This is a genomic window from Sulfuriferula multivorans, assembly GCF_003851125.1.
GTDB lineage: Bacteria > Pseudomonadota > Gammaproteobacteria > Burkholderiales > Sulfuriferulaceae > Sulfuriferula > Sulfuriferula multivorans.
The window spans coordinates 1-54,117 of sequence record NZ_BGOW01000006.1; the positions used below are offsets into that span (position 1 = coordinate 1).

70 protein-coding genes and 1 pseudogene (1 of these 71 only partly in view) are annotated in these 54,117 nt (G+C 59.5%); 60 read left to right on the forward strand and 11 right to left on the reverse strand.

Going from position 1 to position 54,117, the window contains the following annotated elements:
* Positions 1 to 94: 94 nt before the first annotated feature.
* The 4 genes from EI185_RS04645 to EI185_RS04660 all read right to left on the reverse strand — a co-directional run bounded on the left by EI185_RS04645 (position 95) and on the right by EI185_RS04660 (position 3,475).
* On the reverse strand, positions 95 to 1,384 hold the full coding sequence (locus EI185_RS04645) for a hypothetical protein (protein ID WP_223247670.1): 1,290 nt from the start codon (positions 1,382 to 1,384) through the stop codon (positions 95 to 97).
* Entirely contained in the window at positions 1,381 to 1,599 is a 219-nt protein-coding gene (locus tag EI185_RS04650) for a DUF2249 domain-containing protein (protein ID WP_124703966.1), read from the reverse strand. Before EI185_RS04650 ends, EI185_RS04645 begins: the two co-directional genes overlap by 4 nt.
* Before the next feature lie 6 nt (positions 1,600 to 1,605).
* Positions 1,606 to 2,055, reverse strand: coding sequence for a hemerythrin domain-containing protein (locus EI185_RS04655; protein WP_124703967.1), 450 nt, complete (start codon positions 2,053 to 2,055; stop codon positions 1,606 to 1,608).
* Between the two features lie 181 nt (positions 2,056 to 2,236).
* Entirely contained in the window at positions 2,237 to 3,475 is a 1,239-nt protein-coding gene (locus EI185_RS04660; RefSeq protein ID WP_124703968.1) for an NnrS family protein, read from the reverse strand.
* 186 nt (positions 3,476 to 3,661) lie between these two features.
* Here EI185_RS04660 and mnmL point away from each other — a divergent pair, with 186 nt between their 5' ends.
* The 32 genes and pseudogenes from mnmL (at position 3,662) to EI185_RS04810 (ending at position 28,506) form a co-directional block, all read left to right on the forward strand.
* Positions 3,662 to 4,618 carry a tRNA modification radical SAM protein MnmL/YtqA gene (gene mnmL / locus EI185_RS04665; protein ID WP_223247671.1) on the forward strand — a complete coding sequence of 319 codons (957 nt, stop codon included), beginning with the start codon at positions 3,662 to 3,664 and terminating at the stop codon, positions 4,616 to 4,618.
* Positions 4,608 to 5,621 (forward strand): ubiquinone anaerobic biosynthesis protein UbiU, encoded by a 1,014-nt coding sequence (gene ubiU / locus EI185_RS04670; protein WP_124703969.1) that lies wholly within the window; start codon positions 4,608 to 4,610, stop codon positions 5,619 to 5,621. The genes mnmL and ubiU overlap by 11 nt, the downstream gene beginning before the upstream one ends.
* 1 nt (position 5,622) lies before the next feature.
* Complete coding sequence (gene ubiV, locus EI185_RS04675) at positions 5,623 to 6,528, forward strand: ubiquinone anaerobic biosynthesis protein UbiV (RefSeq protein ID WP_306308270.1); 906 nt, start codon at positions 5,623 to 5,625, stop codon at positions 6,526 to 6,528.
* Complete coding sequence (gene trhA, locus EI185_RS04680; protein ID WP_223247672.1) at positions 6,525 to 7,154, forward strand: PAQR family membrane homeostasis protein TrhA; 630 nt, start codon at positions 6,525 to 6,527, stop codon at positions 7,152 to 7,154. Before ubiV ends, trhA begins: the two co-directional genes overlap by 4 nt.
* Positions 7,155 to 7,171: 17 nt before the next feature.
* Positions 7,172 to 8,728 carry a lipoyl protein ligase domain-containing protein gene (locus EI185_RS04685; protein ID WP_189836292.1) on the forward strand — a complete coding sequence of 519 codons (1,557 nt, stop codon included), beginning with the start codon at positions 7,172 to 7,174 and terminating at the stop codon, positions 8,726 to 8,728.
* A gap of 21 nt (positions 8,729 to 8,749) precedes the next feature.
* The gene (gene ubiT, locus EI185_RS04690; protein ID WP_124703971.1) at positions 8,750 to 9,220 is read left to right on the forward strand and encodes a ubiquinone anaerobic biosynthesis accessory factor UbiT; all 471 of its coding nucleotides are present in this window, start codon (positions 8,750 to 8,752) and stop codon (positions 9,218 to 9,220) included.
* A complete protein-coding gene (locus EI185_RS04695; RefSeq protein WP_124703972.1) occupies positions 9,217 to 9,924 on the forward strand; it encodes a hemerythrin domain-containing protein in 708 nt (235 codons plus the stop codon). The genes ubiT and EI185_RS04695 overlap by 4 nt, the downstream gene beginning before the upstream one ends.
* 227 nt (positions 9,925 to 10,151) lie before the next feature.
* Positions 10,152 to 12,194, forward strand: coding sequence for a ribonucleoside triphosphate reductase (locus tag EI185_RS04700; protein ID WP_124703973.1), 2,043 nt, complete (start codon positions 10,152 to 10,154; stop codon positions 12,192 to 12,194).
* 33 nt (positions 12,195 to 12,227) lie between these two features.
* Entirely contained in the window at positions 12,228 to 12,422 is a 195-nt protein-coding gene (gene nrdD, locus EI185_RS04705; RefSeq protein ID WP_124703974.1) for an anaerobic ribonucleoside-triphosphate reductase, read from the forward strand.
* 5 nt (positions 12,423 to 12,427) lie between these two features.
* Positions 12,428 to 13,114 (forward strand): anaerobic ribonucleoside-triphosphate reductase activating protein, encoded by a 687-nt coding sequence (locus EI185_RS04710; protein WP_124703975.1) that lies wholly within the window; start codon positions 12,428 to 12,430, stop codon positions 13,112 to 13,114.
* 204 nt (positions 13,115 to 13,318) lie between these two features.
* Positions 13,319 to 13,552 (forward strand): FmdB family zinc ribbon protein, encoded by a 234-nt coding sequence (locus tag EI185_RS04715; protein WP_124703976.1) that lies wholly within the window; start codon positions 13,319 to 13,321, stop codon positions 13,550 to 13,552.
* Positions 13,553 to 13,741: 189 nt separating this feature from the next.
* Complete coding sequence (locus tag EI185_RS04720) at positions 13,742 to 14,122, forward strand: ribonuclease HepT family protein (RefSeq protein ID WP_124703977.1); 381 nt, start codon at positions 13,742 to 13,744, stop codon at positions 14,120 to 14,122.
* Positions 14,119 to 15,837: an ATP-binding protein gene (locus EI185_RS04725; RefSeq protein WP_124703978.1), complete on the forward strand. Its 1,719-nt coding sequence runs from the start codon at positions 14,119 to 14,121 to the stop codon at positions 15,835 to 15,837. The genes EI185_RS04720 and EI185_RS04725 overlap by 4 nt, the downstream gene beginning before the upstream one ends.
* Before the next feature lie 20 nt (positions 15,838 to 15,857).
* Positions 15,858 to 16,151: a hypothetical protein gene (locus EI185_RS04730; protein WP_124703979.1), complete on the forward strand. Its 294-nt coding sequence runs from the start codon at positions 15,858 to 15,860 to the stop codon at positions 16,149 to 16,151.
* Positions 16,148 to 16,315, forward strand: a complete 168-nt coding sequence (locus EI185_RS17965; protein WP_170227465.1) for a hypothetical protein — start codon at positions 16,148 to 16,150, stop codon at positions 16,313 to 16,315. The genes EI185_RS04730 and EI185_RS17965 overlap by 4 nt, the downstream gene beginning before the upstream one ends.
* Positions 16,316 to 16,363: 48 nt before the next feature.
* Entirely contained in the window at positions 16,364 to 16,672 is a 309-nt protein-coding gene (locus tag EI185_RS04735) for a hypothetical protein (RefSeq protein WP_124703980.1), read from the forward strand.
* A 9-nt stretch (positions 16,673 to 16,681) separates the two neighbouring features.
* The gene (locus EI185_RS04740; RefSeq protein WP_124703981.1) at positions 16,682 to 16,996 is read left to right on the forward strand and encodes a hypothetical protein; all 315 of its coding nucleotides are present in this window, start codon (positions 16,682 to 16,684) and stop codon (positions 16,994 to 16,996) included.
* A 34-nt stretch (positions 16,997 to 17,030) separates the two neighbouring features.
* Positions 17,031 to 18,611 carry a flavin monoamine oxidase family protein gene (locus EI185_RS04745; RefSeq protein WP_124703982.1) on the forward strand — a complete coding sequence of 527 codons (1,581 nt, stop codon included), beginning with the start codon at positions 17,031 to 17,033 and terminating at the stop codon, positions 18,609 to 18,611.
* A gap of 5 nt (positions 18,612 to 18,616) precedes the next feature.
* Positions 18,617 to 18,937, forward strand: a complete 321-nt coding sequence (locus EI185_RS18160; protein ID WP_262982372.1) for a glutathione S-transferase N-terminal domain-containing protein — start codon at positions 18,617 to 18,619, stop codon at positions 18,935 to 18,937.
* 15 nt (positions 18,938 to 18,952) lie between these two features.
* The gene (locus EI185_RS18165; RefSeq protein ID WP_262982374.1) at positions 18,953 to 19,231 is read left to right on the forward strand and encodes a glutathione S-transferase C-terminal domain-containing protein; all 279 of its coding nucleotides are present in this window, start codon (positions 18,953 to 18,955) and stop codon (positions 19,229 to 19,231) included.
* 40 nt (positions 19,232 to 19,271) lie between these two features.
* Positions 19,272 to 20,774 carry a protein adenylyltransferase SelO gene (locus tag EI185_RS04755; RefSeq protein WP_124703983.1) on the forward strand — a complete coding sequence of 501 codons (1,503 nt, stop codon included), beginning with the start codon at positions 19,272 to 19,274 and terminating at the stop codon, positions 20,772 to 20,774.
* Positions 20,775 to 20,778: 4 nt separating this feature from the next.
* The gene (locus EI185_RS04760) at positions 20,779 to 21,042 is read left to right on the forward strand and encodes a hypothetical protein (RefSeq protein ID WP_124703984.1); all 264 of its coding nucleotides are present in this window, start codon (positions 20,779 to 20,781) and stop codon (positions 21,040 to 21,042) included.
* A gap of 54 nt (positions 21,043 to 21,096) precedes the next feature.
* On the forward strand, positions 21,097 to 21,783 hold the full coding sequence (locus tag EI185_RS04765) for a fumarylacetoacetate hydrolase family protein (RefSeq protein ID WP_124703985.1): 687 nt from the start codon (positions 21,097 to 21,099) through the stop codon (positions 21,781 to 21,783).
* A 51-nt stretch (positions 21,784 to 21,834) separates the two neighbouring features.
* On the forward strand, positions 21,835 to 22,269 hold the full coding sequence (locus EI185_RS04770; RefSeq protein ID WP_124703986.1) for a hypothetical protein: 435 nt from the start codon (positions 21,835 to 21,837) through the stop codon (positions 22,267 to 22,269).
* Between the two features lie 41 nt (positions 22,270 to 22,310).
* Positions 22,311 to 22,640: a Rieske (2Fe-2S) protein gene (locus EI185_RS04775; RefSeq protein ID WP_124703987.1), complete on the forward strand. Its 330-nt coding sequence runs from the start codon at positions 22,311 to 22,313 to the stop codon at positions 22,638 to 22,640.
* 58 nt (positions 22,641 to 22,698) lie between these two features.
* Entirely contained in the window at positions 22,699 to 23,007 is a 309-nt protein-coding gene (locus EI185_RS04780; RefSeq protein WP_124703988.1) for a hypothetical protein, read from the forward strand.
* Positions 23,008 to 23,025: 18 nt separating this feature from the next.
* Complete coding sequence (locus tag EI185_RS04785) at positions 23,026 to 23,910, forward strand: tRNA nucleotidyltransferase (RefSeq protein WP_223247674.1); 885 nt, start codon at positions 23,026 to 23,028, stop codon at positions 23,908 to 23,910.
* 165 nt (positions 23,911 to 24,075) lie between these two features.
* Positions 24,076 to 24,405: a hypothetical protein gene (locus EI185_RS04790; RefSeq protein ID WP_124703989.1), complete on the forward strand. Its 330-nt coding sequence runs from the start codon at positions 24,076 to 24,078 to the stop codon at positions 24,403 to 24,405.
* A gap of 536 nt (positions 24,406 to 24,941) precedes the next feature.
* Entirely contained in the window at positions 24,942 to 25,271 is a 330-nt protein-coding gene (locus tag EI185_RS04795; protein WP_124703990.1) for an AF1514 family protein, read from the forward strand.
* Between the two features lie 344 nt (positions 25,272 to 25,615).
* Positions 25,616 to 27,706: a DNA (cytosine-5-)-methyltransferase gene (gene dcm / locus EI185_RS18390; protein ID WP_189836293.1), complete on the forward strand. Its 2,091-nt coding sequence runs from the start codon at positions 25,616 to 25,618 to the stop codon at positions 27,704 to 27,706.
* Positions 27,655 to 28,044, forward strand: a complete 390-nt coding sequence (locus tag EI185_RS04805) for a hypothetical protein (protein ID WP_124703991.1) — start codon at positions 27,655 to 27,657, stop codon at positions 28,042 to 28,044. The genes dcm and EI185_RS04805 overlap by 52 nt, the downstream gene beginning before the upstream one ends.
* Positions 27,929 to 28,506, forward strand: a pseudogene (locus EI185_RS04810) (type II restriction endonuclease). The gene EI185_RS04805 and the pseudogene EI185_RS04810 overlap by 116 nt, the downstream one beginning before the upstream one ends.
* Before the next feature lie 106 nt (positions 28,507 to 28,612).
* Here EI185_RS04810 and EI185_RS04815 read toward each other — a convergent pair.
* From EI185_RS04815 to EI185_RS04845, 7 genes are all read right to left on the reverse strand, one after another.
* On the reverse strand, positions 28,613 to 28,960 hold the full coding sequence (locus tag EI185_RS04815) for an HVO_A0114 family putative DNA-binding protein (protein ID WP_124703992.1): 348 nt from the start codon (positions 28,958 to 28,960) through the stop codon (positions 28,613 to 28,615).
* Positions 28,941 to 29,273, reverse strand: coding sequence for a toxin-antitoxin system TumE family protein (locus EI185_RS04820; RefSeq protein ID WP_223247675.1), 333 nt, complete (start codon positions 29,271 to 29,273; stop codon positions 28,941 to 28,943). The genes EI185_RS04815 and EI185_RS04820 overlap by 20 nt, the downstream gene beginning before the upstream one ends.
* A 143-nt stretch (positions 29,274 to 29,416) precedes the next feature.
* A complete protein-coding gene (locus tag EI185_RS04825; protein WP_124703993.1) occupies positions 29,417 to 30,001 on the reverse strand; it encodes a superoxide dismutase in 585 nt (194 codons plus the stop codon).
* A 65-nt stretch (positions 30,002 to 30,066) separates the two neighbouring features.
* On the reverse strand, positions 30,067 to 30,396 hold the full coding sequence (locus EI185_RS04830; RefSeq protein ID WP_124703994.1) for a Rieske 2Fe-2S domain-containing protein: 330 nt from the start codon (positions 30,394 to 30,396) through the stop codon (positions 30,067 to 30,069).
* Positions 30,397 to 30,455: 59 nt separating this feature from the next.
* The gene (locus tag EI185_RS04835) at positions 30,456 to 30,851 is read right to left on the reverse strand and encodes a Rieske (2Fe-2S) protein (RefSeq protein WP_124703995.1); all 396 of its coding nucleotides are present in this window, start codon (positions 30,849 to 30,851) and stop codon (positions 30,456 to 30,458) included.
* A gap of 68 nt (positions 30,852 to 30,919) precedes the next feature.
* The gene (locus tag EI185_RS04840) at positions 30,920 to 31,321 is read right to left on the reverse strand and encodes a group II truncated hemoglobin (protein WP_124703996.1); all 402 of its coding nucleotides are present in this window, start codon (positions 31,319 to 31,321) and stop codon (positions 30,920 to 30,922) included.
* A 90-nt stretch (positions 31,322 to 31,411) separates the two neighbouring features.
* Positions 31,412 to 32,002 (reverse strand): hypothetical protein, encoded by a 591-nt coding sequence (locus EI185_RS04845; RefSeq protein WP_124703997.1) that lies wholly within the window; start codon positions 32,000 to 32,002, stop codon positions 31,412 to 31,414.
* Positions 32,003 to 32,487: 485 nt separating this feature from the next.
* Here EI185_RS04845 and EI185_RS04850 point away from each other — a divergent pair, with 485 nt between their 5' ends.
* The 28 genes from EI185_RS04850 to EI185_RS04985 all read left to right on the forward strand — a co-directional run.
* Complete coding sequence (locus EI185_RS04850; RefSeq protein WP_124703998.1) at positions 32,488 to 33,699, forward strand: IscS subfamily cysteine desulfurase; 1,212 nt, start codon at positions 32,488 to 32,490, stop codon at positions 33,697 to 33,699.
* Between the two features lie 147 nt (positions 33,700 to 33,846).
* Positions 33,847 to 34,269, forward strand: coding sequence for a Fe-S cluster assembly scaffold IscU (iscU, locus tag EI185_RS04855; RefSeq protein WP_124703999.1), 423 nt, complete (start codon positions 33,847 to 33,849; stop codon positions 34,267 to 34,269).
* A 26-nt stretch (positions 34,270 to 34,295) separates the two neighbouring features.
* The gene (erpA, locus tag EI185_RS04860; protein WP_133372248.1) at positions 34,296 to 34,667 is read left to right on the forward strand and encodes an iron-sulfur cluster insertion protein ErpA; all 372 of its coding nucleotides are present in this window, start codon (positions 34,296 to 34,298) and stop codon (positions 34,665 to 34,667) included.
* Between the two features lie 11 nt (positions 34,668 to 34,678).
* On the forward strand, positions 34,679 to 35,002 hold the full coding sequence (iscA, locus tag EI185_RS04865) for an iron-sulfur cluster assembly protein IscA (RefSeq protein ID WP_124704000.1): 324 nt from the start codon (positions 34,679 to 34,681) through the stop codon (positions 35,000 to 35,002).
* Between the two features lie 10 nt (positions 35,003 to 35,012).
* Entirely contained in the window at positions 35,013 to 36,884 is a 1,872-nt protein-coding gene (gene hscA / locus EI185_RS04870; RefSeq protein ID WP_124704001.1) for a Fe-S protein assembly chaperone HscA, read from the forward strand.
* Between the two features lie 45 nt (positions 36,885 to 36,929).
* Complete coding sequence (locus tag EI185_RS04875; RefSeq protein WP_124704002.1) at positions 36,930 to 37,124, forward strand: hypothetical protein; 195 nt, start codon at positions 36,930 to 36,932, stop codon at positions 37,122 to 37,124.
* A gap of 2 nt (positions 37,125 to 37,126) precedes the next feature.
* A complete protein-coding gene (fdx, locus tag EI185_RS04880) occupies positions 37,127 to 37,465 on the forward strand; it encodes an ISC system 2Fe-2S type ferredoxin (RefSeq protein ID WP_124704003.1) in 339 nt (112 codons plus the stop codon).
* 162 nt (positions 37,466 to 37,627) lie between these two features.
* The gene (ald, locus tag EI185_RS04885; protein WP_124704004.1) at positions 37,628 to 38,743 is read left to right on the forward strand and encodes an alanine dehydrogenase; all 1,116 of its coding nucleotides are present in this window, start codon (positions 37,628 to 37,630) and stop codon (positions 38,741 to 38,743) included.
* Positions 38,744 to 38,899: 156 nt separating this feature from the next.
* Positions 38,900 to 40,042: a homocitrate synthase gene (gene nifV / locus EI185_RS04890; RefSeq protein WP_124704005.1), complete on the forward strand. Its 1,143-nt coding sequence runs from the start codon at positions 38,900 to 38,902 to the stop codon at positions 40,040 to 40,042.
* Positions 40,043 to 40,057: 15 nt separating this feature from the next.
* A complete protein-coding gene (gene cysE, locus EI185_RS04895) occupies positions 40,058 to 40,858 on the forward strand; it encodes a serine O-acetyltransferase (RefSeq protein ID WP_124704006.1) in 801 nt (266 codons plus the stop codon).
* Positions 40,859 to 40,883: 25 nt separating this feature from the next.
* Entirely contained in the window at positions 40,884 to 41,216 is a 333-nt protein-coding gene (gene nifW / locus EI185_RS04900) for a nitrogenase-stabilizing/protective protein NifW (RefSeq protein WP_124704007.1), read from the forward strand.
* Positions 41,217 to 41,387: 171 nt separating this feature from the next.
* On the forward strand, positions 41,388 to 42,233 hold the full coding sequence (locus EI185_RS04905; protein ID WP_124704008.1) for an electron transfer flavoprotein subunit beta/FixA family protein: 846 nt from the start codon (positions 41,388 to 41,390) through the stop codon (positions 42,231 to 42,233).
* A gap of 166 nt (positions 42,234 to 42,399) precedes the next feature.
* Positions 42,400 to 43,500: an electron transfer flavoprotein subunit alpha/FixB family protein gene (locus tag EI185_RS04910; protein ID WP_124704009.1), complete on the forward strand. Its 1,101-nt coding sequence runs from the start codon at positions 42,400 to 42,402 to the stop codon at positions 43,498 to 43,500.
* A gap of 148 nt (positions 43,501 to 43,648) precedes the next feature.
* The gene (locus EI185_RS04915) at positions 43,649 to 44,947 is read left to right on the forward strand and encodes an FAD-dependent monooxygenase (RefSeq protein ID WP_124704010.1); all 1,299 of its coding nucleotides are present in this window, start codon (positions 43,649 to 43,651) and stop codon (positions 44,945 to 44,947) included.
* Positions 44,944 to 45,249 carry a ferredoxin family protein gene (locus EI185_RS04920; protein WP_124704011.1) on the forward strand — a complete coding sequence of 102 codons (306 nt, stop codon included), beginning with the start codon at positions 44,944 to 44,946 and terminating at the stop codon, positions 45,247 to 45,249. Before EI185_RS04915 ends, EI185_RS04920 begins: the two co-directional genes overlap by 4 nt.
* Positions 45,250 to 45,254: 5 nt before the next feature.
* Entirely contained in the window at positions 45,255 to 45,761 is a 507-nt protein-coding gene (locus EI185_RS04925; protein WP_124704012.1) for a ferritin-like domain-containing protein, read from the forward strand.
* Between the two features lie 59 nt (positions 45,762 to 45,820).
* The gene (locus tag EI185_RS04930) at positions 45,821 to 46,141 is read left to right on the forward strand and encodes a (2Fe-2S) ferredoxin domain-containing protein (protein ID WP_124704013.1); all 321 of its coding nucleotides are present in this window, start codon (positions 45,821 to 45,823) and stop codon (positions 46,139 to 46,141) included.
* A complete protein-coding gene (locus tag EI185_RS04935; protein ID WP_124704014.1) occupies positions 46,135 to 46,605 on the forward strand; it encodes a hypothetical protein in 471 nt (156 codons plus the stop codon). The genes EI185_RS04930 and EI185_RS04935 overlap by 7 nt, the downstream gene beginning before the upstream one ends.
* Before the next feature lie 454 nt (positions 46,606 to 47,059).
* Entirely contained in the window at positions 47,060 to 48,703 is a 1,644-nt protein-coding gene (gene nifA, locus EI185_RS04940; RefSeq protein WP_124704015.1) for a nif-specific transcriptional activator NifA, read from the forward strand.
* A 273-nt stretch (positions 48,704 to 48,976) separates the two neighbouring features.
* Positions 48,977 to 50,536, forward strand: a complete 1,560-nt coding sequence (gene nifB / locus EI185_RS04945; protein ID WP_124704016.1) for a nitrogenase cofactor biosynthesis protein NifB — start codon at positions 48,977 to 48,979, stop codon at positions 50,534 to 50,536.
* A gap of 32 nt (positions 50,537 to 50,568) precedes the next feature.
* A complete protein-coding gene (locus tag EI185_RS04950) occupies positions 50,569 to 50,790 on the forward strand; it encodes a 4Fe-4S binding protein (RefSeq protein ID WP_124704017.1) in 222 nt (73 codons plus the stop codon).
* Between the two features lie 6 nt (positions 50,791 to 50,796).
* Positions 50,797 to 51,165 carry a HesB/IscA family protein gene (locus EI185_RS04955; RefSeq protein WP_223247676.1) on the forward strand — a complete coding sequence of 123 codons (369 nt, stop codon included), beginning with the start codon at positions 50,797 to 50,799 and terminating at the stop codon, positions 51,163 to 51,165.
* 55 nt (positions 51,166 to 51,220) lie between these two features.
* Positions 51,221 to 51,754, forward strand: a complete 534-nt coding sequence (locus EI185_RS04960; RefSeq protein WP_223247677.1) for a hypothetical protein — start codon at positions 51,221 to 51,223, stop codon at positions 51,752 to 51,754.
* Positions 51,747 to 52,538, forward strand: a complete 792-nt coding sequence (locus tag EI185_RS04965; protein WP_124704018.1) for a 4Fe4S-binding leucine-rich repeat protein — start codon at positions 51,747 to 51,749, stop codon at positions 52,536 to 52,538. Before EI185_RS04960 ends, EI185_RS04965 begins: the two co-directional genes overlap by 8 nt.
* A gap of 23 nt (positions 52,539 to 52,561) precedes the next feature.
* Positions 52,562 to 52,915 (forward strand): nitrogen fixation protein NifZ, encoded by a 354-nt coding sequence (locus tag EI185_RS04970; protein ID WP_124704019.1) that lies wholly within the window; start codon positions 52,562 to 52,564, stop codon positions 52,913 to 52,915.
* Complete coding sequence (locus EI185_RS04975; protein ID WP_124704020.1) at positions 52,912 to 53,151, forward strand: nitrogen fixation protein NifZ; 240 nt, start codon at positions 52,912 to 52,914, stop codon at positions 53,149 to 53,151. Before EI185_RS04970 ends, EI185_RS04975 begins: the two co-directional genes overlap by 4 nt.
* Positions 53,152 to 53,202: 51 nt before the next feature.
* Positions 53,203 to 53,520, forward strand: a complete 318-nt coding sequence (locus tag EI185_RS04980) for a DUF3024 domain-containing protein (protein WP_124704021.1) — start codon at positions 53,203 to 53,205, stop codon at positions 53,518 to 53,520.
* Positions 53,517 to 54,117: the 5' portion of a cysteine desulfurase family protein gene (locus tag EI185_RS04985; protein WP_124704022.1), read on the forward strand. The gene runs 554 nt beyond the window's last position; 601 of the gene's 1,155 nt are visible here — the first part of the coding sequence; its start codon is at positions 53,517 to 53,519; the stop codon falls past the right edge of the window. The genes EI185_RS04980 and EI185_RS04985 overlap by 4 nt, the downstream gene beginning before the upstream one ends.

A 54,117-nucleotide genomic window follows, 5' to 3' on the forward strand; every position in this document is an offset into this window, starting at 1 on the left:
CTTCAGGGGCTCGGAAAGCCTGCCGTTCGGTGCGGCCATCCGGCCGGTGCGGGAACTGCTGGAATATCTGCTGAATGGCAGGATGCCCGCGCTTTCATAAACGGGCAAACTTCAGATACAGCCGCGTTGCGGCGAACAGGTTCAGCCACAGCAGGCAAGAGGCGAAGCCCAACGTCAGCGCGGCCGGGTAAACCAGCGCAGGCCATGCAATGCTGCCGAGCAGCAACAGCAGTGTTGCCAGGTGCGCTTGCATCTGGCGCCGCGCCGCGTGGCCGGAGATGATCTGTTTCATGTTGGGAACCGCACTGCCCTTGGGCAGACCGCCTTGCAGATGAAACCAGATCAGGAACGGCACAATCTTGTACAGCATGCCGCTGACCACCGACACCGCAAAACCAAACATGAACAGCACACCCAAAACGATAGGGTAACGCGAATCTGCCGCGATTCCGGTCAACAGTTGAGCGCCCCCCCAGAGCGCAACGGCGCTGAGCAGGCTGAGCATGCCAATGCGCCAGAATTGCTGGGTGACATCGACTATTCTGCGTCGTCTTTTTGCCTGCAAATACAAGGTGGCGCCAGCAAATACGGCGAATCCGATGGCTATACCGCCCGCAGCGAGCGAGTCGCCCCATGACGCCAGCAGCGGGGATGTCAGCGACGTCAGGGATCCCGCGCACAGCAACAAAAACACCGAGCCGCCGAGCCATCGGGTAAGTCGGGCAGGGTAGGCCGGCGTCAACTGGAACATGGGCACCACTTGGTACGCCACACCCATTACCAGCAGGCCAACCCAGCCCGGCAGACCCCACGCCACATGCAATCTGACGAGTTCCTGCACCGGGAAATGGAAGTCACCGCTCAGCGTACCGGCAAGCGCAATGCCCAGCCCAACGGTGAGCATCAAGGCGATGCCGGCAAAACGCATGGCGTGTATTGTGGCATGGCGCACTCGTGAAGCTGCGAGGCTGTAAGCGGCCGCGATCAGGAATACGCCAAGCGCAAACGCCAGCAGGAAAATGGCAGCATCGAGCAGGACGGTTTGCGAAAAAAACAGGCCGGATGCCAGCATTGCCGTGCCTGCAACCAACGGAACATGCACCATCCAGGCTACCCGCCGCGGTTGCGGCATGGGCGAATCCGCCAGCACCGGGAACATTTGCATCAGTGCGCCGATCATGGTCATGGTCAGGAAACCCAGTGTGACCAGATGCGTCAGCGCAAGCAGGGCAGGAGTCCAGCGCGACACCAGCGCCTGCGGGCCGGAAATCAGCAATATCAGGGCTGCCAGCAATAGAAACAGCGGCGCGCTGAGAAAGAATCTGAAAGGAACCGAAATCGGTGGCGCCTGCTGCAGAGACAGGCTGGAAATGGGCGCATTCACCGCCAGATGATTATTTCAAGATGTCCATCCGCAAAGGTTTCGGTGCGGTACTGATAGCCATCTTCCTGCAATATGCCGTACAGCGGGAAAGGTTCGCGGTTGTGCACCATGCGCAGCCGATCGCCGGGCGGCAGGGTTTCCAGTGCGGTCAGCGCCTTCACCAGCGGCTCGGGTGGATCCAGGCCGCGCACATCCAGGGTTATTTCGCCCGCCATGACGCATTACCCGGCGCTGCCGGGAGCCTCTTTCATCTGCTTGAGCAATTCCGGCACCCTGGCGCCGAGCGCCTGGTCCGACATCGGATAAAGTACCTGCTCCTCCTTGAGATTATGCTGCTGGAGCATGATCAGCAGGGTTTCGGAAAGTCCCGCATATTCATCCGCATCCTGCGCTGCAACGGCAGCGGCCATGTGTGTGAACAGATCGCGCATTTGTTCATGCTCCATGCGCATCATCCGTGTGGGGCCCATGGTGTTTCCCGTTTCGCGCTCGAATGCAGGGAACAGCACCTGCTCCTCCATCCCGAAGTGATGGGCCATGGCGGAGTGGAACTGTTCAAAACTCGCAGTTGTGGCAGGCCAGTCCTGCTTTGCCGCGAATTCCTCCGCCATAGCGAAATAGTCATCGCACTGGCGATGATCCGAAGCGAGATAGTTGCTGATTGTTTCCACGGCATACTCCTTGTCTTTGTTTCCGTTTAAGTGCTGTTTGCGGAGTGCAAGTATGCAAGTTTCCGAACGCGAAGCACCTTGACTTATATCAAGTTTTCCTTGATTGCCGTTCTGAATGATTTTTCAGACCGGGCACGGAGCACGCACGGAAATTGGGCTGTCCGCAGCGGCTGGTGTCGCATCAGCCGGGCTTGCCATCGGCGCGCGGCCGCCAGTAATAGGGGATGTAGTGCGCCGCCCACGGAACGAAGCAGGCCAGCCAGACCAATCCCGCCAGCAGGTACAAATCCGGCGCCAGGCGGGCGGCTGCGGGGACGATGTCGGCCAGCACCCGGATCAGTGCCGAGCCTTGAAACCCGATAAACAGCAGCCAGGTGAGCCGGTCCAGCACCAGCGGCTGGCCGGCATGGCCGAGCGTGACGCGCGAGACCATGCCCAGTACCATGCTGGCGAAATAGCCGATGGTCAGCGCGTGCAGCGGTGCCAGGCCGAACCACACCGGATCGTCTGCGCTCGCAAAAAGTGCCAGGCTCTGCGCGCCGAACAGCAGCATGGCCAGACCCAGCCAGGCAAACGCGATATGCAGTACTGCCAGCAGGCTGACGCGGAAACTGCGCAGCAATCCCCAGGTGAAAGACAAATACAGTGCGCAAGCGGCCAGCGGCAGGTCGGCCAGCCACAGGTAGGCGTGAGCTTCCCGCAGCAGCAATATTCCATGTCCCGCTGTACAGGCGAGCATCAGCCAGAGTATCCAGTACGGCCTGACCACCACGTAGTTTTCCAGCACCCGGCTGGAAAAGAACGGGATCATGCGATGGTTCACGGTCATGACAATCGGCAGCAGGAAAAACCAGATGCCGGCAGTGCGGGCGAAATCCAGCAGCAGGGCTTGCCCGGTCAGCAGCCACAGCAGATAGGCAGCCATCCCGAGCCAGCCGAATACCAGCGCTACGCTGGTCACGGCCGGGTGGCGCTTGTCCTGGCGCGGGGCATTGAACAGGACGCGCAACAACGCATACACCGCTATGCCCCATCCGGCCAGCATCACCGCCACACCCGCGGCAGCGACCGGTTTCCCCATCATCAGACCGAGGTAAAACAGCACGACGCCTCCCGCCATCAGCAGGCTGGCGCTGAAGGCATGACGCGGTGGAATTTTTCCCGCATTCATCCAGTTGGGGTAAGTGGTGAACAGAAAGCCGAAAATAAAAAACGGGAAAAAGCCGTACATCATCAAAAAGGCATGCGCCCAGACCGGCGCGATACTCCAAGCCGTCGCGCTGCCTGCGATACCGTAACGCCCGGCCAGATCGAACACCCACCACAACATTGCCGCCACGCCCTGCAGCGCTCCAATCAGGAACATGCTGCGGTGAGGCGCGACAGCGATCTGCTGCCAGACTGATAGAGGCTTGTTCATAGTGCCTTCCTTGCTAGCGCCGTTCGTCCTGGGAAAATCGAAGTTAACTTTAGCCATTTTTTTGCATGCTAACGTGCGCAACGCATCCAAACCTTGATCTATATCAAGTCGGTGTATCAGCGATTAACGTATCCTGACATCGTCAATTACCAATAGGAATGCGACTCCCTGCTTTGCAGTCAAAAGATGATGGCGCTTTCTGACTACATCCACACATTCGGACAGTTCATGCTGCGGCGCCATGGCCAGCGGGTGCACAAGATCGCGCTTGACGCCGGTTTTACCTGCCCCAACCGGGACGGCAGCAAAGGCATCGGCGGCTGCACATTCTGCAATAACGCCTCGTTCAGTCCCAACGGCCGTAACGCGCCTTCCATTGCCAGCCAGCTTGCCTCCGGGCGGCGCGCAATTGCCAGGCGTACCCGCGCGCGGCGCTTCATTGCCTATTTTCAAGCCTACACCAATACCTACGCCAGCGTGCAGCAACTGGACGCGCTTTATCGGGAAGCCCTGTCCGAGCCGGACGTGATCGGCCTGGCGGTGGGCACGCGCCCGGATTGTGTGCCGGATGCAGTGCTCGATCTGCTCGTCGGTTACCGCGCGGAGGGGATGGAGGTGTGGCTGGAACTGGGGCTGCAATCCGCGTTTGACGAAACGCTTGCGCGCGTCAATCGCGGGCACGGTCTGGCGGAATACCAGACCGCCGTGGTAGCTGCCCGACGGCGTGGCATTCCGGTGTGTACCCACCTTATCCTCGGCCTGCCTGGCGAAAGCGACGCGCACTATCACACCAGCCTCGATATGGTGCTGGCGCTGGGCGTGGACGGCCTGAAGCTGCATCCATTGCACGTGGTGAAAGGCACCCTGCTGGCGAACCAGTGGCGGCGCGGCGAATATTCGCCCCTCGCCATGGGCGACTACCTGCGCATCGCCGCCGATCTGATCGAACGCACGCCGGCGCACATCGTGTTCCACCGGGTAACCGGCACGGCGGCGCAGGATATTCTGCTGGCGCCAGCCTGGTGCTCGCAGAAATGGAATGTGCTGAACGGCATCGAAGGCGAACTGCGCCGGCGCAACCACCGCCAGGGCGAGTTCGCGCAGGATCCACACTATGCAAAGGAATGGGCTTATGTCGCCTGAAGCGAAGCTGGACCTGGTATGTCCGGCAGGCAGTCTGACTGCATTGAAAGCCGCAGTGGATAACGGCGCCGATTGCGTTTACATCGGCTTCCGCGACGGCACCAACGCGCGCAACTTCGCCGGTCTGAATTTCGACGCCAGCGCCGCCCGCGAGGGCATACGTTTTGCCCATTCAGCCGGGGCAAAAGTCCTGGTGGCGCTGAACACTTACCCGCAAACCGGGAATTGGCAACGCTGGCAAGATGCGGTGGATCAGGCCGCCGACCTGGGGGTGGATGCGATCATTCTGGCTGATCTGGGATTGATGCAATACGCCGCCGAGCATCATCCGCAGCTGCGCCGGCATTTGTCGGTGCAGGGTTCCGCGACCAACTACGAGGCGATCAATTTTTACCAGAAGCAGTTCGGCATCAGCCGCGCCGTGCTGCCGCGCGTGCTTTCCATGGCGCAGGTTGAACACCTGCGCCAACATACCTCGGTGGAAATCGAAGTATTCGGCTTCGGCAGCCTGTGCGTCATGGTGGAAGGGCGTTGCACGCTGTCGTCTTATGTTACCGGGGAATCGCCCAACACCTGCGGCGTGTGCTCTCCCGCCAAGGCGGTGCGCTGGAAACAAACCGCGCAAGGCCTGGAATCCCGGCTCAATGACGTATTGATAGACCGTTATGCCGATACTGAAAATGCCGGTTACCCGACCTTGTGCAAGGGGCGTTTCAAGGTGGGCGAGGAAACCTATTACGCCATTGAGGAACCAGCCAGCCTCAACACGCTGGAGCTGTTGCCGGAGCTGATGCGCATCGGCATCGCCGCCATCAAAATCGAGGGGCGGCAGCGCAGCCCGGCATACGTAGCGCAAGTAACGCGGGTGTGGCGCGATGCGATTGATGCCTGCCGGCGCGAGCCGCACAACTATGTTGTGAAAGCGGCATGGATGGCCGAACTGAATAAAGTGGCCGAAGGACAGCAACACACACTGGGCGCCTATCACAGGCCATGGAAATAAAATGATGAAACTCGCACTCGGGCCGGTTTTATATTATTGGGCACGCGATACGCTGCTGGATTTTTACCAGGAAATTGCCGCCACACCGGTGGATATCGTGTATCTGGGCGAAACCGTGTGCTCCCGGCGCCACAACCTGCGCTTGCAGGATTGGCTGGACGTTGCCGCGAAGCTGACTGCCGCGGGCAAGCAGGTGGTGCTTTCCACGCAGGTGTTGATTGAATCCGAATCGGACCTGAAGAGCCTGCGCAACATTGCGGATAACGGCAGCTTTATGGTGGAAGCAAACGACATGGGCGCGGTACACCTGCTGGCCGGCAAGATGCCGTTTGTCGCCGGGCCGCATCTCAATGTTTACAATGACCGCAGCCTGAGTCTTCTGGCCACGCTGGGCGCACAGCGCTGGGTAATGCCGCCGGAAATGTCGGGCGCCATGCTCGCCCCGATACAGCGCATGCGCCCTGCCGGGATGGAAACGGAAGTATTCGTCTACGGCAGATTGCCGCTGGCTTTTTCGGCACGCTGTTTTACCGCGCGCGCCCATAACCTGCCCAAGGACGATTGCCAGTTCCGCTGCCTGGATTATCCCAACGGGTTATCCATGCGCACGCGCGAGGATCAGCCTTTTCTGGTGTTGAACGGCATTCAGACGCAATCCGCGCGCACCTATAACCTGATCGGCGAGCTGGATACCCTGCGCAGCATGGGCGTGGATGTGCTGCGCATCAGTCCGCAGATTGCCCACAGCGCGAAAATCATCAGCTTGTTCCGCACCTGCATGGATCAGCCATGCACGCCACACAGCGCATTGCTGCAAATGGATAAGCTCATGCCGGATGGCATGTGCGACGGTTACTGGCGAGGCAGCGCCGGGCTGGAGCAGAGTCATATATCGAGCAAAACATGAGCACCGCGATGGAGCAGGGCGAACGATTCAATAGCTACAGCCATCTCATAGGCGCGGCGCTTGCGGCTGGCGGTGCGGCCGTGCTCATTGTGCTGGCAGCGGGACAGGGCAATCCGTGGAAGATCGTCAGCTTCAGCGTTTATGGCGCGATGCTGCTGTTGCTGTATCTGTTTTCCACCCTGTATCACAGCCTGCGCGGCAGAGCCAAGGATGTGTTTCGCAAGCTGGATCATTATGCGATCTACCTGCTGATTGCCGGCACCTACACTCCGTTTACCCTGGTAACGCTGCATGGGGCCTGGAGGTGGTCGCTGTTTGGCGTGATCTGGGGCATGGCGGTGCTGGGAATTGTGGTGGACTCACTGCCTTGGGGGAAACGCAGAATTCTGCCGGTGGTGATTTATCTAGCCATGGGATGGCTCGCTTTGATTGCCCTGAAGCCATTGTTGAATGCCCTGCCACATGCCGGCTTCGCGTGGCTGCTGGCGGGTGGTGTGTTCTACACCGTGGGCATTGTTTTTTACGCGCTGGAACGGTGGATAAAGCATGGGCACGGTATCTGGCATTTGTTCGTGCTGGCCGGTAGTGCCTGCCATTATTTCGCCATACTTTTCTATGTGGCATGAAAGTGATTGAGCTTCCTATGATTATGGTACTGGACAGCGGCTTGCAGAGCGGGCCCGCGAATAACGCTATCGACCGGCATTACCTGGATTTGCATGCGCAGGGCGCTTGCCCGGATCAGTTGCGGTTTTACCGCAGCTTGCCGAGCGCAAGTGTGGGGCGCCACCAGATTATCGACCGTGAACTGCGCATCGATTACTGTCGTAGCAATGACATTGCGCTGGTGCGGCGGCTCAGCGGCGGCGGCGCGATTTATCTGGATCCCCGGCAATTGGGCTGGTCGCTGATTCTGAAGCGGCCACACACCTGGCGTCAGCTTGGTCTTGAACAATTGCTTGCGCTGTTTTCCAGAGCATTGGCGAAAGGATTGAAACGCCTGGGCATTAGTGCGCGCTACGCCTATCCGAACGACCTGGAAATCGAGGGGCGCAAAATTGCCACCCTGTTTGCCGCCAGCGAAGCAGAATCCTTGCTGTTGCAAGGCACATTGCTGCTGGATGCCGATATTCGAACCATGCTGGAAGCGCTGCGCGTGCCCACCGAGAAATTGTCCCCTGACGGGCTGTCCGCTGCGCGCGAACGCTTGATCACCGTCAAGGAGTGTTTGGGAAAAATTCCTGATTTGGAAAAAATCCAGGCGGCCATAATCCACGGCTTATCGACTGGGCTGAGACTGCAATTCGGCGGCAGGACGAAGGGCAGCGGGGCGCACATACCGCAATGCGATGCTCTGGCTGAGGAAAGCGCTGCAGCCCATCAAATTGATTGGCGGGAAGACCGGACCTCAGCACTGGAATCGCTGTGGAAAACGCCGGGTGGAACACTGCGCGCGCGCGCCGTTTTTGATGGCGAAGGAAAGCGGATTGAATGGATAGAAATTGGCGGTGATATCCACCTTGATCCCGGCGATTTGTTGTGCAAATTACAGCGTGCGCTGCAAGGTTTGCCGATAGCGCATACACAGCAGTGCATGGTGGATTTTTTCCGCGATAACGGTGTGGATACGCTGGGATTTGGTGCGCAAGATGTGGTGCGGCTATTACATATCCTGCTGGACAAGCTGTCCCTGCGCCGCGACGTGCAACTCAGCAGCAAGCAGCTTAACGCCCTGATGATATATAGCCAGCAAGCAGTAAGCGCGCGGCAGATTTTGAACCAGGCCAGCGTCATGCTGGTGCCGTACTGCGCAAAACCGGCCTGGTGCAAGTGGCGTACACGCGACGGCTGCACCGAATGCGGGCTGTGCGAGGTCGGGGAGGCTTATCGCCTGGCGCGGGAGCGTGGCATGCAGGTGACCACAGTTACCCATTATGAGCATCTTGTAGCAACGCTTTCTGATATGAAGGCACGTGATGTCGGGGCCTACATCGGCATGTGTTGCAGTAGTTTTTTTATCAAGCGCCACCGTGCATTTCTACAGGCGGGCATGCCCGCGCTGCTGATGGATATCAGCGGTTCAAACTGCTACGAGTTAAAACAGGAAGAGCTGGCCTATGCCGGCCAGTTTCAGGCACAGGCGCAACTGGATACGGAAGTATTGCATCAGGTGATTAAATTCGTGCCACGCGCGGGGTGAAAGGGTAAGGCGAGAGTCAACATGAAACAACAAAATTCTGTTTTACCCGCAGCGATTGCCGACGCGCTTGCGCTGCTGCCGCCTGCACCGCATTCGGTATTGCTGGCGGCAGCGCTGAATCGGGTGCTGGGGCGCGGCATCCAGCCGGAACAGCTGTTGCCGTTGCAGGATAAATCGGTGTGCATCCGGGTGACAGACGCCAGGCTGGCTTTCTTTCTCGGCGCCAATCATCGCGGCTTTGTCGCGCGGCGCTTCAGCCAGACACCGGATTTGACCATCGGCGCGTGCGCGCGCGATTTTCTCAGGCTGGCCTTGCGCGCGGAAGATCCCGACACGCTGTTCTTCGGACGGCGCCTGTATATGGAAGGCGACACCGAGCTTGGCTTGCTGATCAAAAACATACTGGATTCGGTAGAGACGTCACAATTATTCATCCTGCGCTGGCTGCCGGATAGTGTGCGGATAAAAATCAGGGCGGAACTGCTGTCATGAATACACAGGAAAGCGTAATCGATTTATGCCCGGTGGCGGCGAGCCGGCTGCAAACGGCCGCGCTCCTTGCCGTCAAGGATCTGCAACGGGGTGAAACCGTGCATTTGCTGCTCAGGGAAGAACCGTCGCTGATGCTGCAAAGCCTGAACCTGCAATTGCGCCATAATCTGAGCTGGCAGATCAGCGCAGAAGAAACCGGCGAGTGGCGGGTGCTGATTCGCCATCGCGAGGATGTCGCGCCGCGCGATTTGATGGACATCCTCAGCCGCGATCACCAGCGTCTGGACGAATTGTTCGGTTTGTCGCTGCAGTTGGTGAATGCGGGCAAGACAAGCGAAGCGGCACCGCTGGTCATGGAATTCGCGGCCGGTTTGAAACGGCATATTCAGGTCGAAAACGACATTCTGGCACCCAGCTTCCGTATACCCGACGCTGAACCGGTTGCCATCATGCTGCACGAGCATGGCGATATTCTTGCCCAGACCGCGAATATCGAATCCCTGTTTGCGGGCGAAGAACCGGTACAGGCCTGGGAAGTATCGCCTTTCCTGGCGATTCTGTCCGGCGTACTGGCCAAGCATGAACACCGCGAAGAGCAGAATCTGTTTCCGCAATGGGACATCGCCTTGCGCATGGCGGCACCGGAGGACAGACAGGCGCTGCTGACGCGCGTCCAGAAAATATTGTCAAACATGCAGCAATAACCGGCATCTGGGCATGGAGTTTGTGCAAAAAATTTCCGGCTGCCCCGCCTCGTACTTGCGTCTCAGGCCGAATGAAATAACGGCACCAACTTAAAGCCATCATGCTCTTGACATAACCGCAATATGGCGTATGTTTACTTAACGACAACACAACATATTGTGTTGTCGTAGTGTTTATAAATACCGTACGCGGCGTATTGTGCAACCGGCTATGCAAAGGAGAAATCATGGCAAGCCATGCAGCAGAACATCCGGGCAGTGTGCTCGTTTCCTTACCCTCCGCAGTCATCAAGCGCGATGGCACCCGCGCAACCTTCGATGCCGACAAGATTCGCTCCGCCATCCAGCGCGCCGGCCAGGCCAGCGGCGAATTCGACGCCAGCGAAGCAGGGCTGCTTACCGCCCAGGTGGTCAAGGTGCTGATCCACAAATTCCGCAGCGATTCGCCGGCCATCGAAAGCGTTCAGGACGTGGTGGAGCAGGTGCTGATTTCCGCCAACCATCTCAACACCGCGCGCGCCTATATCGTCTACCGCGAGCAGCACAAGAAACTGCGCCAGGACCGCAACACCCTGGTGGATGTGGCGACTTCCATCAACGAATACCTGGAGCAGCAGGACTGGCGCGTGAATGCCAATGCCAACCAGGGCTACAGCCTGGGCGGGCTGATTCTCAACGTGTCGGGCAAGGTGGTGGCCAATTACTGGCTGAGCCACGTTTACCCGCCGGAGGTGGGGCAGGCACACCGCGACGGCGACATTCACGTGCACGACCTGGACATGCTGGCCGGCTACTGCGCCGGCTGGTCGCTGCGCACCCTGCTCAACGAGGGCCTCAACGGCGTGCCCGGCAAGGTGGAGGCGGGGCCGCCCAAGCACATGTCGAGCGCGGTGGGGCAGATCGTCAACTTTCTTGGCACCCTGCAAAACGAATGGGCCGGCGCCCAGGCATTCAGCTCCTTCGACACCTACATGGCACCGTTTATCCGCAACGACAATCTGCCCTATGGCGAGGTCAAGCAATGCATCCAGGAACTGATCTACAACCTCAACGTGCCGTCGCGCTGGGGCACGCAGACGCCGTTCACCAACCTCACCTTCGACTGGACCTGCCCGGACGACCTCAAGGAGCAGGTGCCCGTTATCGGCGGGCGCGAGATGCCTTTTACCTACGGCGATCTCCAGTCCGAGATGGACATGATCAACCGCGCCTACATTGAGGTAATGACCACCGGCGACGCCAAGGGACGGGTGTTCACATTTCCCATTCCCACCTACAACATCACGCCCGAGTTTCCGTGGGACAGCGAGAATGCCGGGCTGCTGTTCGAGATGACGGCGAAATACGGCCTGCCGTATTTCCAGAACTTCATCAATTCAGAGCTCAAACCGAACATGGTGCGCTCCATGTGCTGCCGCCTGCAGCTCGACCTGCGCGAGCTGCTCAAGCGCGGCAACGGCCTGTTCGGCAGCGCCGAGCAGACCGGCTCGATAGGCGTGGTCACCATCAATTGCGCCCGCCTGGGTTATCTCCATAATGGCGACGAGGCGGCTCTGCATGCCCGTCTCGACGAGCTGCTGGAAATCGGCAAGAACAGCCTGGAGATCAAGCGCAAGGTGATCCAGCGCCACATGGATGCCGGCCTGTTTCCCTATACCAAACGCTACCTGGGTACGCTGCGCAACCATTTCTCCACCCTCGGGGTGAACGGCATCAACGAGATGATCCGCAATTTCAGCGACGGCGCCGAAGACATCACCACAGCCTGGGGATACCAGTTCGCACTGCGCCTGCTCGATCACGTGCGCGCCCGGATGCTGAGCTTCCAGGACGAAACCGGGCACATGTACAACCTGGAGGCGACGCCGGCAGAAGGCACCACCTATCGCTTCGCCAAGGAGGACCGCAAGCGCTTCCCGGACATCCTCCAGGCGGGGACGAAAGACATGCCTTATTACACCAATTCCTCGCAACTGCCGGTGGGGTTTACCGACGACCCGTTCGAGGCGCTGGAACGGCAGGAGGTATTGCAGAAGAAATACACCGGCGGCACCGTGCTGCATCTGTACATGACGGAACGCCTGTCCAGCGCCCAGGCCTGCAAGACCCTGGTAAAACGTGCGCTGGAGCGCTTCGGACTGCCCTACATCACGGTGACGCCGACTTTCTCGATTTGCCCGAAGCATGGCTACCTGGAAGGCGAATACAAGTTCTGCCCGAAATGCGATCAGGAAAAGATCGCAGAAAAACAGCGCTGCATGGCAGCGTGATTGCAAACAGCCAAACCAGAAAAGGAGCGCATCATGATCGATCTATCCAGTCAGTCCAAACTGAACGCCGACACCTTTGTTTTGCCGGATGAGGAACGCCAGCCCTGCGAAATATGGACGCGGGTGATGGGATACCACCGCCCGGTGGCGTCCTTCAATATCGGCAAGAAGGGCGAGCACCACGAGCGCAAATTTTTCCAGGAGCGCTGTGCCGAACTGGAGCACTAACCGCCATGCTGCGTATTGGCGGTCTCACGCCTTATTCCGCCACCGATTATCCGGGCTGTTTTGCGGCGGTGGTGTTCTGCCAGGGCTGTCCATGGCATTGCCACTATTGTCATAATCCGCATCTGCTGGCGGCGGGCGCACCCCCCGCCATGGCGTGGGACGAGGTGGTGGATTTTCTCGGGCGGCGCCGCGGTCTGCTGGATGCGGTCGTGTTCAGCGGCGGTGAGCCGACGCTGCAGGACGGACTGGCCGAAGCGGCGCGCGCGGTGAAGGCGCTGGGGTTCAAGGTGGGTTTGCATACGGCCGGCATGTACCCGGAGCGGCTGCGCGAACTGCTCCCATTGTTCAATTGGGTGGGCATGGATATCAAGGCGCCGTTTGCCGATTATGAGCAGATCACCGGTGTAGCAGGCAGTGGTGCGAAAGCCAGGAATAGTGCGCGCTGGATTCTGGATAGCGGCGTCGATTACGAGTTTCGCACCACGGTGCATTCAGCGTTGCTGAGCCGGGAAGCGCTGGCCGCCTTGGGCCGTGAACTGGCCGCAATGGGCGCGCAGCATTACGTTCTGCAGGAATTCAGGCAACAGGGATGTGCCGAGCCCTTGCCCCCGACCGCTCCAGCCTACCTGCGCTGCGGCACGGTGGAACGCATGAGCCAGCAATTCCGGCAATTTTCCGTGCGCAAGGCTTAACCGGAGTTGCTTCGGTTTGCGTACCGCAGCAGATCCTGAAACTGAACAAATTTCGTCCTTGCGAATCGCCCCGGTTTCGCACCCGGAGTTTCCCACTTAACAACGTTACCCGGATTTGCTGGATCACTGCTCAGTGAAACAGGCCTTATTTTTGCTTATACCTGCCTGTACAAGCCGTTTGTCGCAAACGCTACAGGAGGATGAATGCCGCTATACGAGTTTCACTGCAAAGAATGCAACTGTGATTTCGAGTTGCTGGTGCGCGGATCGACCGCTTGCGTGTGCCCTGAATGCGGGAGTGCCGAAGTAGAGAAGCTGATGTCGCTACCGGCGTCTCCGGGCAAGACCAAAGCGATGCTCACGCGCGCACGCGTTCAGGCCGCCCGCGAGGGCCACTTCAGCAACTACGCTCCATCGGAGCGGCCCCGGCGCAAATGACAGGCATGCGTCCACGCACGGAATCGCGCTGCGGTTTTGTTGTATTTGCGACAAAGCCCGACATTGCACCTGGCGCAGTTCCATGAATAGGCACGGACTTCCCCTGGGATGCGGCTTGCTCGAGATGCCGGGCTGCGCGTTTCGACGCCGCCGCACCACGCGCCGAAACAGGTTTCCGGGAGCTCGCTCATGTTGAATGCATCGCTGCTATCGATTATCGAACAGGCGGGAGTTGCCGTGCTCACCCTGACCGAGGGGCTGGAACAGGATGAATTCCTCGCCTCGCGTCTTACCCGCGCGGAAACACTGCGCCAGGTAAAGATCATCAGCGGGAGCGCAGCCAGTCTGCCGCCACAGATGCAAACCATGCTCGCCGAAGTGGACTGGGCGGGGTGGCGCATCGTCGCGCGTCAACTCGGCGCCGACAAGGGCGCAGAACAGGAGGCGCTGTGGTTCGCCGTGAGTTCTCTGGTACCGGCCACGCTGATGTGGCTGCAGGTCTACCGTAAAGAGCAGCCGGAGATTTTCGAATGCAAGCCATTGGCTGATGCGGGCGGAGCAAGAGCATGAATCTGCAGATCGAGCGGCCTTATGTCGAGGCCATGATTACGGAATTCCCGCGCCTCGCGCCGCTTCAGGACCAGTTGCGCTTCGGCAACAAGGTCACGATGCCGTTCAACCAGCTCTCCGGCATCGAACTGGGTTTCCTCGGCGAGCTCTACCGCGAAGCCGGTCCTGGCATGCGCACCCGCGCGGCGCAACTCGCCACGCTGCAACGGGCGTTCGATGGCCAGGGCACCCGCTTTGGTCCGGACGACGATCTGGAAATGCTGATGCCGGCGATTGCTTGCTACCTGGCGACGGATGCCCTGCGTGGCTGGCTGTTTCGGGTGAACGTATCGGACAAACCGCTGGCCTATGTGGTCACCCGTCTCGACTACATCGCGTCGTCCAACGACGAGACCGGCAAGGTGGTGCTGGAACTCAGGGCCAATGCCAAGGGCACGCTCGCCACAGCGACCTTCCGCATTTCCGCCACCGACATCGTCGGCAAGACGGTGGCGGAAATTTTCGCCGCCAAGGGCTACGTGCGCGAAAGCGACGAACTGATCAGCGCTTACGACGATAGCGTAGCGCGCTATTTCGACTGGCGCGGCCAGTATGGCGCGCAGTTCTCCGCCCAGGGCACCGGTTTTTACGCCGAAGACCCGACCGCGACCCACCGCGACACCGACTGGTCGCGCAAGGACGTGGTGGTGCTGTCCTCCGGCGGCGGTGTCACCCGGCTGGTGAACGACGAGAGTATCCTGAGTGCGCGCACCACCACGCTGGAAGCGACGGGGGATATCCTCGGCCCGTATCTGCGCAAGGCGGCGAAGAGCAATCAATACAATGCAGAAACGGAAGTCGGCGAATCCCGGGCTGCGATGCCCAAGGGTCTGTTCACTCAACTGCCGATGCATCCCTACATCTTCATGTTCCACCTCGATCTGCACCACTACCTGTGGGTGCATGTGGACGACATCGCACCCTACGAATACCAGCCGGCATTGAAGCAGAAGCTGATCCTGCCGCCGGAGCAGACCGATCTCATCGACATCCTGACCGCCGAGATGGATGTGCTGATGGACGACATCGTGGCCGGCAAGTCCGGCGGCACCACCGTGCTGTGCGCCGGCCCGGCTGGCGTGGGCAAGACGCTGACCGCCGAAGTCTATTCGGAAATCATCCAGCGTCCCTTGTACCGCGTGCACTCCGGGCAACTGGGGCTGAACGTGGCCGCGATGGAGACCGCGCTCAAGGACGTGCTGACCCGGGCGCAGCGCTGGGGGGCGGTGATGCTGATCGACGAAGCGGATGTCTACATCAAGCGCCGTGACGACAACATCGCCATGAACGCCGTGGTCGGCGTGTTCCTGCGCGTGCTGGAGTATTTCAACGGTCTGTTGTTCCTCACCACCAATCGGGTGGATGACATCGACGAGGCCATCGTCTCGCGCTGTATCGCCATGATCCGTTATTACCCGCCCGACAGTGAAGCGCGGCGCAGGATCTGGCAGGTGATGCTGGAGCAGTTCGCGCTGGAGATCGATGACGCACTGCTGGATGAACTGGTCGCGCTATTCCCCAGCGCCAGTGGCCGCGACATCAAAGGGCTGGCCAAGCTGGCGGCCAAGTTTTGCAACCACAAGCAGGTCAAACCCAGTTCCGAGGTATTCAGGCGCTGCTCGATATTTCGCGGCATGGAACTGGATCGGCCAGCGCAGCAGCCTTGTCCCGTATGAATCTGCAACAGGAGAAGCCCATGCAAGCATGCATCACATTCGAAGGCGAACACGTCAACATGGCATCCCCGGACGAGATCGCCGCAGGCATCAAGGCGGCCAGCGTGGTGTTCTCACACCACAACGCCGACCCGCTGGCCTGCGCGGCGGCCAAGGAAAAGCTCGAGAAAGACGAGCCGCTGACCAGGGATGAAGCGCTGCTGTGCGTGATCTGGCAGACGGCGGAGGACAAAGCCTTTCGCGCCGTGACCTTGAACTGGATGGTGCGCGGGGATACCGACATCTGGCTCGCCGTGAGCCCCAGCGCGCAATGACCGTCGAACAACTGATCATGGCACTGCAACAGATGCCCGGGCAGGCGGTGGTGCTGTTCGAAGGAGATGCCGGCTACTCGCTGGTCGGTGGCCTGAACATCGAAGAAAACGGTAATGGCATGCCGGACGAAGTAATTCTGTTTCCGTCGATGGAAGACGATTAGGAACCTGTTCTACCCCGCGCATGCAACGCATCATAGGAGAACCATATTATGGGAACTTACATCAAGACCACCGAGGATGGACGCAGGTTGCAAGTCATCGGCCGCGCTGTCTATCTGGACGGGGTGAAAGAAGCCGAGTGGCTGCTTGCGATTGTCCAGCACCCCAACTGGAAAGCCATCCTCGAAGCGGTGCCCAATGCCACCCATCTGGCCGGGCGCGTCCCGCTCACCTGGGAAGAGGCGCTCGTCGCGCAGGCTGCACTGAACGAAGCGCGCGACGCGTATGAGTCCAGCCCGACCGGCATTGCCGAGCGCATGCGCGTTTCGATCAATGTTGTTACCTCGATCCGCGACTGAGCCGCACGTATGATCTACATCGTTGAAATTCCCCACCAGAAGCGCCCGCATGCGTGGTTCGCATTCAGCCGTGAGGACTTCGTGCTCAAGGTGCGTGCGACCCATGGGTCGAAAGTGGATCAGGCTGGAGCGGCAAATGAATTCGATGCGTGCGTCGCTGCGCTTGCGCACGATCTCAAGGATTATCGCGTACACCTCAGCGATGAGCTGGCCATCGGCGCGCTGCAGAGCGATCCGCTGTACGACAAGTACGACGGGTTCTACGCGCACATGGCGTTGCGCGAGCAACTGGTTGCGATGGACGCCCTGGAGGACGATTTGTAAGGTGCCATGAAATGGATATTGCCCGGGAGTTGGCATGAATGAGATAGACGTGGACATCGCCGTCGTCGGCGCCGGTCTGTGCGGCCTGGCGTTGGCACGCACACTGCACGCACGCGGACAGCGTTTTCTGCTGTTCGAGGCACGCGTACGGCTGGGCGGACGGATACTGGGCGAACGCAGCGCCAGCGGCATGGCGCATGATCTCGGCCCGACCTGGTTCTGGCCCGAGGCCGAACCGCACATGGCTGCGCTGATTGCAGAACTGGGTCTGGATGCCTATCCCCAGCACGATAGCGGCACGGTGTTGCGCATGCGCGATCCGAACGAAAAAACCGAAAGCAGCGATCAAGCCGTTCATGGCGGCGCGCAGCGCCTGAGCGGCGGCATGTCCGAACTGGTGCAGGCGCTATCCGGATTCCTGCCGGCGGAACACCTGCGGCTGGCGCATGAACTGGTCGCAGTGACCGACGTGGGCGCGTATCTCGAACTGCGTTTCCGCTGCGGTGATGGAGAAATTGGTGCGGCGGAAACCGTGGTCCGCGCGCGTCGCGTGGTGCTGGCCGTGCCGCCGCGTCTGCTGCTCGAGCATGTGCGCTTCACGCCCGCGCTCGACCCGGCACTGGTCGAGGCGATGCGCGCCACGCCCACCTGGATGGCCACGCAAGCCAAGGCGCTGATGACCTACACGCAGGCTTTCTGGCGCGCAGACGGCCATTCCGGCAATGCCTTCGTGCGCCATGAACAGGCGGTGCTGGGCGAAATCTTCGATGCCTGCGGCGGCACCGACCCCAGCGTGGGCGGCGCAGCGCTGGGCGGTTTTTGCGCCATGAATCCGGAACAGCGCAAGCACTTCGAATCCGGCATGCCCATGCTGGTGCGCAGCCAACTGTCGCAACTGTTTGGCGAACCTGCCGAGCTGGGTGAACTGCATCTCCATGACTGGGTTGACGAGCCGTATACCTGCGCGGCGCTCGATCAGGCCGATCCCGCCGATGCACCCGAATACGGCCACTCCGCGCTGACGCGCAGCTGGTACGGGGGTCGATTGCATTTCGGTGCCAGCGAGACCGCACTGCATGGCGGCGGCCATATGGAAGGCGCGCTGGACGCCGCCATGCGATTGCAGCAAGCGCTGGCTCCGGCGCGCTCGTCTCAGCCCCTCTCCGCGCTCAACGCGCACTGCATCAAGCGCTTCGCCACATGGGCGGGTGTGCAGCGTGAATCAGCGCTCGCTGCCTACCAGCGCACGCTGCACGAACGGCTATCCAGCCAGGCGCGCGAGCAACTGACCCGTCACAGCGTGCTGGACAGCCTGGTTGAGACCTACGACGCAGCGCTGCGTCAGCTCGCAGAACTGCCGTTCGACGCGAGCGGCTCGGTGCTGGAGCCCGGCTGGTCCGAACTCACCCCGCCGGTACTCCAGCCCATGCACAGTTTCGGCACGACACTGCTCGACGAAGTGCTGTGCTTTAACCGCAGCTCCTGCGCGATCTCGAACTTCCCCGACGAGCACACGCCGGAGTCGGCGTATCTGGAGGATATCCGGCGCGATATGTACGCCGCCTGGCGCAGCTTCGTGCTCGCCGGCAACGACATCCTGATGCAAAAAGCCTGAAGTCGATGAAACTCTACATGACCCCCGGCTCGTGTTCCACCGGCATCCACATCCTGCTGGAAGAGCTCGATCTGGCTTTCGAGGCCTATATCGTGAACCTGCCGACAGGCGACCACACCAGGCCCGATTACCTCGCGATCAACCCGAAGTCCAGCATCCCGACGCTGGTGCGCGACGATGGTTCCGTGCTGACCGAGTTTCAGGCGATAGCTTACTGGCTGGCACGCAGCCATCCCAGGGCCAGGCTGCTGCCGGGTGATGCGGACGGCGATGCGCGCGTGATCGAGGCGATGGATTACGTCGTCGGCACCCTTCATGGCCAGTGATTCGCCCGTATTTTTATCACGGACACGTTTACGCCGAACGAAGCCGACCACGAAGCGGTGAGGGCGCGCGGCCGCGAAATCGTCGAGCGGGGATTCGCGCTGATGAACGATGCACTGGCTGGCAAGGAATATGTCGTCGGCAGTTTTTCCATTGCCGATGCGGCGCTGTTTTACGTGGAATTCTGGGCGGACAAACTGGCCATTGACCTGCCCGAGCACTGCCGCGCGCATTACCAGCGCATGCTGGCGCGTCCGGTGGTGCAGCGGGTGCTGCGGGAAGAGGGGTATCGCTGATGTGCCAGCGGCGAGCGAAATGCAACGGGAGGACGGATCAATGGGAAACTTTTTTACACGGGGCTTGAAGCCTCTCGCGGAGCTTCCCCTCGACCCGTGCTATGCAGGGTTGAGCGATGCCTATCACACACCCGTCACGCCGACGCCCTTGCCGCAACCGCGACTGGTGCATTTCAACGAGCGGCTCGCCGTAGAGCTGGGCATCGATACCGGAGATCAGGCGCTGATCGACATTCTCTCCGGCAACCGCCCATGGCCCGCCTATGCGCCCGTCGCATCCGTCTATGCCGGGCATCAATTCGGCGCCTGGGTTTCCCAGCTGGGCGACGGCCGCGCGCTGACCATCGCGGAAATCCGCAAGCCGGACGGCGAGCGGGTCGAACTGCAACTCAAAGGGGCAGGGCAGACGCCTTATTCGCGCGGTTCCGACGGCCGTGCGGTGCTGCGTTCGTCGATCCGCGAATACCTTTGTTCCGAAGCCATGCACGCGCTGGGCATTCCCACCACGCGCAGCCTCAGCCTGGTGGCTTCGCCCGAGCCGGTGCAGCGCGAAACCATGGAGACCGCCGCGGTGGTGTGCCGTGTCGCGCCCAGCTTCGTGCGCTTCGGCCAATTCGAATTCTTCTACCATCGGGGCCAGCACGCACAACTCGCACCGCTGGCCGATCACGTCATTGCGCAAAACTTCCCGCACCTGGTTGATCGACCGGATCGCTACGCGCGCTGGCTGGAGGAGGTGATCGAACGCACCGCGTGCCTGATCGCGCAGTGGCAAACGGTGGGCTTCTGCCACGGCGTGATGAACACCGACAACTTCTCCATTCTCGGTCTCACCCTGGATTACGGCCCGTTCGGCTTCATGGACGCCTTCCGCCAGCACCATGTCTGCAACCATTCCGATTACGAGGGGCGTTACGGCTATGACAGCCAGCCCCTGATCGGGCAATGGAACAGCTCGCGCCTGTTGCAGACCATGCTGCCGCTGCTCTCCGACAATCAGGAAGAAGCGGCGGACATCGTCACCGATATTTACGAACGCTATTCCTCCACCTACTCGCGGGAAGCCCTGCGTCGCTGGGCGGACAAGATGGGACTGCGCGAAGTGCGCGAGGGCGACGCAAGTCTGATCAGCCGTCTGCTCACCATTCTGCATCAGAGCAAAAGCGATTTCACGCGCAGTTTCCGCCACCTGTCGCGGGTGCGCACCGACAGCGATGCACCGGCCACGGGGGTGCGCGAAGAGATTGCCGATCTCCAGGCGTTCGATGCCTGGGTCACGGATTACCGCGCGCGGCTGCGTGCCGAGCAGAATACCGACGATGCTGCGCGCGCGGCACGGATGAATCAGGTCAACCCGAAATACGTGCTGCGCAATCATCTCGCCCAGACCGCCATCGAAAGCGCCATGAACGACGACGACACGGAAGTCGCCGCGCTGATACGGCTGCTCAGCCGCCCCTACGATGAGCAACCCGGCATGGAGCGCTACGCTGCCGCGCCACCCGACGAACTGCGCCATCTGGAAATCAGCTGCTCGTCGTAACGTTATGGAAGCCGAAACAGGCAGCGGATTCGTGGTGGCCGAAATGAACACGCACCACTTCATGTTCAAGGGTGCGGGGCGCAACCGGGAAAGCGCTCGCGTCGCGCTGCTGAACGCCTGGCGGGTGCATCGCAGCGCACTGCTGGCACGCTACCCGGAGCGGATTGACGCCATTCCGGACGAGACCAAAATGGAACAGCACTTTAAAATTCATTATCTGGAATTCGAAATGGATGCGGGCTATCGCGATGGCGAGCGCCTGGTGTGACCAGCCTGGCGCGCGAGCGCTTTCCATCACCTCTATGAAGAGACACAAACCATCATGAATTATGCCTTCCCGCCTGCCCCCGTCGTCACCCTGGACGCCATGTCCAGCAATCCTTTTCCGGTGCGCCGCATTTTCTGCGTCGGGCGCAATTACCCCGATCATGCGCGCGAAATGGGCGCCGATCCCGAGCGCGACGAACCCTTCTTCTTCATGAAGCCAGCCGGCGCCATCCTGCATAACAATTCCGTGCTGCCCTATCCACCTGCCACCAGCAATTTGCAGCCGGAAGTGGAGCTGGTGGTGGCCTTGCACAAGGGCGGCAAGAACATCCCGGCCGACAAGGTCGATTACGACTATGTGTTCGGCTATGCCGTGGGTTTGGACATGACCCGGCGTGACTTGCAACAGGCCGCGCGCGAGAAAGGGCGACCCTGGGATATGGCCAAGGGGTTCGACCATTCGGCGCCGTGTAGCGCGATCACCCCGGAGTTTTATGCGGGGAACATCAGCCGGGGCAAGATCGAGCTCAAGGTGAATGGCGAAATACGCCAGAGCGGCGATGTCGGCGACATGATTCTGAAGATTCCCCAGATGGTTCACACCCTGTCGAATCTGGTCGAGCTGTTTCCCGGCGACCTGATCTTTACCGGCACCCCTGCCGGCGTGGCGCCGGTGGTCAAGGGCGATGTCATCGAAGCCACGGTCGCCGGGCTGGAGCCGCTGATCATCACGATAGGCTAGCTGTCCCAACAAGGTTTTCTCGTATTCCAACCAACAGATCGCACGCACACTATGAGCAACCATCCTCTGTTTGATCACAACCGCGTGATTCTGAGTCACTACGACAGCTATAGCGCTGCTCTGGTCTTTGCCCGCTACGGCGCCAGCATTCTGGCGACCACGCCCTTGCCGCAATCGGCAGCACCCATGCCCGCACCCGGCGACGTCACTGAACTACACGACCCCGGCGCGGTGCTGGCCGCCATCGTGGCGCAAGCGGGTCTCGACCCTGCGCAATTGCGCCTGGATGAGGGCTTCCAGGAATGGATGTCGAGCGACAGCGGCCCCATTCGCCTCCATCTTGTTCGTTTCACGACACTGGATACGCCTCGCCAGGCGATAGAACCGCTCGGCGGCGTATTCAAGTCGATCAGTGAAATGCGCGGACTCCCCATGATCGAGCTGAATCTGATGCGCCAGATTTTCAATCTGACCATGGGTGGCTGACCCCTCGCCACATGCGGATTTTTATCAATCAGGAGTGAAGCATGGCCTACGAAAACGTCTGCAAACAGAGTCTGCTCTACGAGGGCGAACTGGTTCCCTGCAAGCTGGGCGATCAGGAAATCGTCATCATGTGGCCCGACGGCGGTAAACCCAAAGCCTATGAAGCGCGCTGCCCCCATGAAGGCGTCTCGCTGGGACGCGGCGACTTCAACGGCCGCATCCTGTATTGCACCGCGCACGGCTGGGTTTTCGATGGCCATAGCGGAAAATGCCTGCAACCTGCCGGGTGGGCGATGAAGGAGTACCCCATGCGAATCGAAGATGGCATGGTGCAAGTGGATATTACAGCGACCGACACGACGCCGGGTTGAGTTACTTCGCCGTCGTTGAACAGGGTTTTGAATCTCACCGGGAAAACAGGAGAACATCATGTCTTTGGATTTGAAAATGGAATGGTCCGATACTGACGTCGCAAAATTGTTAGGCTCCGTCAATGATGATCGGGACTGGCGTCTGGAAGCCGACAAGAACGGCATTGTCAGTCTGCAGGACAAAACCAGCCACCCGACCGACGTCGCCTATGACGAAAGCCTGCACTGCTTTTTCGAAATGTGGCATCAGGGAACCGACTTTGTCGGCGCCTCGGCGGCGAGCGACAAACAATTGGTGGCGAGTGTTGCAAAAGCCTTGCGCAACAACTATCCCGATCTGGTCAAAGGCCAGTTTATTTTTATCTAGCCTCCCCGAGCCCGGCTCGTGATTCTCGATACGCCCATGCCTTCAAAATTTACCCCTCTCCCCCCGGAACTCCTGCAGACTCATCCCGCGTTGAGCTTGCTGCGCCTGGCGGCGCTATCCGCCGGTCCCGATGGCAGGCTGGACGACGAGACGCTGGAGCTGATGTTCACGCAGGTCGCAACTGGCGCGCTGGTCGGCATGGTGGCGGCCGACGCGTGGCCGGAACTGGTTCGCGGCCTTATGGGGCAGGTGCCATCGAACATGTTCCGCACCCTGTACGCCTGCGGTGCGTTGACGGAGGTGCTACCCGACGTGGCGGCCGTGTTCGGCGTGCCGCAAATTGCCGATGATCCGCCGCAGGTCGACATCGGCCAGCATCTGCTGTGCGTGCTGGACGAGGCGGCCCGCTGTGGTGCGCCGTTGCCGGTGCGCTTCGCCGCGATGGCGATGCATGTCGGCAAATCGGACTCTCCGCCCGAGCATCTGCCCATCCACTATCGCCACGTCGAGCGCGGCCAGCCGCGCATCGAGGCGATGTGCGAACGTTTCGGCATTTCGGCAGATTGCCGCGAGCTGGCCCTGCTCGCGCTCGTCGAATGCGAGCGGGTGCACCGCGTATCGGAAATACGTGCCGGCCCCGTGGCCGCAATGCTGGAACGCCTGGGCGCATTCGACCGGCCGCAACACTTCACGCAGTTGATGACGCTGTGCGCGTGCGACTACCGCGCCTATCCGCGGCGCACGACGCACGACTATCCCAAGGCCAGCCTGCTGGACATCGCGTTAAAGGCCTGCGCCGCCATCGATGAAGCCGGACTCTCCGCAGATGGCTTGCAGGAAGCGCGCGCCGCCGCGATCGCCATCGCGTTCGGCTCGGAGCGCTGGTCGAATTCGCAGGCATGAGCCAGCCATGACGACAGCAGCCACGGATACCGGCAACATCGACACCCATCCATCAGCTGCGCGTGCATGCCGAAGCGGCGATTCCCAAGCCGGTCATGAAACGCTACAAGGCATTCCTGCGCGAGGTGCTGTTCGGTTAGCCTGTCCATAGCCGGGCGCTTTGCGATGAAGGATTACATTCCCGAACTCAGCGAACAGCGCATGGTCAAGCGCGCCCCGAATCGGCCGATTGATTTCGGGGTGGACCGGGATTACATCTTCTCCTGTTTGAAGGATGTCGAACAAAGCTTCGGATTGCAGGGATTTCCCGGTCTCGCCCCGCAACAGATACCGGCGCGCGCGCTCATCAGGCAGCTCGTCGTCTGGTGGCGCACCCTCGAACCCGCCAGCGCGGCCCAGCAGACTGCCTACGCCCGCCTGCCAGGCACCATCCGGCTCATCGACACCATTTCCGCCTGGTGGGCGGAGCATGCTGGCAACGCGCATGAGGATTGAGGTCGGGGAGACAGGGCAGGCCGTCATGCGGTCCGGATGGGTAGGAGTGGCTGAAAACCCGGAAGGATGAGTCGCTCAGTTGTTTCGAAAAGGCGCTGAGCAAGTTATTGGTTTGTGAAATAACGCATTGCGATCGTAGCCAAAATTCCAGCAATCGCTAAAATCGCCATTAACTGAAGTATGGTAAGACCTTTCTGTGCATTTTTTGCATTGCCCATAGTTGATTATCCTAATGTGGATAGATTGAGCTTCCCCCGGTTTTTTCGTCTGCCAAAGGTCGGCAGCATTCACCGTGGCATCAGGCGACCACCGAAAACAGTATCAACTCTGCCGATATGACAGAACTGTCGCCTGGCGCCTCCTGGCAGAGAGTACGCATACCGAACAGAAGTGACCGTCTTTGCCTATCCGGCGCGTCGATGTGCAAACGCAAATACAGTTTGACGAACAAAGCGGTTTGGCAGTAAAACCAGAACTCCCGCGTCGCTACATTCCGACTATACAGTTTGCGTCGAATAAGCAGTCAGGTTGCCATTATGAATGAATCTCCCGTTTGCCCGATACGCATACCGCCCGATTTTTCAGGGGTGACAGAAGTGAAGCTCACACCGCAACAGCCGCTCAAGGATTATCTGGAAGCCATGCGCGTGGCCAATGCCGAGGCAGATTCCCGCCTTGGCGAATACATGCTGCTGTCGTGGTATGACCGCGACCGCGATTTCGAATCCCCGCAGCACGCCAGCGAATGCCACGAGAACAGCGCCGTGCCGGGCTATGTCGATTACGGACTGTTCCATGGCGCCAGGCTGAAGGTGGACATTGAAGCGGGCCGCTTCGTGTTCTTCTACATGCCCGTCGATTCCTAAGTGCTTATATAAATAATCCCCAAAACGGCGCCGCTTGCCCCTGCCGGCGCCATCCGGCTCATCGACACCATTTCCGCCTGGTGGACGAAGCATGCTGGCAACGCGCATGGGGATTGAGGCCGGGGAGACAGAGCAGGCCGTCATGCGGTCCGGATGAGTATCGAATGTCCGGAATTCCGGACATTCCAGCCACCCATGTCTAATGAACAATAAGCGCATAACAATCAATAACAGGACGAGACCCTGCCGATACGGTGAAACGACGGCAGCCCCCAAATGAAAATTCTTCTTGAAAAATACAAAAACAGGGCGTATTGTCCGCAAAAATACCCAGATGATAACCAATGCCCGACCCTATTCCTATGACCTCTGTGCTTACCACTGGTGGCGGCGATGCCGTTCTGGCGTACCTGAAAGCCGCTCGAGAACACCACACACAAGCCAAAATCGCCGATTTCCTAAAGACCACTCCCCGTACGATTCGTCGCTGGGAAGCCCGCCAGTCCGTGCCACCGCCCTACGTCATCCACGCCCTGCAACAGCTTTTGCCGCTCGATCTACCTTTCGAGGGGGAAGCCGCGTTCAGCTTTATCGATCTATTCGCAGGCATCGGCGGTATCCGCCGTGCATTTGAGGCCGTCGGCGGGCGTTGCGTCTTCACCAGCGAATGGGACAGCTACGCCCAGAAAACCTACGCCGAGAATTTTCGCGACGGTCACGCCATCAATGGCGACATCACACAGGTTCAGGCCGCCAGCATTCCCGACCACGACGTTCTGCTGGCAGGTTTCCCATGCCAGCCGTTTTCCATCGCCGGAGTGTCAAAAAAGAACGCATTAGGCAAAGCCCATGGCTTTGCCTGCGAAACGCAGGGCACGCTGTTTTTCGATGTCGCCCGAGTCATTGCGGAAAAGCGCCCGCGCGCCTTCCTGCTGGAAAATGTCAAAAACCTGACCTCGCATGACAAAGGCCGCACCTTCGCCGTCATCAAACGCACCCTCAGCGAAGAACTCGGTTACCACATCCACACCCGCGTTATCGACGGCGCACACTTTGTTCCCCAGCACCGCGAGCGCATCCTCATCGTCGGCTTTCGCGAACCTGTCGCGTTCGACTTTGACGCATTGCCCATGCCGCCCAAGGGTCAGCACACGCTGAAGGAAGTTTTGCATCGTACCGACGGCGCCGAGCCGCACCTGCCTTGGGATGAAGACCGCTTCTTCGACCACGCCAACAACAAGGTGCAGGATAAATACACCCTCACCGACAACCTCTGGCGCTACCTGCAAAACTACGCCGAAAAACATCGCGCCAAGGGCAACGGCTTCGGGTTCGGTCTTGTCACGAAAGACAGCGTCACTCGCACCCTTTCCGCCCGCTATTACAAGGACGGCTCGGAGATTCTGGTGTATCAAGGAGAAGGCATAAATCCGCGCCGATTAACGCCAAGAGAGTGTGCAAGGCTAATGGGTTTCCCCGATACGTTCAGGATTCCGGTGTCGGATACGCGGGCTTATCAGCTGTTTGCGGATGCGGCGGTTGTTCCGATGATCGAATCAGTCGCTAAACTCATGGCACCGCTAATTACTGTCGAGGAGCCGGTGGCTTCGGCCAATCTGGCCGCGCCGCCCAACATCATGAGTTCAAATCGCTGGACCAAAGAACAGTTGAAACTCGCGTTCAATCTGTATTGCCAACTGCCATTCGGCAAGCTGCATAGTCGGAATGCTGAAATTATCGAACTTGCCGCGCTCATCGGTCGCACATCCTCCGCTGTCGCAATGAAATTGGTCAACTTCGCCAGCCTTGACCCCGCTATCACCAGCACAGGCAGAAGCGAGCTGGGCAATGCCTCTTCGCTGGATCGTGAAGTGTGGGAGGAGTTTCATGCGGACTGGGAGCGGCTCGCCGTGGAATGTGCGCTACTTAACGAGCAGCTACGCGCGGGACGCGCTGAACCAGTTAGCGACACAGAGCCAGACGAATCTTTCGATCTAAACGACTTCAGTGGGGAAACCAGACAGGTTCTAACTGAGCAACGAATCAAACAAAGCTTCTTCCGCCGCGCCGTCCTTGCCAGCTATCGCGGCAAATGCTGCATGTCAGGTCTGTCTGACTCGCGCTTGCTGATTGCCAGCCATATCGTTCCATGGAGCAAAGACAAGGCCAACCGGCTCAATCCGAGCAATGGCTTATGTCTCTCGGCACTGCATGACAAGGCATTCGACAAAGGACTTATCACGCTGACTGACGATTTCAAAATCCTTGTCTCGGAAGATATCAAACGCGGCAAAGAAGCTTTTATCCAAGCGGTGATTCTGCCGCTCGATGGTCGCCCGATTGACCCGCCAGAACGTTTTATGCCTCAACCAGAATTCGTTGCATGGCACAGAAACAAGCTGTTCGTGGACAACAAGAACCCGCACCAACGGTGAACGTCAGATTCGAATACCTTTATAGAGACGCGGGGAATTTCAAGCGTTGGGGCGAAGTCGTGTTTTCAAATGCCCACAATATCGGGCAAGAGACGCTCGATACTATTTCCGGCGCGGCATTGCCGCTTGATGGTGTTTACTTTCTTCCCGATCAGATTGGAGTTCCGAGTCTGCACTTCGAGGAATGGATAAAAGTCCTCGATCACTACTGGCATGAAATACATGCCTTCAAACTTTGTGGCGACCTTCCGAACGATCCACAGGCACGGGATATTGAGCTGTTTATTCAGTCGCTATTCCGCCGCTCTACATCTCAACAAAGCGAGCGGGGATATTGATGACTTTTTGTCGTTTTCCTTATCCGTGCAAAACCGGCGCAAGAGCCGGGTAGGACTTGCCCTCGAAAACCACCTCGAACTGCTGTTTACTGAGTGCGGTATCCAATATAAACGTACTGCCGTAACGGAAAACAAGGCCAAACCGGATTTCATTTTCCCAGTGTTGCGGCATACCACGACCCTGCCTTTGACGCGTTGCGCCTGACTATGCTGGGTGTGAAATCCACTTGCAAAGACCGCTGGCGACAGGTACTTGCCGAGGCTGATCGTATCGACCACAAACACCTGCTAACGCTCGAAACTTCAATCAGCCGACACCAGACGGACGAAATGCAGGCGAAAAATCTGCAACTTGTTCTGCCGCGTGGACTGCACGGGACTTACACGCCAGAGCAACAGACGTGGCTGATGGATGTTGCTTCATTTACTGCACTGGTGCGTGAGCGGCAGGATGCCGCCTGATTCTTGCAGAAATGACCACTCGAATAAGTAGCGGAAGGGTTCCCTGACAATCGTCACTTCTACTATTCGAAACCATAAGGGTCAGCCTCGCATTGCCCAAGCAGGGCTAGGCAGCATGTAACAAAAATTCAACCTTGACTGCATCGAACGGAAAGACGATGCGGCCGTCATCTGTGCGGTCGAGCAGGCCTGCGTTCAGAAGCGCCGTTACATCGCCATGCACCGCCTTGACGTCGCGCTCGACGCGTCGTGCGGTTTCGCGGATGGAAACCGGCCCTGCACCGCAAAGTGTCTTGAGCAGTTCCCACCGCTTGGCGGTCAGCACTTGCCACAGCAATTCGGGGGATGCAAAGCTGATGCGCGCGGTTTTTTGCGGTTTGCCTGTCTGCCAGGCATGCACGAAATCCGCCATCGAATCGGCGGGGGATCGCACATCAAGCGTTACGGTTTTCATGGTTCCACCTCTCAATATCGTGCTGAAAGTCGGCGATCAGTTGTTCGGGCGTCGTGAAGAGGTAAGCGCGTTCATCGTTACCGAAATGCCGGTGATCACCTTTTCCTGCTTCGTTGTCGTATCGCAGCACGCTTACCCCACGCACCACATAAACCAGTCTGTACTTGAATGCGTGAGCAGAAACGGCAACCGGCTTCGCAAGCCGCCACAGCATCAATTCGGCGAAAGCAGTCTCAGAGTATGTGATGCGGGTGCGAACAAGCTGAACGGCTTTCATGTTGGAGACAATACCAACAGGTGTGGGTGTTGTCAATTTCTCCAACGTCTATGGGTGGTTGATTCCCAATCCGCCGGCTTTCTCCACGGTGATATGAACCGGGATCATGCCATCACTGCGCCGCGAGGCTGACGCTTCTTTAGTTCATCGGAAATCGGGGCGCCGCCCCAGGATGTCTATCAGGCGAAATTCGCGGAGGCGAACTGCCAGTTCACCAGGTTGTTGAGGAAGGTCTCGACGAACTTGGGACGCAGGTTGCGGTAGTCGATGTAGTAGGCGTGTTCCCACACGTCCACGCACAGCAGGGCCTTGTCGCCGGTGGCCAGCGGGGTGCCGGCGGCGCCCATGTTGACAATGTCGACCGAACCATCCGCCTTCTTTACCAGCCAGGTCCAGCCGGAGCCGAAGTTGCCGACGGCGCTGGTCTGGAACGCGGTCTTGAATGCATCGAAACTGCCCCACCTGGCGTTGATGGCGTCAGCCAGCGCGCCGGTCGGTGCGCCGCCGCCATTGGGCGACAGGCAGTTCCAGAAAAAGGTGTGGTTCCACACCTGCGCAGCGTTGTTGTACACGCCGCCGGCAGGCGCGGATTTGACGATGTCTTCGAGCGACCTGGATTCGAACTCCGTGCCCTTGATCAGGTTGTTCAGGTTGGTGACATAGGCCTGATGGTGCTTGGCGTAGTGATATTCGAAGGTTTCCCTGGACATGTGCGGCGCGAGCGCATCCATGGCAAAAGGCAGTGCGGGCAAAGTGTGTTCCATAACGCTCTCCAGATATTGGATAAACAACTCGTGTGATGCATGACCTGCAATTTGCCGCCCGGGGCTTATCCTAGGCGGCAAGGGGTGATGTCGGCGGTATCGACCAGCACTTCTCCGTTCTCGATTTTCAGCGGATATTCGGCGAGAGAGCACGGTTTGCCTTTGACGCAAGCGCCCGATTCACCATCGAATTCCCAGTCGTGGTGGGTACAGGTCAACACCTTGCCATTGAAGCGCGCGTCGGCCAACGGCTCGTTGGAATGCGGACACATTCCCTGGAAGGCGCGTGGCTGGCTATCCTGCGGCCATACGATCAGGACCAGCGTACGGTTGACCGCCGCCACTTCGTATTTGCCTTTTCTCAATTCGTTTTCTTCACATGCTTTTGCAAACATCGCGATTCCCTTCCCAGGCGTTTATGCGAATCCGGGCCGACTTGATCATGACGCCTGACTCATCCATCGCCACGATCAAGGCCGTCTTCTTCGGCCAATTCCACACCGGTGACGCAGACATCGCCGTCGTCGATCACCAGGGTGACGGGGGTCAGTTGCTGTCCCTTGCACGGCCCGATGAAGCAGTGGCCGTCATCCAGATCGAACTGCGCGCGATGTTTGCCGCAGGTCAGGAAGTTGGCGTCCTCATCCAGGAACTGTCCATGCTCGGTATCCAGCCGGCTGCCGGTGTGGGGGCAGACGTTTTCGTAGCCGAAAAAACGGTTCCCCTTGCGCCCGATCACGATGGGCCAGGGTTTCGTTTCGCCGGTCTCGGTGCGCACCGCCAGCCAGAATCCGCTGGGCTGGTCTCCGTCTATCTGGTTCGTGCGGCAAATTGCAAATAGCTCATTCATATTGACGCTCCTGTTTTGGGTGAGGGGTGGGGCGGCGGACTGGGATCATCGCTGACACGGGGGGCGCGCTATTCGGGCTGGTTGCGCATGAAATCGGCGGTCTTGAACAAGGCTTGCTGCAGTTCCGTCCGCAGGTCTGGAGCAAGCCCGACATCGTGCATGGCGCGCACCATGCACGCCATCCATTGATCCCGCTCGCTCATGCCGATGGCAAAGTGCGCGTGACGGCGGCGTAAAAAGGGCTGGCCGATGTGCTCGGCGAACAGCGCGGGTCCGCCCATCCACTCGCTGAGGAACCAGTAAAGCTTGTTGCGCGATTCGCCCAGATCCTGCGGATGCAATTTGCGTATGCCGTAATAATCCGGATCCTCGTCCATCAGGTCATAGAACCGGTCGACCAGTCCGCGCACGGCTTCCGCCCCGCCAAGACGAGCGTAATGGGGATTGGCGTTGACGATCGCAGCGTTCATGATGACGGGCATCCTGGATGGCGGAGTGGTTTCATGCTGCAGGGTTTGCCACACATGTCACCTGTAACGAACCCTGCCGCGGTGCCCGAGTTAAACCGGCCGACCTTCGTTGGGGTTGCGCACTGGCCCCATGACGCGCAGTCCTTCTTCGTAGCTCATGGTGGGAAAGGTATCGGAAAACTTCGACGCCTTATCGGCGATCCGATTCACCTTTCCGGCTGAATCCAGGCGCTTGAGATCGATGCGTTCCAGGTACAACAAATCCAGCAGTTCGTTGTATACCGTTGCCTCGGAAATAGGCAGCACATAAAACGTCGCGCCGCTGTAAGGGACCTGATAGCGCTTGGAGAGATCGATGTTGTCGCAGAACAGAAAATACTTTCCATCCGCATTCAGGGTGGTGCCCATCGCGTCCGCCAGCGGTTTCAGTGATTCGAAGGAAAGCAGATAGGCCGCCATGAAGTCGAGCCCCGCCTTGCCTTCCTGCGCCACGGCGATCACCTGATCGGCCGTAAGCTCCGGCGGGCGTGCTTCGTCGGCATACTGTGGAGCGAACTTGATGGCGATTTCGCCACGGAATCCGAAGCGACCGGCCGCGCCGGTGGCGGCCTTGAATACCGGATTCTGCAAGCGCTTCTCGGCGTCGAGTTGTTTGAAGGCGGTCTGGTCTAGCGTGGTCATGGCGTGCTCTTTGCTGAAGTTGAAGGGATTTCGATCAAACTTTCTACAGCAAGAGCAATGCCAGCACTGAAAATAAACTCAAGCAATTGATTGTAAATATAAATAATTGAAATGCACGCCGCACATCCAGTGTCGGGAATGCTACAAAAGGCAGGTTTTATTGGTGCCAAGCCAGCAAAGCCCGGGGCATCGAAGCACATCGCGCCCGGTTCGTCGTTGTCTTGTGAGGGCAGGAGGCTGGAATATTTCCATGGACGCAGTCACGCGCCGGAAAGCGACACACAACCGGGAGAACAGAAGCGCCATTGTCGCAAAACATACAAAGCTTACACAGGAAGGCACTCCTCAAGATGTCAATTAAGTATCGTATATTCAATAGGTTATAGTTATTTATAAGACATGGCACATGAGTTGCTTTTAGTCAGGCATGACCGGCGGAGAAATATGCCGTCCCCTAAACGCAAGCTAACCAGAGCGAGACGTTCATGCCCCAGGTTCCCATCTATCTCGACTACTCCGCGACCACGCCAATCGACCCGCGCGTGGCGGAACAGATGATTCCGTATCTGACGGAAAAATTCGGCAACCCCGCCTCGCGTTCGCATGCCTTTGGCTGGGATGCGGATAAAGCCGTGGAACTGGCGCGCGAAGAAGTCGCGGGGCTGGTGAACTGCGATCCCAAGGAAATCGTCTGGACTTCGGGTGCAACCGAGTCGGACAACCTCGCCATCAAGGGTGCAGCGCAGTTTTACAAGGGCAAGGGCAAACACCTGATCACCGTGCGCACCGAGCACAAGGCGGTGCTCGACCCGATGCGCGAACTGGAACGGCAGGGTTTCGAAGTCACCTATCTCGATCCCGAGCCGGACGGCCTGCTCGATCTGGAAAAATTTCGAGCCGCGATCCGCCCCGATACGATTCTCGCCTCGGTCATGCACGTGAACAACGAAATCGGCGTGATCCAGGACATCGATACTATTGGCGAACTCTGTCGCGCCAAGGGCGTGCTGTTTCATGTGGACGCCGCGCAGTCTACCGGTAAGGCACCAATCGACCTCGCCCGAATGAAAGTCGATCTGATGTCCTTTTCCGCCCACAAGACCTACGGACCGAAAGGTGTGGGTGCCTTGTACGTGCGACGCAAGCCGCGCGTGCGTCTGGAAGCGCAAATGCACGGCGGCGGCCACGAGCGCGGCATGCGCTCCGGCACGCTGGCTACCCACCAGATCGTTGGCATGGGCGCGGCCTTTCGTATCGCAGCCGAGGAAATGGCTACCGAAAACGAGCGCATCCGCTACCTGCGCGACAGGCTGTGGGTTGGCCTCAACACGCTGGATGAAGTGCACCTCAACGGCGACATGCTGCGGCGCGTGCCACACAACCTGAACGCGAGTTTCAATTTCGTCGAAGGTGAATCGCTGATGATGGCGATCAAGGATCTCGCGGTATCCAGCGGCTCGGCCTGTACCTCGGCCAGCCTGGAACCGTCCTACGTATTGAAAGCGCTGGGGCGCAACGATGAGCTGGCACACAGCTCGATCCGCTTCTCCATCGGCCGTTTCACCACCGAGCAAGAAATCGACTACGCCGTGCAACTGCTGCACAAGCATGTCGGCAAGCTGCGCGATCTGTCGCCGTTGTGGGATATGCATTGTGCCGGCGTAGACCTGAACACCGTGCAATGGGCTGCACATTGATTTTTTTGAGGGGCTAGGAAATAGGGATTAGGGGCTAGGGGACGTGCGGCCAAGGCCGCGCCAAATCAAAAAAGGCGCGCAGCGCCACAAAGCCCTCTAAACCCTAGCCCCCAGCCCCTAACCCCCCGCGACTAAAAGGAGCAAAAAATGTCTTACAGCGACAAGGTACTTGATCACTATGAAAATCCCCGCAATGTCGGAGCGCTCGAAGCGGGCGACGCTTCAGTGGGCACCGGCATGGTCGGCGCCCCGGCCTGCGGCGACGTGATGAAGCTGCAAATCAAGGTGAACGCCGACGGCATCATCGAGGAAGCACGCTTCAAGACTTACGGTTGCGGATCCGCCATCGCCTCCAGCTCGCTGGTGACCGAATGGGTCAAAGGCAAGACCCTCGATCAGGCGCTGGAAATCAAGAACACCGCCATCGCCGAAGAACTGGCGCTGCCGCCGGTCAAGATCCACTGTTCGATTCTGGCCGAGGACGCAATCAAGGCCGCGGTTGCCGACTATCGCAACAAACACGAAGTCGTCGACGCAGGCTACGCCGCCTGCAACCCGACTGCCGCATAAATGCCGCACTCACAGGAGAGCAAAAAATGGAAACGCAAACCCTCAGCCCTGTTGTCGAAATGCCTGTCCCCAGCCCCATCGTTTTTACCGAAGCGGCGGCAAACAAGGTCAAGGAAATCATCGCCGATGAAGGCAATACCGCGCTCAAATTGCGCGTCTCAGTTACCGGTGGCGGCTGTTCCGGCTTTCAGTACGGTTTCAGTTTTGACGAGAACAGTGCCGAAGACGATACCGTGATGGAGAAATGCGGCGTTTCATTGCTGATCGACCCGATGAGCTTCCAGTACCTCATGGGTGCCGTAATCGACTACCAGGAAAGCCTCGAAGGCGCGCGCTTCGTGATCAACAACCCGAACGCCGCGTCGACCTGCGGCTGCGGCAGTTCGTTTTCGGTGTAAGGGGACAGGGCATGGCTATTACGCTTTCAGAACGTGCCGCCAACCGGGTGCGGAAATTTCTCGACCAGCGCGGCAAGGGGGTCGGTCTGCGCCTGGGTGTGCGCACCAGCGGCTGCTCCGGCATGGCCTACACGCTTGAGTTTGTGGACGAAACACTGCCCGAGGATATTGTTTTTGAGTCCTTCGGCGTCAGTGTGCTGATTGACCCCAAGAGCCTGACTTTCCTTGATGGCACCGAACTGGATTTTGTGCGTGAAGGCTTGAACGAAGGCTTCCAATTCAACAACCCCAACGTGAAGAATTCCTGCGGCTGCGGCGAAAGCTTCAACGTATAGCGAGAACAACATGGCCCTCCTCAATATTGCAGAACCGGGTTTATGTGCGGATCCCCACCAGCATCGGCTGGCTATCGGAATCGACCTGGGCACCACCAATTCCCTGGTAGCCACGGTGCGCAGCGGATCGGCGTCGGTGCTGGAAGATGAAGCTGGGTGCACCCTGCTGCCGTCGGTAGTGCGTTATATACAACAGGATGTCATCCCGGAAGTCGGTCTGGAGGCGCAATTGCACCAAACCGACGATCCCCATAACACCATCGCCTCGGTCAAACGCTTCATGGGGCGCGGACTCAAGGATGTACCCGGCGCTTCCACCACACCTTACCGCTTCGTCGACAGCCCCGGCATGGTGCGCATCGAGACGCGCGCCGGGGTGAAAAGCCCGGTGGAAATTTCGGCTGAAATTCTCAAGGTGCTGCGTAGCCGCGCTGAAACCAGCCTTGGCGGTGAGCTCACGGGTGCGGTCATCACCGTACCGGCTTACTTCGACGACGCGCAGCGCCAGGCAACCAAGGATGCCGCGCGCCTGGCCGGTCTCAACGTGCTGCGCCTGCTGAACGAGCCGACTGCAGCTGCCATCGCGTATGGCCTGGACAATGCATCGCAAGGCACTTTCTGCATCTACGATCTGGGCGGCGGCACCTTCGATATTTCCATCCTGCGTCTCAGCCAGGGTATCTTCGAGGTGGTCGCCACCAACGGCGATTCCGCACTGGGTGGCGACGATTTCGACGAATGCATTTATCGCTGGATCGTCGAGCAAGGCGCAATCGCGGATGCGACGGTCACGGATGCCCGCCAGTTGTTGAGCCTGGCGCGCAAAGCCAAGGAAACCCTCACCGAGCATGACGAGGCGCGCATTTGTGCATCGCTCTCATCCGGCGTGGAACTCGACCTGAGCCTGAGCGCCGAAACCTTCTTCGCGCTCACCGCCAGCCTGGTCGACAAAACAATCAATCCCATCCGCAAAGCGCTGCGCGACGCAGGCCTTGGCATGGATGACATCGATGGCGTGGTGCTGGTCGGCGGCTCCACCCGCATGCGTCACGTGCGCACTGCAGTGGCTGATTACTTCAAGCGCGAGCCGCTGACCAATCTCGACCCGGATAAGGTTGTCGCATTGGGTGCCGCGATGCAGGCCAATCTGCTGGTGGGCAATCGCAAGGCGGACGACTGGCTGCTGCTGGACGTGATCCCGCTGTCGCTGGGCCTCGAAACCATGGGGGGGCTGGTGGAAAAAGTCATTCCGCGCAACGCCACCATCCCGGTTGCCCGCGCCCAGGAGTTCACCACTTTCAAGGACGGCCAGACCGCCATCAGCGTCCACGTGGTGCAGGGCGAGCGCGAACTGGTCAGCGATTGCCGTTCCCTCGCGCGCTTCGAGCTGCGCGGCATTCCGCCCATGGTGGCGGGCGCGGCGCGCATCCGTGTCGCTTTTCAGGTCGATGCCGATGGTCTGTTGTCGGTATCCGCCCATGAGCAGACCAGCGGCGTGCAGGCCACCATCGAGGTCAAGCCCTCCTATGGACTGGGCGACGACGAAATCGCGCGCATGCTGCAGGATTCCTTCACCCATGCCAAAAACGACATGGACGCACGCAACCTGCGCGAGCAGCGCGTGGACGGCCTGCGCCTGTTGGAGGCCACGCAGGCGGCAGTGGACCAGGACGGCAGGCAACTGCTGTCCGACACGGAGCGTGCCAGCATCGACCGTGCCATGGAGACGCTGCGTGTCCTGCTGACCGGCCACGATCACGTCGCCATCAAACGCGCCGCCGACTCGCTTAACCGGGCCACCGCCCAATTCGCCGCCCGCCGCATGGACGCAAGCATACAGCGCGCCCTGACAGGTCAGCGGCTGGATGCAATCGAGGTTTAAACCTGAAAACCGCAGTTGACCGCTTGTCGCCTTAAGGAACACCACATGAATACTGAGTTTTCTGCCTTCGACCTGGATCGCCCGTTGGGTGAGCACGCTACGCACCCGCTGACGCATCTGGGCGCGCGCATACCTTTGTCGCTCCTCGTTGCAGGTCCCGGCCTGCCGCCTCGTCGCTTCGCGGCATCCACACGCCCAAATGCACCATCGGGCGCGTCCAACTACGGTTTCCAGGTTTAACCATGCCGCAAATCATTGTACTGCCGCATGAAATCCTGTGCCCGGACGGTGCTGCGATAGACGCCGAGAGCGGCAGCAGCATTTGCGACAGCTTGCTCGCCGCTGGCATTGAGCTCGACCATGCTTGCGAACAATCCTGCGCCTGCACCACCTGCCACGTCATCGTGCGCGAAGGATTCGCCTCCCTGGATCCCGGCACCGAGAAAGAAGACGATCTGCTCGACAAGGCATGGGGTCTGGAACCGGAATCACGCCTCGCCTGCCAGACTCTCGTTGACGGCGCCGACCTGGTGATCGAGATTCCCAAGTACTCGATCAACATGGTCAAGGAAGGGCATTGAAATCGAAAGAACAAATCTTTAACCACGGAGTACACGGAGGTCACAGAGGTTTTTAGGTTAGGAAGCCAGCTTGGCCAACTGACCGAAGAAGCATAGGAACATTAGAACTGCTTTGCCTCTGTGTACTCCGTGGTTCAATTGATTTTCAAGATGGAGCACATCATGCGCATCGGCATCCCGAAGGAAATCAAGGACCACGAATACCGCGTTGGCGTTACCCCGGCCGGCGTGAGCGCACTCAAGGCCCACGGCCACGAAGTGCTGGTGGAAACCCTGGCCGGCGCACGCATCGGCTTCAGCGATGCCTTGTACGAGGCGGCCGGTGCGATGATCACGGGGCGTAGCGAAGTGTACGGCTGCGACATGGTCATCAAGGTCAAGGAGCCGCAGCCTTCCGAAGTAGCGCTGCTGCGCGAAGGACAGGTGCTGTTCTGCTATCTGCATCTCGCGCCCGAGCCGGAGCTGACGCGCGGCCTGCTGGAGCGCAAAGTGATCGGCATCGCCTACGAAACCGTGACCGACGCCCAGGGCAATCTTCCGCTGCTGATCCCCATGTCGGAGGTGGCGGGGCGCCTCGCGGTGCAGACCGGCGCGACGGCATTGCAGATCGCCAACGGCGGCAGCGGTGTGCTGCTCGGCGGGGTACCGGGCGTAGCGCCGGGCAAGGTGGTCATCCTCGGCGGCGGCGCATCCGGCATCAATGCAGCGAAGATGGCGCTCGGTCTCGGCGCGGAGGTCACGGTGCTCGACATCAACCTGGCGCGCCTGCGCTACCTGGACGACGTGTTCGGCATGCGCGTCAAAACGCGCTTTTCCGAACCCGCCGCCATCGCCGAACTGACGCGCGAGGCGGACCTGGTCATCGGCGCGGTGCTGATCCCCGGCCAGCGCGCGCCGCGCTTGCTGACACGCGACATGATCAAGGCGATGAAGCCGGGCTCGGCCTTCGTGGATATCGCCATCGACCAGGGCGGCTGCGCCGAGACCTCGCGTCCCACCACGCACTCCGACCCCACCTATGTCGAACACGGCGTGGTGCATTACTGCGTCACCAACATGCCGGGTGCCACCGCGCGCACCTCCACTCTGGCGCTGACCCAGGCCACGCTGCCGCTTGCGCTGGAACTCGCCGACAAAGGCTGCGCGCGGGCGCTGCTGGACAATCCGGGACTGAGGGAGGGCCTCAACGTATTTCGCGGCCAGGTCACGCATCGCGCTGTCGCTGCCGATCTCGGTTACGCCTTCGAAGCTTTTGCCATGACTGAACTGGCAGCATAGCCCATCGTGTCGCAATCCCTACAATCCCCGACAAATGTCGTTTTACCTCCCTGTTCATCACCCGCCTGAACATCCAATTTGCTGATTATATGTAACTATTTAATCTGGCACGTCATTTGCTGAGTAACGAATGAAAGCAACTTCTTCGGAGCGAACATGACCCAACCTTCTGTAGTCGTCAACGACACGACCCTGCGCGATGGCGAGCAGACCGCTGGCGTGACCTTCAGCGCCGAAGAACGCATCGCCATCGCGCGCGCGCTGGCCGCCGCCGGTGTGGCGGAAATGGAAGTAGGTATCCCGGTCATGGGGCCTGAAGAATGCGAGAATATTCTTGCCATTGCCAGCCTGGGGCTGCCGTCGAGACTGATGGTCTGGGGTCGCATGTGCGAACCTGACCTTACCGCCGCCGCCAGCTGTGGCGTACATTTCGTCAATCTGTCGATTCCTGTTTCCGATATTCAAATCCGCCACAAGCTGGGACGTGATCGGGAATGGGTGCTGGATACCATCAGCCATTTCGTCAAGCACGCCCAGGATATGGGCATGGACGTCAGTGTTGGCGGTGAAGACGCCTCACGCGCGGATCCGGATTTTCTGCTGCGCGTGGTCGATACGGCACAGGCTGCCGGCGCACAGCGCTTCCGCTTCGCGGACACGCTCGGACTGCTGGATCCGTTCATCACCTACAACCGCATCAGGCAACTGCGCGAGGCGACCGATCTCGAACTCGAAATGCACGCCCACAACGATCTGGGCATGGCCACGGCGAATACGCTGGCCGCTGTGCTGGCGGGTGCGGGCCACATCAACACCACAGTCAACGGCCTGGGCGAACGTGCCGGCAATGCCGCGCTGGAGGAGACCGTCACCGCGATGCACCACCTCTACAACATCGGAACCGGCATCGACAGCTGCCACTTCCCGGAAATCTCACGCCTGGTGTCGATAGCTTCGGGTCGTCCGATTCCGGTGAACAAAAGCATCGTCGGCGACGCCGTGTTCACGCATGAGTCAGGCATCCACGTGGACGGCCTGCTCAAGAACCCGCTCAACTACCAGGGCCTGGCACCCGAAACTGTCGGGCGCAGCCACAAGCTGGTGCTCGGCAAACATTCGGGCACCAGCGCGGTGATGCATGCCTACGCCACTATCGGCATCACGCTGACGGAATTCGAAGCCAAGGATCTGCTTGCGCGCATTCGTGAACACGCTGTCGTCACCAAGCGAATACCGAGCGCCGCCGACCTGGAACGCTTCTACCTGGAAGCGATGCCGTGCGCATCGGTTCAGTCCTGACCGGAAGGAAGCAAGATGAGCGCGATGTTCGACCCACATACCCTGACCGCCCAGGTTCCGCAAACCGCTCCCGGATTATTCGCCCTGCTGCGCGAAGACATAGCCTGCGTGTTTCAACGTGACCCGGCTGCGCGTACCACCTGGGAAGTCATCACCACTTACCCAGGCATCCATGCCCTGTTCTGGCATCGCCTCAGTCACGTTTTGTGGGGGCGTCGCTGGCGCTATGCCGCGCGCTTCATTAGCTTCTTCGCGCGCATGTTCACCCAGATCGACATCCATCCCGGCGCCACCATCGGCCGCCGCTTCTTCATCGACCACGGCTGCGGCGTCGTCATCGGCGAGACCGCCGAGGTCGGCAACGATGTCACGCTCTACCACGGCGTCACCCTCGGCGGCGTCTCCTGGAATCCCGGCAAGCGCCACCCCACCCTGTGCGACGGCGTGGTAGTGGGCGCAGGCGCGAAGATACTCGGCCCGATCACAGTGGGAAGCGGTGCGCGCGTCGGCGCGAATTCGGTGGTGATTCAAGATGTGCCGGACAGCATGACGGTGGTCGGCATCCCCGGCCGCGTGGTGCTGCCCGCGAACCAGCGCCGCATCACCCAGCAGGGCATCGACCTCGACCACCATCTGATGCCCGACCCGGTGGGCAAGGCGATTTCCTGCCTGCTCGACCGCATCGCCTACCTGGAAAAACACCTGGGCGTTTCCGCCGAGGCGCAAGAACTACCGGTGACCAGCGACTGTATCACCTGCACCGAAACCTGCGATCCGGCTCACGTCGCCGTGAACCTGAAGCGGACTACCCACTGAAGTTAAACGAGCATCGGAAAAAATCATGAGCGACCTACTCAAACACATGAGCACCTTCTCTTCGGCGGAAGAGTTCCTGGACTATTTCCTGGTTCCCTACGACCAGTCCGTCGTCCACGTGAACCGGCTGCACATCCTGAAGCGGTTTAACCAGTATCTGCGGGCGACGCCGGGCACGGCGACGATGGACGACGGCACGCTGCGCGGCGTGTGCAAGGAGATGCTGGGCAAAGCTTACAGTGACTTTGTGAATTCAACGGCGGCGCAGGAAAAGGTGTTCAAGGTATTTCAGGATACGGACGGAAAACAGCACATCACGCTCGACAGCTTGCGCACTTCGCTGTCGTCGCATCATTAGATTTGAAGATTAAAGAAATGCTTGCCACAGAGATCACAGAGGACACAGAGAAAATCGCTTCAGGCCTGCCACCCAAGTTAGCCACCGACGCAACGCGTCAATTTGAGCAGTGGTTTTTCTCTGTGCTCTCTGTGGCAAAAAGGTTTTTTAGGATTTAAGGACAAGACCACCATGCACATCGTCGTTTGCATCAAGCAGGTTCCGGACAGCGCGCAGATTCGCGTGCATCCGGTGACCAACACCATCATGCGCCAGGGCGTGCCGGCCATCGTCAATCCATACGATCTGTTCTCGCTGGAGGCAGCGCTGCGCCTGAAGGACGAATACGGCGCCCGCGTTACCGTGCTGTGCATGGGGCCGCCACAGGCGGAAGCGGCGCTGCGCAAGGCCATTTCCTTCGGCGCCGATGATGCGATCCTGGTGACCGACCGCGCCTTCGCCGGCTCCGACACCCTGGCCACGAGTTTCGCGCTGGCTTCCGCGATCAGGAAAATTCAGGAAGACATGCCGGTAGATATCGTCTTCGCGGGCAAGCAGACCATCGACGGCGACACCGCGCAGGTTGGCCCCGGCATCGCCAAACGTCTGGATCTGCAGTTGCTGACCTATGTCTCCAGCATCGTCGATCTCGATCTGGACAAGCGGGAAATCACCTTGCATCGCCGCGCGGAAGGCGGCGTACAGGTGCTGCAAACCAGGTTGCCCTGTCTCATCACCATGCTCGAAGGCACCAACGAAATGCGCTTTGCGACCATGCCCAACATGTTTCGCGCCGCGCGTTATCCCCTCAAGCAATGGGACAAGGACGCCGCCGGTATCGAGGATGTGTCCAAGATCGGCCTCAAGGGCTCGCCCACCATCGTCAGCAAGGTGTTCGCGCCGCAGGCCAAATCGCAGCGCGCGGAAATCATCGACTGCGAGAGCAAGGAGCCGAAGGATCTTGCCGTCACGCTGCTGACGAAGATGTTCACCAAGTATCCGAATCTGCCCGAAGAAATCGCCAAGGTCAACGCCTAAGCGAAAATGAAAATGCAAATGCAAATCTTTGCCACAGAGGACACAGAGAACATCATCCTATTGAAGCGTGCAGTTAGCCAATTTATCCAAGGGGTTTTCTCTGTGAACTCTGTGATCTCTGTGGCAAAACACTTTTCAAAAGTAATCATGAAATAAGGATCGCGACATGAGCGAAGCAACTGAACAGGAACCACCGAAGAAACCTGCCGGCCGGCGCAAATTCGAACTGGATCCGCGCCTGGCATCCTATAAGGGCGTGTGGGTGTTCGTCGAACACGAGCGCGGCGTCGCCCATCCCGTTTCGTGGGAACTGATGGGTGAAGGCCGCAAACTCGCGGACACGCTGGGCGTGCCGCTGGCCGGCGTGGTGATGGGGGCGCCCGGCATCCAGGCCCGGCGTTTCTGCGAGGATGCCTTCCATTACGGCGCTGACCTCTGCTATCTGATGGAAGACCCGGTCATGGCCGACTATCGCAACCAGCCATTCACCAAGGGGCTGACCGATCTGGTCAACGCCTATCAGCCGGAAATCCTGCTGCTCGGTGCCACGACCCTCGGCCGCGACCTCGCCGGCAGCGTCGCCACCACCTTGCAGACCGGCCTCACCGCCGACTGCACCGAACTCAACATCGACCTGGAAAACCGCAGTCTGGCGGCGACTCGCCCCACGTTTGGCGGCAGTCTTTTGTGCACCATCGTCACCCTCAACTACCGTCCGCAGATGGCCACGGTGCGGCCGCGGGTGATGAGCATGCCGAAAAAGGATGACACGCGCAGCGGCAGCATCATCGAACATTCGCTGGGCATGATCGAGACCGACATCGTGACCAAGGTGCTCGAATACATTCCGGACAACCTGCAGGGCAAACCGCAGCTGCCGTTCGCCGACATCATCGTGTCCGGCGGGCGTGGCATGAAGCGGCCGGAAAACTTCCAGCTGATCTGGGACCTGGCCAAGGTGCTGGGTGCGGAAGTCGGCGCGACGCGCCCGGTGGTGCAGGCAGGCTGGGTGGAACTCGACCGCCAGGTCGGACAGTCCGGCAAGACCGTGCGCCCCAAGCTCTACATCGCCGCCGGCATTTCCGGCGCCATCCAGCATCGGGTGGGGATGGATGCCTCGGATGTGATCATCGCCATCAACAGCGACCCCAATGCACCGATCTTCGACTTCGCCACTTACGGCATCGTCGGCAACGCGATGACGATATTGCCGGCGCTCACCGACGCGTTCCGGCAGCAGTTGGCGACGGCGAAAGTGGCGGTTTAAATGCTTTCACCACGGAGTACACAGAGGACACGGAGAAAAGCATGGCTTATTACTTATTTGCAATTGATTTTGTTTTGCTCTGTGACCTCTGTGACCTCTGTGTCCTCCGTGGTGAGAAACGAATCATGAAATTCCAGGAGAAGTAACCATGGATGAAAAATTCGATGCCATCGTGATCGGCGCGGGGCCTTCCGGCAACGCTGCCGCCTACACCATGGCCAAGGCCGGACTGAAAGTGCTGCAGATCGAGCGCGGCGAGTATCCCGGTTCCAAGAACGTGCAGGGCGCAATCCTGTATTCGAAGGCGCTGGAGGAGATCATCCCGGATTTCCGCGACGATGCGCCGTTGGAACGCCACCTGATCGAGCAGCAGATGTGGGTGCTGGACGACGAATCCTATATCGGCACCACCTTCCGTTCCGCCGAGTTCAACCAGCAGCCCTACAACCGCTACACCATTATCCGCGCCCAGTTCGACAAGTGGTTCTCGAAGCGGGTGCAGGCGGCAGGGGCGCTGCTGGTGTGTGAAACCACCGTCTCCAACCTGATCATGGACGGAAAACGGGTGATCGGCGTGCAGACCGATCGCGAGGGGGGGGCGGTCTACGCCGACATCGTGGTGCTCGCCGACGGGGTGAACTCGCTGCTGGCGAAGAAGGCGGGATTTCATGCCGAGCTTGAGCCCAAGGACGTGGCGCTGGCGGTCAAGGAAATCCATTTCCTGCCGGAAGAAACCATCCAGAGCCGTTTCAACATTGGCGAGGGCGAAGGCGTGGTGATCGAGATGGCGGGCAAGATCACCCAGGGCATGATGGGCACCGGTTTTCTCTACACCAACAAGGATTCGCTCACCATCGGAGTCGGCTGCATGCTGTCCGACTTCAAGCAGCAGAAAATCACGCCTTACATGCTGCTGGAACAGATGAAGGCGCACCCGGCGATCAAGCCGCTGCTCGCCGGCGGCGAGATGAAGGAATACACCGCGCACCTGATCCCGGAAGGCGGCTACAAGGCGATGCCCCAGCTCTACGGCGAAGGCTGGATGATCGTGGGCGATGCCGGCATGTTCGTCAACGCGGTGCATCGCGAAGGCTCCAATCTGGCCATGACCACGGGCCGCTATGCCGCCGAGACCGTGATCGCCCTGAAGGAAAAGCAGTTGCCGATGACGGCGGCCAATCTGGCCATCTACCAGGGCCGGCTTGAAGACAGCTTCGTCATGAAGGACATGAAGAAGTACAAGAACATGCCGGAAATTTTTCACAACAACAACCATTTTTTCACCACCTATCCCGAACTGCTCAATCGCGCTGCCCACACCATGCTCACCGTGGACGGCGTGGACAAGAAAACCAAGGAACGCGAGATCCGCAAGAGCTTCAAGCAGCGGCGTTCGCTGTTCGGCCTGATGGGCGATGCATACAAAATGTGGAGGGCATTCGAATGAATACCGAAAAAATCCCGGTGAAAGTCGAGGAAAAACTGTTCCAGAATCGCTACCGCGTCGATGCGGGCCGGCCGCATATCAGCATCATCAACCAGGACACCTGCAGGGTGGAGTGCACGACCCAGGAATGCACGGTGTGCTGCCCGGCTGGCTGCTACACCACGGAAGGCAATGGCCAGGTGGTGCTGATTACCGATGGCTGCCTGGAATGCGGCACCTGCCGCATCATCTGCTCGACGTATCGCAATGTGGATTGGGAATATCCACGCGGCGGCTACGGCATCCTGTTCAAGTTCGGCTGAACCCCATGGAAGACATCAACGTGTTCTTGGCGCATGCCGTCGAGCTGGAACGGGAGGCGGCACGACGCTATGAAGAGCTCGCCGACAGCATGCGCACCGACGGCAATGCGGCAGTCGAGAAGTTCTTCCGGAAAATGGCGGTCTTCTCGCGCAAGCATCTCGCGCTGGCGATGGAGCGGGGCGGATTTCGCCAGCTTCCTGTGCTGGCGGCCGAGGGCTATTCCTGGCCTGACGGCATCAGTCCCGAACAGTTCGACTGGATCGGCGTCGACTGCATGATCGACGTCAACAATGCGCTTGATCTTGCGCTGGATGGCGAGCGTCGCGGCCACGCGTTCTATGCCGATATCGCATCCACCACCGGGGACCCCGAGGTCAGGATGATGGCCCAAGAGTTTGCCGCAGAAGAAGCGGAACACGTGGCCGAACTGGAAAAGTGGATCGGCCGCTATGCCCCGCAAACAGCAAACCCACCTCTCGCTCCCGGTTCCAATCACGCCGGGATCAAGTGAGCCGCACTTCAGGATAACCCCCGTCTTGTTCCATCCATTTTGAGAAAGAGATCACTCCCATGCCGAAACCCGAAAAACACGTCTTCGTCTGCGTCCAGAATCGCGGCCCCGGCCACCCGCGCGGCTCCTGCATGCAAAGTGGCGCAACCGAAGTCTGGGAGGAATTCGCCTTCGCGTTCCAGCAGCGCAACCTGAACGGCCGCTTCGCCCTCAGCAACAGCGGTTGCCTCGGCCCCTGCAACGGCCCGCATGTACTGGTTTATCCCGAGGGCGTCATGTACGCAAAAGTCACCAAGGAAGATGTCGCAGCCATCGTCGATGAGCACCTGCTCGGCGGCAAGCCAGTGGAGCGCCTACAGTTGCCCCAGGAGATATGGTGAACGCCATACCCGGCATCGCTGATGGCACGCTGCCGCCAGGCGTGGCCGGCTGGCTGGCGCAGGCGGTGGAGTCTTACCATAACACCGAGCGCGCGGAATTCCTGCTGTGCAGCGCGCAAGCGCTCGCGCCCGAGTGCCTGCCGGTGTACTTTTCCCTGTACAAGTTCTACTTCTACAAACGCATGCTGCCGCAGGCAGAGAAAGCCGCCTTGCAAGGGCTCGAAATAGCCGCGCGCCAAGGCGGATTCACCCCGGACTGGACCCAGCTCGATGCGCATTCAACCGACTGGCGCCGCGTCGACGCGCCGCAGCACTTCTACCTGTTCACCCTCAAGGCGCTCGCTTTTATTCGCCTGCGGCTGGGACAAAGTGAAGACAGTCACGCGCTTCTTGCCAAGTTGCAGGAACTGGACCCGCTCGACACGGTGGGAGGATCGGTGATTCGGGATCTGGCGGCGAACTGATAGCCACCTGCTATTCACGCGCCTTTCAGGCGGCAATTGACGCATGCTGTCCATGCGGCAGATGACCTGATTTTCGCATGGGGAGAAAATGTTCAGCGCTTCTCCAGTTATTGATTCGGCACGATGAAGTCTGAAGGGGGAGAGCGGTATGGCTTCTTGCCGTTGTCGAGCGGACGCGGGGTGTGCCGAATCAATAAATATTTAAAACAGCGTTCTATTGAGACGGATCAACGAACCAGACAGGACGAAATCACGTGAATGGTTCTGCGCGGGTTCAAACATATTCTGGCCGTCTCAATAGCGTATTTGAAGCCAGACTACGCCAGAAATTCCGGTTGGATGCTAGTCCTTATCTGTGGTATGGCTCGGTACTTGCTTAACTAAATATTAAAGATTATGGTTGGATCTGCTTTCGTACTTGCAAGTTAACGAAGGGTTCAATGAGGTTAGAGATATGGGCGCGTTAACAGGGCATCAGGCGGGCATCGAGCTCACTACTATCTATGAAATCAGCAAGATACTGAGCTCATCCCTTGACCTGAACAAGACGGCGCGGGAAGTGCTTGGCATGCTTTCCTCACATCTCAGGATGCGGCGGGGCATGGTCAGTTTGGTGCAGCCGTCCGGCGATCTGCATGTTGTTGAGGCAACCGGGATGTCAGCCGAGGCGGCCCGGCGTGGCCGCTTCCGCAGGGGCGAGGGCATCACCGGCAAGATTCTGGCAACCGGCGTGCCCATGGTGGTGCCGAATGTGGCGAAGGAGCCGCTTTTCCTGAATCGAACCGAGTCGCGCAGCCTGGCGGAAGGGCGCGTCGTTGCCTTCATCGGCGTGCCGATCAAGGTCGGACGGGAAACCGTTGGCGTATTGAGTGTCGACCGCGAAATGGACGGCGAGCCGGGTAACTTCGAGGCCGATGTACGTTTTCTGGCCATGGTGGCGAATCTTATCGGCCAGACCACCCGCTTGCACAACAACGTGGCAGCCGAGCGCGAGGAGTTGATGCAGCGCCAGTATCGCCTGCAGAAAGAATTACAGGGCAAGTACAGCCTGGACAACGTCATCGGCCACAGCAAGCGCATGCAGGATGTGTTCGCCGAAGTGCACCAGGCCGCGCCAGGCAGGTCGACCGTGCTGCTGCGCGGCGAAAGCGGTACCGGCAAGGAAGTCATCGCGCGCTCGATTCACTATCTGAGTCCGCGCAAGCTCGCCCCGTTCATCAAGGTGAACTGTGCCGCGCTGTCCGAAACGCTACTCGAGTCCGAATTGTTCGGCCACGAAAAGGGCTCGTTCACCGGAGCGACCCAGGAACGCAAAGGCCGCTTTGAAATGGCGCAGGGCGGCACGCTGTTTCTGGATGAGATCGGAGAGATTTCGCCGTTGTTTCAAACCAAGTTGCTGCGCGTGCTGCAGGAGCGGGAATTCGAGCGTGTGGGCGGCAACAAGTCGATCAAGGTGGACGTGCGCCTGATCGCAGCCACCAACCGCAATATGGAAGAAGATGTGGCCAAGGGCACATTCCGCGCCGACCTCTACTACCGCATCAACGTGGTGAGCATCTTCCTTTCCCCCCTGCGCGAGCGACGCGAAGATATTCCGCCACTCATCGAGCATTTCCTGGACAAGTTCAACAAGGAAAACGAACGCAAGATTTCCATTTCACCAGCAGCGCTGGCGGTGATGCTCAAGTGCAACTGGCCCGGCAATGTGCGCGAGCTGGAGAATTGCGTCGAGCGCACCGCGACGATGACACGGAAAAATATGATTCAGGAGCTGGATTTGCCGTGTCAGCAGAACAAGTGCTTCTCGCAAGTGTTGCAGCACTATGGCCAGGCCCAGCTGGCGATTCCGATTCCGGTTGTGTCTGCCCCGATTGTGTCCGTGTCTTCCGGTGCGAGTATGCCGGAAGTTTCCGGCAGCAGTTTCGGCGAGGCGACTGCCGGGGAGGATCCTGCCTTCATGACCGAGCGTGAGCGTCTGGTATGGGCCATGGAACAGTGCGGATGGGTGCAGGCGAAAGCCGCGCGTCTGCTGAATCTGACGCCGCGCCAGATCGGGTATGCGCTGTCGAGATACAACATCGAAGTCAAACGTCTTTAACCCTGCTGCGCGGTTGTCCATGCAGACAGCCGCGACCGCCATTACCTGCTTTTCCCCGCTGTAGTCTTCCCGACAATTCTCTTCCCCGGCCATCCCTGTTTGTAGCAACTGCGACAATCAGATTTCTGCGCCAAGTACTTCAATTATAAGATATTTATGAGAATTTCATGAATGGCACGCTTGTTGCTGATTGCCCGGTGTATGAACGCATTTAGCGGGCGAACAATTTCATGATCGCCATTGGTTGAAGCTGAAACGGACAAGGAGCCAAGCGTGGACAATCAAGCAAGTGTGCCGAACACAGGAAGCGATCAGGGCCAGAATTTGAATCAGATTTTGCAGCAGGTTGCGGAGCATAAAGGCTGCGGTACCTCCAGCGAGGGCGGCAAAGCCAGTTGCGGCTCATCCACCGCCCCGGAAGACATGGATCCGGCGGTGTGGGAAAAGGTAAAAAACCATCCTTGCTATAGCGAGGAGGCGCACCACCATTACGCGCGCATGCATGTGGCCGTGGCGCCGGCGTGCAATATCCAGTGCAACTATTGCAATCGCAAATACGACTGCGCCAACGAAAGCCGTCCCGGTGTGGTGAGCGAAAAGCTGACCCCGGAGCAGGCATCCAGAAAAGTGCTGGCCGTGGCTTCCACCATTCCGCAAATGACGGTGCTGGGCATCGCCGGTCCTGGCGACCCCTTGGCAAATCCTGAAAAAACCTTCAAGACCTTCGATCTGATATTCAACGCCGCGCCTGATATAAAGCTGTGTCTTTCGACCAACGGTTTGTCCTTGCCGGATCACGTCGAGACCATCAAGAAGTACAACGTAGACCACGTGACCATTACCATCAATATGGTTGATCCGGAAGTCGGGCAACACATTTATCCGTGGATTTACTGGAATCACAAGCGCGTCACGGGTATCGAGGCTGCCCGGATATTGCATGAACGGCAGATGCTCGGGCTGGAGATGCTGACCGCGGCCGGCATTCTGTGCAAGGTGAATTCGGTGATGATTCCCGGCATCAACGACAAGCATCTGGTCGAGGTGAACAAGGCAGTCAAATCGCGTGGTGCCTTCCTGCACAACATCATGCCGCTGATTTCCGCACCGGAGCATGGCACGGTATTCGGCTTGAACGGCCAGCGTGGCCCCACGGCGCAAGAACTGAAAGCGTTGCAGGACAGCTGCGAGGGCGAGATGAACATGATGCGCCATTGCCGCCAATGCCGCGCCGATGCGGTGGGCTTGCTGGGTGAAGATCGCTCGTCCGAGTTCAGCACTGAAAAAGTCATGGAAATGGACATCCAGTACGACGCCGAGGGTCGCAAAGCCTACCAGGAAAAAGTCGAGGTGGAGCGCCAGGCGACCGTGCTGGCCAAGCAGGCCGAGATGACCGATCTGGAAGCCGAGTTCAGTGACCTGAAGGTTCTGATCGCCGTCGCGACCAAAGGCCACGGCCGGGTCAACGAACATTTTGGTCATGCCCAGGAATTCCAGATTTACGAACTCAGCACCAAAGGTTCCAAGTTCGTGGGGCATCGCCGCGTCGATCTCTACTGCCAGGGTGGCTATGGCGAGGAAGACACCTTGCCTACCGTGATCCGCGCCATCAACGATTGCGTCGCAGTGTTTGTGGCCAAGATCGGCGGCTGTCCGAAAGACAGCCTGAAGGCGGCGGGCATTGATCCGGTTGACAAGTACGCGCACGAATTCATCGAGCAGTCCGCAGTGAAATATTTCAAGGAATACCTGACGAAAGTGAAGTCCGGTGAAATTGTTCACGCCGAGCGCGGCGATGCCGATATCCGTCAGGGCGCCTACATCGCTGCGTGAAATTTAACTGCAACCGTTAGGAGAGTAAGACCATGGCTTTCAAAATCATCACGTCCCAATGCACTGCCTGCTCGGCGTGCGAACCGGAGTGTCCCAACAATGCCATACGCGAGAAGGATGGGACCTTCATCATCAAGCCGGAAAAGTGCACCGAGTGCCTGGGCTACTTCGACGACCCGCAGTGCGTCGCGGTATGCCCGGTAGACGACACCTGTGTGATCGACAACAGTTACCCGCGTTACGTAGAGGCCTAGGAGAAGATGATGGAATTGACACTCACCCCAGCCGCCGAGAAGTTCGTGCGCCGCATGGTTCGTTTCGGTGGTGCTGGAGAGAACGCTGGCTTCCGCCTGACGGTGAGCGCTGGCGGCTGTTCCGGGCTCGCCTCTGAATTCACTGTGGAGGCGGCGCCATTGCCGGGCGATGCGACGGTCGAGGCGAACGGCGTCAAGTTCTTCCTGCCGGCGGAAAGCCGCCTGTTGCTGCAGGGGGCAACCATTGACTTTGCGGAAACGCCGACCGGTGGCGGGCTGAGTTTCGTCACGGCCACTCCGTCGACTTGCGGATCCTGCGGCAGCTCCAGCAGCAGTTCCAGCGTCGATATCTCCGGCCTCGGCCACAAGCACTGAGGCGAGGAAAGGGTGAGCGGGCCATGGCGATGAATGTGCAACGGAGGGCGGAATCGTGACGGCAAACCCCGCCGTTCCGGTGGACATGAATCCCGAATGGCTGGAGCGCGCCTGCCTCGGTGGGCATCTGCCGGAGCCGGTCGAGCAGCACTTGCATCTGGCCGGCATCAACTACCAGTATGACGCGCTCGCCGAGAGCCATCTGTTCCAGGCGCAGGCTTTGGCGCCCGGCCACGCAGCCGTGTTGATCGCGCTGTACCGGTTCTATTTCTACAAGGGGCGCCTCAGTGATGCGCTGGCGGTGGCGGAGCGTTGCCTGGTCAAAGCCGCGCGCGACAATCAGTTGACCGAGGATTGGCGCTGCGTACGGCGTGGCGATGCGGAGTTCAGCAGCTACGATGCCATTCTGCCACGCTTTTACCTGTTTACCCTGAAGGGCTACGCTTATCTGCAGATGCGCCTGGGCCGGCTGGAGCAAAGCCATGCGGCGCTGATGAAGATGCTGGAACTCGACCCGAGCGACAAATTGAACGCCGCGGTCCTGCTCAATGTCCTGGCGCGTCATGGCCGGGAGGACGAGGATGAGTGATCTCGGCCCCCCGGTGGATTGGCAAGGCTGCGAGGTGGATTGCGCGGGCTGCGCGCACCAGGATCTGCTCGAACAGGAGCGTTGCGGCATCGGCCATGCCTGCGTACACGACCGTTACGCCAAGCGCATCGACCGCTTCTTTTTCTGGAATCCGGAGCGGGCCAAGGATTACCTGGCGCATCCCTATTTCGAAGTGCGTGCAGTGGCGGCCAAATACGTGGATGTGTTTCATCTGCCGCAATTGACGCGGGATCCGGACGAGACCGTGCGCTGGAGCGCCGCGCTCAGACTGCCCCCCAAACATCTGCTGGCACTGGTGTGCGACCCGCACCGCGAAGTGAGAATCCGGGTGGCGTCGCGCCTCGATCCCCACGATCTGGGCCTGATGATCCATGACCCGGATTACTACGTGCGGCAGGTGGTGGCGCGGCGTATCCCGGAATCCCTCCTGACTCAGATGATGCGGGATGAGGATGCCGAGGTGCGCCACATGGTGGCAAGCCGGATCGGCGATGACTGGCTGCCGGGCATGGCACAGGACAAGGATGCGGCCGTTCGCTGTGAAGTGGCCAAGCGCATGAAGCCGGGGCAGTTGCATCTGCTGCTGGACGATCCGGACTGGCGCGTGCGTTACGAAGTGGCAAGCCGGGCAGAACGGAATCATGTAAAGCGGCTGGTCAACGACGCGGATGAACTGGTGCGTGATGCCGCCCGCCAGCGCCTGGGCAAGAGTGCCGCCGGCGTCAGTCTGCTGGTGACGCAGAAGCAGGCGTTTCCGTTTTAAGGATCAATTTTCAGGAGTCAGAAATGGCCAAGATCAGCCGAGATAGCGACGTCGTAGAGCTCACTGCCCAACCGATATTCGAATACGGGCAGAAAGTGAAATCCCTCAAGGTGGTGCGTAATGACGGCACCTATGCCGGCAAGGACATAGGCGAAGTCCTGGTAAGAAAAGGCGAAATTGGCTATGTCACCAGCATCGGCACGTTTCTCCAGCAGTTCTACATCTATGGCACCGAGTTCATCGAAAGCGGCAATCGGGTCGGCATGCGCGGCAAGGAGCTGGAAGCCACCACCGACGCTGTCCCGGCAGCCGTCACAGAAGCGACGACAGCGGAAGCCGAGACTCAGCCGGTCGATAGTTCCGGGGTGGCAGCATGATCGATCAACGCGAAGCGAAATACCAATGGGGCCAGCGCATCGTGTCGACGGTCGATATGTTCAACGACGGCAGCTACCCCGAGCGCGAGCCGGGCGCCTTGCTGGTGAGCAATGGCACGCCGGGGGAAATCGTCAATGTGGGCTACCACGAGGAATTCAACTTGCCGGTTTATATGGTTGAGTTTCAGGAGAGCGGCGTGGTGGGCTGTCTCGAGGAAGAAATCGCGCTGGCGTGACGCGTGGCGCGAGCGAGCGGGGAGCGGAATGTGGCAAGACAGCCTGGTTGCATGCACCCGAACGATGTGGATCGAAAGCGCATCGAACGGGCGCTGGCCACGCGGGTGCGCTACCGCTACGTAAGCCCGGAAGTGCAGGCGGACGAGGCGGGCTACCGGATTCAGAGCCCCTGCTGCTCGCGCAACATCGACAAGTCCGGTGGCGTGATCGATATCGCGCGGCTGGAGTATGTGGCGGATTCGCGGGCGTGGCGTTTGTACCGCAAGGATCATGCGCAGCGCGAATGGCAATTTTACGGAGAGTTCGGCGCCTTGAACGAACTGCTGCAATTTTTGAATCGCGACCCGGATCGGAGCTTTTGGCAATGACAGACCAGGACACGCCTGTTTATCTGGACAACAACGCCACCACGGCGCTGGCGCCCGAGTGCGTGGAAGCGGTGTTGGCCTGCCTGCGCGATAGCTATGGCAATCCGTCCAGTAAACATGGCGTCGGCGAGCGCGCCAAGGGGCTGGTGGAACAGGCGCGTGCAGCGGTGGCGCGGCTGCTGAATGCAGCCGCCGCCGAGATCGTATTCACCGCCAGCGGCACGGAAGCCAATCATCTGGCGATACTGGGCGCGCTGGCGGCACGTCCGGGCAAGGTTCATGTGGTGGTCAGTGCGGTGGAGCATCCGTCTAGCTTGAGTTTGCTGGCGCATCTGGAAACGGGTGGCGTTCGCGTCACGCGATTGCCGGTCAATCGAGGCGGAATGCTCGATCTCGCGGCGCTTGAACAGGCGATTACGCCGGACACCGCACTGGTATCGCTGATGTGGGCCAACAATGAAACCGGCGTGCTGTTTCCGATTGTGGAAGCAGCGCAGATTGCCAGGTCCAGAGGGGTGCTGTTTCACACCGATGCGGTGCAGGCGGCGGGCAAGATTCCCCTCGACCTGGCGCAGGTGCCGGTTGACCTGCTTACGC

Bases quoted from the DNA above. Each gene is read 5' to 3' on its own strand.
- mnmL (WP_223247671.1), top strand. From the start codon at position 3,662: ATGATGGCGCTTTCTGACTACATCCACACATTCGGACAGTTCATGCTG.
- EI185_RS04980 (WP_124704021.1), top strand. From the start codon at position 53,203: ATGCACCCGAACGATGTGGATCGAAAGCGCATCGAACGGGCGCTGGCC.
- EI185_RS04695 (WP_124703972.1), top strand. From the start codon at position 9,217: ATGAATACACAGGAAAGCGTAATCGATTTATGCCCGGTGGCGGCGAGC.
- EI185_RS04965 (WP_124704018.1), top strand. From the start codon at position 51,747: ATGAGTGATCTCGGCCCCCCGGTGGATTGGCAAGGCTGCGAGGTGGAT.
- EI185_RS04920 (WP_124704011.1), top strand. From the start codon at position 44,944: ATGAATACCGAAAAAATCCCGGTGAAAGTCGAGGAAAAACTGTTCCAG.
- EI185_RS04765 (WP_124703985.1), top strand. From the start codon at position 21,097: ATGAATTATGCCTTCCCGCCTGCCCCCGTCGTCACCCTGGACGCCATG.
- EI185_RS04650 (WP_124703966.1), bottom strand. From the start codon at position 1,599: ATGGCGGGCGAAATAACCCTGGATGTGCGCGGCCTGGATCCACCCGAG.
- fdx (WP_124704003.1), top strand. From the start codon at position 37,127: ATGCCGCAAATCATTGTACTGCCGCATGAAATCCTGTGCCCGGACGGT.
- nifV (WP_124704005.1), top strand. From the start codon at position 38,900: ATGACCCAACCTTCTGTAGTCGTCAACGACACGACCCTGCGCGATGGC.
- ubiU (WP_124703969.1), top strand. From the start codon at position 4,608: ATGTCGCCTGAAGCGAAGCTGGACCTGGTATGTCCGGCAGGCAGTCTG.
- EI185_RS04850 (WP_124703998.1), top strand. From the start codon at position 32,488: ATGCCCCAGGTTCCCATCTATCTCGACTACTCCGCGACCACGCCAATC.
- EI185_RS04660 (WP_124703968.1), bottom strand. From the start codon at position 3,475: ATGAACAAGCCTCTATCAGTCTGGCAGCAGATCGCTGTCGCGCCTCAC.
- EI185_RS04735 (WP_124703980.1), top strand. From the start codon at position 16,364: ATGGGAACTTACATCAAGACCACCGAGGATGGACGCAGGTTGCAAGTC.
- EI185_RS04970 (WP_124704019.1), top strand. From the start codon at position 52,562: ATGGCCAAGATCAGCCGAGATAGCGACGTCGTAGAGCTCACTGCCCAA.
- EI185_RS04845 (WP_124703997.1), bottom strand. From the start codon at position 32,002: ATGACCACGCTAGACCAGACCGCCTTCAAACAACTCGACGCCGAGAAG.
- EI185_RS04760 (WP_124703984.1), top strand. From the start codon at position 20,779: ATGGAAGCCGAAACAGGCAGCGGATTCGTGGTGGCCGAAATGAACACG.
- EI185_RS04955 (WP_223247676.1), top strand. From the start codon at position 50,797: ATGATGGAATTGACACTCACCCCAGCCGCCGAGAAGTTCGTGCGCCGC.
- EI185_RS04950 (WP_124704017.1), top strand. From the start codon at position 50,569: ATGGCTTTCAAAATCATCACGTCCCAATGCACTGCCTGCTCGGCGTGC.
- EI185_RS04790 (WP_124703989.1), top strand. From the start codon at position 24,076: ATGAAGGATTACATTCCCGAACTCAGCGAACAGCGCATGGTCAAGCGC.
- EI185_RS04875 (WP_124704002.1), top strand. From the start codon at position 36,930: ATGAATACTGAGTTTTCTGCCTTCGACCTGGATCGCCCGTTGGGTGAG.
- iscU (WP_124703999.1), top strand. From the start codon at position 33,847: ATGTCTTACAGCGACAAGGTACTTGATCACTATGAAAATCCCCGCAAT.
- EI185_RS04925 (WP_124704012.1), top strand. From the start codon at position 45,255: ATGGAAGACATCAACGTGTTCTTGGCGCATGCCGTCGAGCTGGAACGG.
- EI185_RS04770 (WP_124703986.1), top strand. From the start codon at position 21,835: ATGAGCAACCATCCTCTGTTTGATCACAACCGCGTGATTCTGAGTCAC.
- EI185_RS04700 (WP_124703973.1), top strand. From the start codon at position 10,152: ATGGCAAGCCATGCAGCAGAACATCCGGGCAGTGTGCTCGTTTCCTTA.
- ubiV (WP_306308270.1), top strand. From the start codon at position 5,623: ATGATGAAACTCGCACTCGGGCCGGTTTTATATTATTGGGCACGCGAT.
- EI185_RS04915 (WP_124704010.1), top strand. From the start codon at position 43,649: ATGGATGAAAAATTCGATGCCATCGTGATCGGCGCGGGGCCTTCCGGC.
- EI185_RS04755 (WP_124703983.1), top strand. From the start codon at position 19,272: ATGGGAAACTTTTTTACACGGGGCTTGAAGCCTCTCGCGGAGCTTCCC.
- EI185_RS04825 (WP_124703993.1), bottom strand. From the start codon at position 30,001: ATGGAACACACTTTGCCCGCACTGCCTTTTGCCATGGATGCGCTCGCG.
- EI185_RS04935 (WP_124704014.1), top strand. From the start codon at position 46,135: ATGGTGAACGCCATACCCGGCATCGCTGATGGCACGCTGCCGCCAGGC.
- EI185_RS04905 (WP_124704008.1), top strand. From the start codon at position 41,388: ATGCACATCGTCGTTTGCATCAAGCAGGTTCCGGACAGCGCGCAGATT.
- nifW (WP_124704007.1), top strand. From the start codon at position 40,884: ATGAGCGACCTACTCAAACACATGAGCACCTTCTCTTCGGCGGAAGAG.
- nrdD (WP_124703974.1), top strand. From the start codon at position 12,228: ATGATCGATCTATCCAGTCAGTCCAAACTGAACGCCGACACCTTTGTT.
- ubiT (WP_124703971.1), top strand. From the start codon at position 8,750: ATGAAACAACAAAATTCTGTTTTACCCGCAGCGATTGCCGACGCGCTT.
- EI185_RS04740 (WP_124703981.1), top strand. From the start codon at position 16,682: ATGATCTACATCGTTGAAATTCCCCACCAGAAGCGCCCGCATGCGTGG.
- EI185_RS04815 (WP_124703992.1), bottom strand. From the start codon at position 28,960: ATGAAAACCGTAACGCTTGATGTGCGATCCCCCGCCGATTCGATGGCG.
- erpA (WP_133372248.1), top strand. From the start codon at position 34,296: ATGGAAACGCAAACCCTCAGCCCTGTTGTCGAAATGCCTGTCCCCAGC.
- EI185_RS04805 (WP_124703991.1), top strand. From the start codon at position 27,655: ATGGCACAGAAACAAGCTGTTCGTGGACAACAAGAACCCGCACCAACG.
- nifA (WP_124704015.1), top strand. From the start codon at position 47,060: ATGGGCGCGTTAACAGGGCATCAGGCGGGCATCGAGCTCACTACTATC.
- EI185_RS04715 (WP_124703976.1), top strand. From the start codon at position 13,319: ATGCCGCTATACGAGTTTCACTGCAAAGAATGCAACTGTGATTTCGAG.
- EI185_RS04685 (WP_189836292.1), top strand. From the start codon at position 7,172: ATGATTATGGTACTGGACAGCGGCTTGCAGAGCGGGCCCGCGAATAAC.
- ald (WP_124704004.1), top strand. From the start codon at position 37,628: ATGCGCATCGGCATCCCGAAGGAAATCAAGGACCACGAATACCGCGTT.
- EI185_RS04730 (WP_124703979.1), top strand. From the start codon at position 15,858: ATGCAAGCATGCATCACATTCGAAGGCGAACACGTCAACATGGCATCC.
- EI185_RS04780 (WP_124703988.1), top strand. From the start codon at position 22,699: ATGTCTTTGGATTTGAAAATGGAATGGTCCGATACTGACGTCGCAAAA.
- EI185_RS04975 (WP_124704020.1), top strand. From the start codon at position 52,912: ATGATCGATCAACGCGAAGCGAAATACCAATGGGGCCAGCGCATCGTG.
- EI185_RS04930 (WP_124704013.1), top strand. From the start codon at position 45,821: ATGCCGAAACCCGAAAAACACGTCTTCGTCTGCGTCCAGAATCGCGGC.
- cysE (WP_124704006.1), top strand. From the start codon at position 40,058: ATGAGCGCGATGTTCGACCCACATACCCTGACCGCCCAGGTTCCGCAA.
- EI185_RS04910 (WP_124704009.1), top strand. From the start codon at position 42,400: ATGAGCGAAGCAACTGAACAGGAACCACCGAAGAAACCTGCCGGCCGG.
- EI185_RS04840 (WP_124703996.1), bottom strand. From the start codon at position 31,321: ATGAACGCTGCGATCGTCAACGCCAATCCCCATTACGCTCGTCTTGGC.
- EI185_RS18160 (WP_262982372.1), top strand. From the start codon at position 18,617: ATGAAACTCTACATGACCCCCGGCTCGTGTTCCACCGGCATCCACATC.
- EI185_RS04745 (WP_124703982.1), top strand. From the start codon at position 17,031: ATGAATGAGATAGACGTGGACATCGCCGTCGTCGGCGCCGGTCTGTGC.
- iscA (WP_124704000.1), top strand. From the start codon at position 34,679: ATGGCTATTACGCTTTCAGAACGTGCCGCCAACCGGGTGCGGAAATTT.
- EI185_RS04775 (WP_124703987.1), top strand. From the start codon at position 22,311: ATGGCCTACGAAAACGTCTGCAAACAGAGTCTGCTCTACGAGGGCGAA.
- EI185_RS04830 (WP_124703994.1), bottom strand. From the start codon at position 30,396: ATGTTTGCAAAAGCATGTGAAGAAAACGAATTGAGAAAAGGCAAATAC.
- EI185_RS17965 (WP_170227465.1), top strand. From the start codon at position 16,148: ATGACCGTCGAACAACTGATCATGGCACTGCAACAGATGCCCGGGCAG.
- trhA (WP_223247672.1), top strand. From the start codon at position 6,525: ATGAGCACCGCGATGGAGCAGGGCGAACGATTCAATAGCTACAGCCAT.
- EI185_RS04795 (WP_124703990.1), top strand. From the start codon at position 24,942: ATGAATGAATCTCCCGTTTGCCCGATACGCATACCGCCCGATTTTTCA.
- EI185_RS04835 (WP_124703995.1), bottom strand. From the start codon at position 30,851: ATGAATGAGCTATTTGCAATTTGCCGCACGAACCAGATAGACGGAGAC.
- dcm (WP_189836293.1), top strand. From the start codon at position 25,616: ATGCCCGACCCTATTCCTATGACCTCTGTGCTTACCACTGGTGGCGGC.
- hscA (WP_124704001.1), top strand. From the start codon at position 35,013: ATGGCCCTCCTCAATATTGCAGAACCGGGTTTATGTGCGGATCCCCAC.
- EI185_RS04725 (WP_124703978.1), top strand. From the start codon at position 14,119: ATGAATCTGCAGATCGAGCGGCCTTATGTCGAGGCCATGATTACGGAA.
- EI185_RS04720 (WP_124703977.1), top strand. From the start codon at position 13,742: ATGTTGAATGCATCGCTGCTATCGATTATCGAACAGGCGGGAGTTGCC.
- EI185_RS04710 (WP_124703975.1), top strand. From the start codon at position 12,428: ATGCTGCGTATTGGCGGTCTCACGCCTTATTCCGCCACCGATTATCCG.